A 57,671-nucleotide genomic window follows, 5' to 3' on the forward strand; every position below is an offset into this window, starting at 1 on the left:
AATGGTAAAGTCGCCTGCCCGGATGGGATATTCCCGCTTATGGCAAATGCTGCAAAAATGTTTTTTTCCGAGCGTGTAATCGGTAATGAGCCAGATGACGAGTGCTGCTGCCGCTGAGAGAGACAAAAGCAAGATCATATCATTTTCCCCGTTTCACAGATGTTCATATCCGTTAGTCTACCCAAAAGGCGCCGATTTTACATATGGATAACACACAAAATGGGAAACGTCTTTTCAGAAAATCTTAAAAAAATCAAAAAAAGGATTGACTGAATGCTCATTCATTATATAATAGGAGTAAGCAAGATTCGGAAAATTTCCTGTTTTCCTTAACGTGCAGCACGAATGATCGAAGGGAGTGTCGGGGGAAAGATGCACATTTTATTATGGTTGAACTGGATTGCATTCCTGTCTGTAACCGCTTACGGTATTGGCCTGTTTGTTTATTTGGTGAGGACAAGGGTGCAGTATATCAAATTGGGGAAGAAGCAGGAATTTGACAATAACGTAAAGGAGCGGCTCAAGAAAATCTGGGTGTATGTCTTCGGGCAGAAAAAGCTGCTCAAAGATAAAAAAAGCGGCGCCATCCACGTCATGATGTTTTACGGGTTCATTCTCGTCCAATTCGGCGCCATCGATTTTATTTGGAAGGGGCTTGCGCCGGGCACGCACTTGCCGCTCGGGCTGCTTTATCCTGGATTTACCTTTTTCCAGGAAATCGTCACGCTCGTCATTTTATTTGCGGTCGGCTGGGCGTATTACCGCCGCTATATTGAAAAGCTCGTGCGCCTGAAACGGGATTTTAAAGCGGGGCTTGTGCTTATTTTTATCGGCGGGTTGATGGTTTCCGTCCTTGTCGGAGGCGGCATGGGTCTCATCTGGCACCAGGAGGAACTGTCATGGACGGAACCGGTCGCATCAGCACTTGCCGCGGCTTTCGACTGGATCGGGCCCCGAGCAGCGGCTGTTGTCTTTTACATTGCATGGTGGATGCACCTGCTGCTGCTTTTGACGTTCCTCGTCTACATTCCGCAGTCGAAGCATGCCCACTTGATTGCTGGGCCGGCGAATGTGTACCTGAACCGGCTTGATGATGTCGGCAAGCTCCGCCCGATCGATTTTGAGGATGAGTCGCAGGAAAGCTTCGGGGTCGGCAAAATCCAGGACTTCACGCAGCTGCAGCTTGTCGATCTGTATGCGTGCGTCGAATGCGGGCGTTGCACGAATATGTGCCCGGCGACCGGGACAGGCAAGATGCTTTCGCCGATGGATCTGATCATTAAATTAAGGGATCATTTAACGAATTACGGTGCGGCTGTCACGTCCAAGCAGCCGTGGGTTCCGGCCTTCGCTTTTTCGCATACGAAAGGGAACCAGCTCGCAATGGCAAGCGCAACCCGGGGGGCTGAAGAGGCGGCAGCTGCTCTTTCTTACCGGCCAAGCCTAATCGGCGATGTTATTACGGAAGAAGAGATCTGGGCGTGCACGACATGCCGGAACTGTGAAGACCAGTGCCCGGTAATGAACGAGCATGTCGAAAAGATTATCGACCTCAGGCGCTATCTTGTGCTGACGGAAGGGAAAGTGAACCCGGATGCGCAGCGGGCGATGCAGAACATTGAGCGGCAGGGCAACCCTTGGGGGCTGAACCGGAAAGAGCGGGAAACATGGCGCGAAGGGCGGGAGGATATCCAAGTGCCGACCGTAAAAGAAATGAAAAAATCCGGTGAGGAATTTGAATATTTATTCTGGGTCGGTTCGATGGGCTCCTATGACAGCCGCAGCCAGAAAATCGCACAGTCGTTTGCGAAGCTGCTCAATGAAGCAGGCGTCAAATTTGCCATCCTCGGCAATAAGGAGAAAAACTCCGGGGATACGGCTCGCAGGCTTGGAAATGAATTTTTATTCCAGGAGCTGGCCGGCCAGAATATTGCCGAGTTTGAAAAAAACGGTGTGAAAAAAATCGTAACGATTGACCCGCACGCATACAATACGTTTAAGAAGGAATATAAGGATTTCGGGTTTGAAGGGGAAGTGTACCACCATACCGAGGTGCTGTACCAGCTGCTTAAGGAAGGACGCTTAAAACCGAAATATGAAGTGAATGAGGCTGTAACGTTCCATGATTCCTGCTATCTTGGCAGATACAATGATATTTATAACCAGCCGCGCGAAATCTTAAAAATGATTCCGGGCGTAAAGCTGGTGGAAATGGAACGGAACCGTGAAACGGCGATGTGCTGCGGGGCCGGCGGCGGCTTAATGTGGATGGAAGAAGATACCGGGCACCGGATTAATGTGGCACGCACGGAGCAGGCGCTTGCCGTCAATCCAACCGTCATCAGCACGGAATGCCCGTACTGTCTGACGATGCTGTCCGACGGCACGAAAGCAAAAGAAGTGGAAGACAAGGTCAAAACGCTTGATGTGGCGGAAATTCTTGAACTTTCGGTTTGCGGCGTGCCGGGGCGGGCAACTGCAGTATCTTAATCGAGCAACATCATACGATAACGGCGGAGAATGGCAAACTTGGGAGGCAGCATGCAAAAGTTTGGGGAAGTTTCTCCGCCGTTTTATTTGAACCTTGGTTTGAAGCGCCTCCGCGTTTCGGTTGACCGAGCGTTCGTTCATTTTTGGGAGCTTACAAAATATTTTAATTAAAGGGGAGAAGATGGTTGAAAACGGTCATTGTGAGCGGGGCACGTACGCCCTTTGGCAAATTCGGGGGAAAATTGAGCAGTTTGACGGCATCCCAGCTTGGCGGGATTGCCATCAAAAGCGTTTTGGAAAAGGCAGGTGTCCAAAGCGGCGATGTGGATGAAGTCATTATGGGAAATGTCCTGCAGGGCGGCCAGGGCCAACTCCCGTCCAGGCAGGCGGCGAGATACGCCGGGATCCCGTGGGAAGTCAAAACGGAAACGATTAACAAAGTGTGTGCTTCCGGGATGAGAAGCGTAACGCTCGCGGACCAGATTATCCGCTCCGGGGATGGGGAAGTGATCGTGGCCGGCGGCATGGAATCGATGTCGAACGCCCCATACTTCCTGCCGAAAGGAAGATGGGGATTGAAAATGGGTGATGTGCAGCTTAAAGATATGATGACGCATGACGGCTTGACCTGTGCTTTTTCAGGTGTACATATGGGCACATATGGAAACCGGACAGCGGAAGCATTCGAACTTTCAAGGGAATTCCAGGACCGTTGGGCATTAAGGAGCCACCAAAAAGCATTGGAAGCGATCCAGGCCGGGAAATTTGCCGAAGAAATCGTACCGGTCGAAGTGCCGCAAAGAAAAGGGCCTGCTCTGCTGGTGGAACATGACGAGCCGCCGCGCCCGGATACGACACTGGAAAAGCTGTCGCAGCTGCCGCCTGCCTTTGATCAAGACGGCACCATTACAGCGGGCAATGCGCCGGGGGTCAATGACGGCGCAGCCGCACTAGTGCTGATGAGCGGGGAGCGAGCCGCAAAAGAAGGATTGAAACCGCTTGCCACAATTATCGCCCATGCGGAAGTGGCGGTCGAGGCGCAGCACTTTCCACAAACACCTGGGCTTGTAATCAATGAAATTCTAGAGAAGACCGGGAGAAAGCTGGAAGAAATTAATTTGTTTGAAATCAATGAAGCATTTGCCGCAGTTGCGCTTGCCAGCAGTAAAATTGCACAGCTTGATCTCGAAAAAGTCAATGTAAACGGGGGTGCGGTAGCTTTAGGACACCCGATCGGGGCAAGCGGCACGCGCATCATTTTGACCCTTGCCCACGAGCTGAAACGGCGCGGTGGGGGAATTGGCATCGCGGCGATCTGCTCCGGCGGCGGGCAGGGTGATGCCGTCATGATTGAAGTACAGTGAGAGGTGATCAGAATGGAAAAACAGACTGTCATAGTGATCGGGGCTGGGCAGATGGGGTCCGGGATTGCCCAGGTTTTTGCGCAGGCGGGTTGGCACGTATATTTAAATGACCTTCAAACGGAACTGATTGAGAGGGGTCTGGCAGCCATCCGGAAAAATTTGGCACACCAAGTGGAAAAACAAAAACTTTCCAGTGAAGAAAGGGACGCGGTTTTATCCCGCCTCACCCCTTCCACAAGCCTGGAGGACGCTGCCGGGGCCGAAATGGTTGTTGAAGCGGCAACCGAAAATATGAAAGTAAAAAAAGAGATTTTTAAGCAGCTGAGCGGGATTGCGCCAAAGGATGTCGTGCTTGCGACCAACACTTCATCCTTGCCGATTACGGAGCTGGCTGCTGTGACAGACAGGCCGGAAAATGTGATCGGTATGCATTTTATGAATCCTGTTCCGGTGATGAAGCTAGTGGAAATTATCCGCGGGCTCGTAACAAGCGACCAGGTGTACGAAAAAGTGTATGATACCGCCGCGGCGCTCGGGAAGACGGCGGTTGAAGTCAATGATTTTCCGGGCTTCGTTTCCAACCGGGTTTTAATGCCGATGATCAATGAAGCGGTTTACACCCTTTATGAAGGGGTCGCCACAAAAGAAGCAATTGATGAAGTGATGAAACTTGGCATGAACCATCCAATGGGCCCGCTTACGTTGGCGGACTTTATCGGGCTCGACACTTGTTTGTATATTATGGAAACCTTGCACGAAGGGTTCGGTGACGATAAATACCGCCCTTGCCCGCTCCTGCGGAAATACGTCAATGCCGGGTGGCTCGGCAGAAAAACAGGGAGAGGTTTCTATACGTATGAATGACCACCCAAAAAGGGGGCCGCGCGATGGACTTTCATTTTACGGAAGAACAGCTTTTGTTGAGAAAAATGGTGCGTGATTTTGCGGAAAAAGAAATTTTGCCGCTCGTTGGCAGGATGGAAAAAGGTTGGTTTCCACGGGAGATTCTTCATAAGATGGCATCCTTCGGCCTAATGGGGATGACGGTGCCCGAAAAATACGGCGGGGCCGGGCTGGATTTCACATCCTATATATTGGCTATCCATGAAATTTCAAAAGTCAGCGCAACAATCGGCGTGATCCTCTCCGTCCACTCTTCGGTCGGCACAAACCCGATTTTGTATTTCGGGAATGAGGCGCAAAAAGGGAAATATTTGCCGAAATTGGCAAGCGGGGAATATTTAGGCGCTTTTTGCCTGACAGAAGCCGATGCGGGTTCGGATGCGAAAAACCTTAAAACGAAGGCAGTCAGGAAACGTGATTCTTATGTGATAAACGGTTCAAAAATGTTCGTTACAAACGGGGGAGAAGCGGATACGTACATCGTATTTACCCGGACGGAAGACGGTAGCATTACCGCATTTATCGTTGAGAAAAACATGCCGGGCTTCCGGGTCGGTAAAGAAGAGAAAAAAATGGGCCTGCACGGGTCAAAAACGGTTCAACTTCATTTTGAAAATCTGCATGTTCCGGCTGAAAACCGGCTCGGAAAAGAAGGGGAAGGCTTAAAAATTGCCATGGCCAACCTGGACGCGGGCCGGATCGGGATTGCGGCGCAGGCATTGGGCATTGCGGAAGGCGCTTACGGGCTTTCGCTTCAATATGCGAAAAACCGCTGGCAGTTCGGCCGCCCGGTTCATGAGTTTCAAGGGGTCGGGTTTAAACTGGCCGATATAGCTACACGCATCGAAGCAAGTAAACTGCTTGTCTACCGGGCATCGCATTTACGGAGCAGGGGCTTGGACTGCAAAAAAAAAGCATCGATGGCCAAACTGTTTGCTTCTCAAACGGCGGTCGATACGGCAATTGCAGCGATGCAGATTTTCGGCGGAAACGGTTATACGGAAGATTATCCGCTTGAACGGTACTTCCGTGATGCAAAAATTACACAAATTTACGAAGGCACAAGTGAAATCCAAAAAATGGTGATCAGCAATCAGTTCTTACGGTAAAAGGGGCTATTCTGGTTCCGCAAATCATCAATGGGGGGGAGAATAAATGGACTTTCGTCTGAATGAAGAACATCAAATGATTCGGAAAATGGTGCGCGACTTTGCGGTGAAAGAAGTGGCGCCGACAGCGGCGGAACGCGATGAAAATGAACGATTTGACCGTTCAATCTTTGATAAAATGGCGGAACTCGGCTTGACGGGCATCCCCTGGCCGGAACAGTACGGGGGGATCGGGAGCGATTTTTTGGCCTACTGCATTGCGGTGGAGGAGCTGTCGCGCGTGTGTGCCTCGACCGGCGTCACATTGTCGGCGCATACTTCGCTTGCCAGCTGGCCGCTGTTTAAATTCGGGACTGAAGAACAAAAACAGAAATACCTTACTCCGCTTGCCCGCGGTGAAAAAATTGGTGCTTACGGCTTGACCGAACCGGGATCGGGTTCAGATGCGGGCTCGATGGTGACAACGGCACGGCGTGAAGGGGACCATTATGTTTTAAACGGTTCAAAGATTTTTATAACAAACGGCGGTGTGGCAGATATTTATATTGTGTTTGCCCTGACGGATCCTTCAAGCAAACACCACGGAACAAGTGCCTTCATTATAGAAAAAATTTTTCCGGGTTTTTCAACAGGCAAAAAAGAAAAGAAAATGGGCATCCGTTCTTCTACGACAACGGAAATTATTTTTGAAGATTGCATTGTGCCGGAAGAAAATTTGTTAGGGGAAGAAGGGCAAGGTTTTAAAATCGCCATGATGACGCTTGACGGCGGGCGCAACGGCATCGCGGCGCAGGCAGTCGGCATTGCCCAGGGCGCGCTCGATGCGGCCGTTGCCTATGCGAAAGAACGGAAGCAGTTCGGCAAACCGATTGCGGCCAACCAGGGCATATCCTTCAAACTTGCCGATATGGCAACCGCTGTGGAAGCTGCAAGACTGTTAACATATCAAGCTGCCTGGCTTGAATCGAACGGCCTGCCGTACGGGAAAGAATCAGCTATGTCGAAACTGTTTGCCGGAGACACCGCGATGAAAGTAACGACGGAAGCTGTCCAGATTTTCGGGGGCTACGGCTATACGAAAGACTATCCGGTTGAGCGGTTTATGCGCGATGCCAAAATAACGCAAATCTATGAAGGGACGCAGGAAATCCAAAGACTTGTCATTTCTAGAATGCTGATAAGAGACTGACGGAATGGACCGCTTGTTGAAGAAGGGAGACCGTTTGTGAGCCAAAAGAAAATTGTTCCGGCATCAGTAAGGGATGAAAAATTGGTTGAACTGCGCAGAAACCAAATGATCAATGCGGCTGTATCGCTTTTTAAAGAAAAAGGATTCCACCGGACGACAACACGGGAAATTGCAAATAAGTCAGGTTTTAGCATCGGTACGCTTTATGAATATATCCGTGCAAAAGAAGATGTGCTGTATTTGGTGTGCGACCGGATTTACGATGAAGTGCGCGAAAGGCTGCTCGGCATGGATGCCGGGCAGGGGACGCTTGAAAGTCTGAAGCTTGGCATTGCCCATTATTTCCGGATTGTCGATGAACTGCAGGATGAAGTGCTCGTCATGTACCAGGAAGCAAAATCGCTGACGAAAGAAGCGCTGCCTTATGTCCTGAAAAAAGAACTGGAAATGGTCGGCATGTTTGAAACGATGATCCGAAAATGCGTCGAAAACGGCGAACTTAATTTGGATGAAAAACACGTGGAGATGCTCGCCCATAATATTTTTGTCCAGGGCGAGATGTGGGCTTTCCGCCGTTGGGCATTTAAAAAGAAGTTTACGATTGATGATTATATTGAGCTGCAAACGAACCTGTTGTTTTCCAATCTCTAAAAGATAGGGGGATTCTATGGCTGCTGTAGAAGTATACCACCCGAAACATGCGGTCCGGTTTGTTACGGCTTCCAGTCTGTTTGACGGTCATGATGCTTCCATCAATATTATGCGGAGGATCCTGCAGGCGAGCGGTGCCGAAGTGATCCATCTGGGGCATAACCGCTCAGCCCGCGAAATCGTCCAGGCAGCAATCCAGGAAGACGCCCAGGGCATCGCCGTTTCGTCTTACCAGGGAGGCCATCTCGAATTTTTTAAGTATATGTATGATCTACTGCAGGAAAATGACGCTTCCCATATCTGCATATACGGCGGCGGCGGGGGCGTGATCATTCCGCGCGAGATCAAAGAGCTACACGAATACGGCATCGCACGTATCTTTTCACCCGAGGACGGCAGAAAGCTCGGCCTCCAAGGGATGATCAATATTATGCTCCGGGAGTGCGACCGACCTACGATTACGGAAGAGGATTTCGAAAAAGAAGCCAGACGTTTAAAAGAAGGGCGGATTAAATCCGTTGCCAGGCTGATTTCGTATGCGGAAAATCACTTAAACCACCAGGAAGCGCTCGCCGGACTTGAATCCGTTGCGTCAGCTGTCCGGGAAGCGCCGGTCGTGGGCATTACCGGAACCGGCGGCGCAGGGAAAAGCTCATTGACCGATGAACTGATCCGCCGTTTTCTCCGTGATAATCCGGATAAAAAAATTGCCGTCTTATCGATTGACCCTACGAAACAAAAAACGGGCGGGGCATTGCTCGGTGACAGGATCCGGATGAATGCCATTTTCCACCCGAACGTGTATATGCGGAGTTTGGCGACAAGGGCATCCCGTTCCGAACTCTCCCTTGCCATTGAAGATGCGATCCGGATTGTCAAAGCGGCTGGATTTGACTTGATTTTTGTCGAAACGAGCGGAATCGGACAGGGGGATGCGGAAATCACTAATGTTTCCGATGTTGCCATGTATGTCATGACAAGCGAATTCGGCGCTCCGTCCCAGCTTGAAAAAATCGATATGATTGATTATGCCGATTTGATTGTGATCAACAAATTTGAGCGGAATGGTTCTGAAGATGCGAAAAAGCAGGTGCAAAAGCAGTACCAGCGCAGCCATATGCTGTTTGACCAAAAGCTTGACGATATGCCTGTATATGGCACCATTGCCAGCCGGTTTAACGATGCAGGAACGAACGCATTGTTTGCCGCCCTCATTGAAAAAATCAACGGGAAAGCAGGAACAGATTTCCATTCTTCTTTTTCAAAAGAGCAGGCGCCGGGAAAACAGCATGTCATCATCCCGGGAAGCCGCGTACATTACTTGCGGGAAATTGCGGAGACGGTCCGCCGTTACCACAAAAAAACGGAAGAGCAGGTCCGTCTTGCGAGAAAACTGTTCCAGCTGGAAGGGGCAATTGCAGCTGCAAAAGAAAGCGGGGCGGCACGTGATGTCATCGAGTCTCTTGAAACGCTGTGCAACGAAGCGGAAAAAGGGTTAACGGAAGAATCGAAAGCGATCCTCGAAAATTGGCCGGCGCTGAAAGAAAAATACAGCGGTGAGACCTTTACGGTTAAAATCAGGGATAAAGAAATCACAACCGCGATCAGGACAACGAGTTTATCCGGTCTTGCCATTCCGAAAGTGGCGCTGCCGAAATGGGAAGATAAAGGCGAAATCTTAAAATGGGCGTATAAAGAAAATGTGCCCGGGGCATTTCCGTTTACGGCAGGCGTTTTCCCGTTTAAGCGCCGGGAGGAAGACCCGAAGCGGCAGTTTGCGGGGGAAGGGACACCGGAACGGACGAACCGGCGCTTCCATTATTTATCGAAAGATGATCCTGCCAAACGGCTCAGCACGGCTTTTGATTCAGTGACGCTGTACGGAGAGGATCCGGACGAACGACCGGATATTTACGGGAAAGTCGGCGAGTCGGGCGTCAGTGTCTGCACATTGGATGATATGAAAAAATTATATGAGGGCTTTGACCTCTGCGCTCCTTCCACCTCTGTATCGATGACGATCAACGGTCCGGCGCCGATCATTTTGGCAATGTTTATGAATACGGCGATCGACCAGCAGGTGAAAAAGAAGAAAGCGGAACTCGGGCGCACCTTGACAGTGGAGGAATTTTCCGAAGTGCGCAGGAAAACGCTGCAAACGGTCAGAGGCACAGTGCAGGCGGATATTTTAAAAGAAGACCAGGGCCAGAATACATGTATTTTTTCAACCGAGTTTGCGCTCCGGATGATGGGCGATATCCAGCAATATTTCATCGAACATAAAGTGCGCAATTATTATTCTGTGTCGATTTCCGGCTACCATATTGCGGAAGCCGGTGCCAATCCGATTTCCCAACTCGCTTTTACGCTCGCAAACGGTTTCACCTATGTGGAGTATTATTTGAGCAGAGGGATGAAAGTTGACGACTTTGCCCCGAACCTGTCCTTCTTTTTTTCCAACGGACTTGACCCGGAATATACGGTCATTGGCCGAGTCGCCAGGAGAATATGGGCGATTGTGATGCGCGATTTATACGGGGCGAACGAACGGAGCCAGAAACTAAAATACCATATTCAGACCTCGGGCCGGTCGCTGCACGCACAGGAGATTGATTTTAACGACATCCGCACAACGCTGCAGGCTTTGATGGCGCTTCAGGACCATTGCAATTCGCTCCATACGAATGCGTACGATGAAGCGATTACGACGCCGACGGAAGAATCGGTGCGCCGCGCAATGGCAATCCAGTTGATCATCACGAAAGAGCACGGTTTGTCCAAAAACGAAAACCCGCTCCAGGGGTCTTTTATTATTGAAGAGTTGACGGATCTTGTTGAAGCGGCAGTGCTGGAAGAATTTGAGCGGATCAATGACCGCGGCGGCGTGCTCGGCGCCATGGAAACCCAGTATCAAAGGGGGAAAATCCAGGAGGAATCGATGGAGTATGAAGTCAGGAAGCATTCGGGAACTCTACCGATTATCGGCGTGAATACTTTCCTGAATCCGAACCCGCCAAGCGAAGATGAGGTGAACAATATGCAGCTGGCGCGCGCAACGAAGGAAGAAAAGGATCTCCAGATTAAAAATTTGCGGGATTTTCAGGCGCGCCACAAGGGAGAGGCTGAAGCGGCACTGGAAAAATTAAAACAAACGGCTGTGGAAGGCGGCAATATTTTCGCGGAGCTCATGGAAGCCGTAAAATCCGCAAGCCTCGGACAAATCACCAACACCCTCTATGAAATCGGCGGCCAGTACAGAAGAAATATGTGATGAGAAAAGCGGAGGGCGCTCGCCCATCGGCGTACGGATTTTTTTACCTCTGACTGAGATAAAGGAAACACGGCGAGGTAACGAGCCGATGTTGACTTATCGTAGGGAAGAGGCCGTAAAATCCGCTAGCCGATAGCTCCCGGAGCTGGACAATAAGAAAAGCGGAGGGCGATACGTAATGGACTGTCCAAAAGTCAGCAACTGACCTGAGGGCAGCCCTTTTTTAATGCAAGGCTATAATTGAACCACGATATTTACGAGATTCCTGTGGGAAAAGCGGGCCAGGCGAGGCACGCAGTACGGCATCGTGCGAAGAGGCTCGCGGATCGCGATCATCAAAAGTAAACAAGAAACAGAGAAAACTTGTTAAGAACAATGATTATTCCGATGTGTTTTTTATTTAAGCGTAAGCGGGCTTTTGGGATAGCCCCTACACAAAAAATTAGGCAGACCAATGCCGATTTTTTTGCAAGTTTCAAAGGCCGGATGCACTTCTGCGAAAATTATTTAGCTTTCTGTCTATAATTTTATTGTGTCCTTCAGCAGGATGGATGTACAATGGACAGGGGTAAAAAGAGATTTTTTGCCAAAAGGCGGATGCGATGGAAGCGGGCCAATCACATCGCTTATTTTTTTCAAAGGGATGTGGACTGTTTGTCTCCTTTAGTGAAAATCGTTTTAACATGCACCGGTCTTGTATTATTTCTTCCGATTGGGTATTTTTTATATAATAAAGATCTTGGTGCCATCCCTTTTCTTATTCTGTCTTTTTTATTATTTTATCTTGCATACCGGCTGATCAGGAGCCCCGGCCATATGAAAGCACGGAATAAAAACAGCCGGAAAGGGACGCGGGGCTAGCATAAATGCCTGTATTTTGTATATAATGGTAAGTATGTTTTTTTAAAATCATGCAAAGGCATTGCCATTTTGCCTGCCATATACCAGTTTGATCAATTAGAAAGGGTGTGCGACGCTTGAGCTTGCGACAGTTGCCAAAAGAAGAGCTGAAGGAAATGTCTTTTATCGAGTTGGCGGAACAAATATTGGAAGAAAAAAAACAAACCATCTCCTTTCAAGATTTGCTTGCTGAAATCGGCGGAATTTTAGGCTTGCCAGATGAAGAATTGCGCAGTAAAATGATCCAGTTTTACACCGATTTAAATATTGACGGCAAATTTATTAGTCTTGGGGACAACAATTGGGGGCTCCGCGCCTGGTACCCGGTCGACCAAATTGATGAAGAAGTGACCCACACCGTCAAAACAAAACGGAAAAAGGCAAAAGATCCTGATGAAGACGATGATTATATCGATGAAGAAGACCTCGACTTCGATGATCTCGATGATATCGTTGAAGATGAAGACGATGAGTATGCCGATGAAGAAGAGGAAGATGAAGACTTGATCGATGAAGAAGACCTTGTCGATTCGGATGATTTCGATATTGATGAGGATAAAGAGGTCTTTGAGGACGAAGCGTTGCTTTCCGATGACGATTACGGAATTGCCGATGAAGACGAAGAAGATGAAGACTTTGATGATAAAGACAGAGATTAGGCTTGACTTCTTTTCGGGACAACGGTAGTATGTTATTTGGGCTCCTTTGAAAAGGACGGAATATCGCAAATCAATAAGCTCCCCCTTGCAATTTGTTTGCAAGAGGGGCTTTTTGTTTTTTATAAAACTGCAAACCCGCCCTTCAAAAAGCGGGGAGGCGCTCTCTTTAAAGGTTTTGTTTATGTTGCGGGACTCCCGGGAAAGCGCTTGGAGGGAAGGACCGCGTGTGTTGAAAGCGCGGAATTCGCGGCGATGGCGGATGAAGCGATAGGTTGTGGTGAACAATAAAGTTACATTACAGGAGGGGACAACACGTGACAAAATATATATTTGTAACAGGCGGGGTCGTTTCCTCGTTGGGAAAAGGGATTACCGCTGCGTCATTGGGGCGGCTTTTGAAAAACCGGGGGCTGAATATTACGATTCAAAAATTTGATCCGTATATCAACGTCGATCCGGGAACGATGAGTCCGTACCAGCACGGTGAAGTGTTCGTAACGGATGACGGAGCGGAAACAGACCTTGACCTCGGCCATTATGAACGTTTTATTGATATTAATTTAACGAAGTACAGCAGCGTGACAACCGGGAAGGTTTACTCGGAAGTCATCCGGAAAGAACGCCGCGGCGAGTATCTCGGCGGAACCGTGCAGGTTATCCCGCATATTACAAATGAAATAAAAGAACGCGTATTCCGCGCCGGCAAAGTGACCAACGCGGATGTAGTGATTACCGAAATCGGCGGTACGGTCGGCGATATTGAGTCGCTCCCGTTCCTGGAAGCGATCCGCCAAATCAAAACGGATGTCGGCATCGAAAATGTCATGTATATCCACTGCACGTTAATCCCGTACTTGAAAGCTTCGGGCGAACTGAAAACGAAGCCGACCCAGCACAGCGTGAAAGAACTGCGGAGCCTCGGGATTCAGCCGAATGTTATCGTCGTGCGGACGGAAAAGCCGATTTCGCAGGAAATGAAGGATAAACTTGCGCTGTTCTGCGATATTCAGCCGAATGAAGTTGTAGAGTGCATTGATGCCGATACTTTGTATGCCGTTCCGCTAATGCTGCAGGAACAAAAATTGGACCAGCTTGTTTGCGACCATTTAAAACTACAGTGCCCTGAAGCGGATATGTCCGAGTGGAAAGCCCTTGTCAACCGCGTAAGGAATCTTTCGAAGACGGTGAAAATTGCGCTTGTCGGCAAATATGTCACCCTGCAGGATGCGTATCTCTCCGTCGCTGAGGCGCTCAAACATGCCGGTTACCAGTTTGATGCGGACATTGATATCAACTGGATCAATGCCGAAGATGTCAATGAGAGAAATGTGGACGAACTGTTAAAAGACGCGGATGGCATTTTGGTGCCGGGTGGTTTCGGCGATCGCGGGATCGAAGGGAAAATCCTTGCGATTAAGTATGCGCGCGAAAACAAAATCCCGTTCCTCGGCATTTGCCTCGGTATGCAGTTGGCTTCGATTGAATATGCCCGCAATGTGCTTGGTTTGAAAGGTGCGCATTCTTCTGAAATCAACCCGGATACGCCTTATCCGATTATTGACCTTTTGCCGGAGCAAAAAGAAATTGAAGATCTTGGCGGTACTTTGCGCCTCGGGCTTTATCCTTGCAGGCTGGCAAAAAACTCCAAAGCGTATGAAGCATACCAGGATGAAGTCATTTATGAACGGCACCGCCACCGTTATGAATTTAATAACCAATTCCGCGAGCAAATGGAACATGCCGGTTTCGTCTTCTCCGGAACAAGCCCGGACGGCCGTTTGATTGAAATTATTGAACTTGAGGACCATCCTTGGTTTGTCGCATCCCAGTTCCATCCGGAATTCACATCGCGCCCGACGCGCCCGCAGCCGTTATTTAAAGGGTTTATTGAAGCGTCGATCAAAGCAAAACAATAAAAAAACCCTCGCTTGGGAAATAAAAATTCCCGGCGGGGGTTTTTTTTAGGCGCTTTGTCAAATTTTACCGTTGATTCTCGCGAAATTTGCTTTGCTCATCCCGTGTTGCGAGTTTCTTCAGTCAGGAACCACTCTCCCGGGTCCAGGCTCGCCTTCCCGCAGATTTTACGAGAATCAACAATGACCAATAATATAGCTTTCTTTTAAAAAATTTGACGGCCGCTTTCCCGACTTACTTTCTCACGTCTATATGATTTGAAGATTGATATCATCCGGAAGAAAAGTCTTCATCAATCAACGATGGAGGTGGAAGTGCCTGGATTCAAAAGTTTAGGTTATGTATATGTAGATGACGTGCAATTATTCGGACATAAGCTGAAGGTTCTGGCAAACGGCGATTCTCCGGAACCCCATCTTTACACAATAGATCTGCGTTTAAAGAAACTCGTGGGAGAAGAGCACGTTACAACCAATACAGAATCGGTCAACATTCCAAGGTAACAGAACTGAATCCACAAAAGCCGCATAATGGAATTGTCCTGCTGAAACAAAAGTTGGACAAAGGAAAAACGGTGGATCAGGCACTTGAAGTTTATGACTATCAGACTAGTACAAGCAGGAACATACGGCTTCCAAAATATTTTTCCGGAAACACGTCTGCAGAAAGCAGCTATTTTTACGGAAAATCAAGTGTTTATACAGCAGCTGTTTTGCCAAAAGGGGTACGGCTGCTTGAATATGATATCCGTACATTGCAAAAAAGCGTGATATCACCTTCCCGGCAGAGCAGGGCCCAAATACGGCTATAAAGATTAGGGGAGGAAAACTGTATGTGCTTGTTTTGGCACGAAAATCCGGGGGCCCGGTATACTTTTCCGCCTATGGAATTGCAAGCGGGAAATTGCTTTACAGTGGAAAAATCGGTCAGCCGCCAAAATCAAACGAAGACTGGAATATCGATGCAATTGATTTTGATTTAGGTGAATAAACGGAGGGACTCTTCACGGTTCCTCCGCCATTCTTTTAATCCTCGTAATCCGCCATCATTTCGTCAATCGCAAACTGCAGCCCGTAATAAATAAACGTCGCCGCCATTGTATCAGCAAAGCCGACCCTACCGCCGTTTTCCCCTGGAATCAGCCCTCTTGCCACGTGCGTTTGGATAAACACATCGGAAAGGGACTCCAAATCTTCGCCGTCTGTTTCCGTTTTTCCGGCAACAGCGATAAACGGAATGCCGCTGTCGTTCAGCTGTTTTGCCATTTCTGCTGCTTCCTTGTCATTGGAAAAACGGGTAAGCAGCAAAACCCGGTCGGCATCGATGAGTTCTTCCAGTTTTTCAAGTTTTTTCGCGCACCGCAACGGTTCAGGGCCTTCCAATGCAAGCACTTCCACCGCCTGCATTTCCTTCCAACCTTTTATATAAATATTTCCTTCCCCGACCGCCGCCTGTGCGAGCAGGCGTGCGCCGTCTTCCAGCGCATATTCTTCCGATTGCTGTATTTTTTGAAAAATTCCTGCACATTGCGTTGAGAACATTTTTAACATGTTTTGCCATTCCCTCCAATGGGTAAATAAATGCAGCACCATCACCCGGTATATGGTCATTTCTTTATTTTACCACTTGTAAAAGAAGGAAAAAAACAATCCGAAAGAGAAATAATTTGTTATATCATAAAGACAAGGGGAAAAATTTTTCTGAGAGCCAAAAATACATAAAGATTTTGTTTAAATGTCATGTGACGGAGGGGAAAAATGAGAAAGCCTAATATTTTAATCGTCGACGATCAATTTGGGATCCGGATTTTGCTGACGGAAGTACTGCAGAAAGAGGGGTATGAGACTTTTCAGGCGGCAAACGGTGCCCAGGCGCTTGACCTCGCCGCAAATCGGGAAATTGATTTGGTCCTTTTGGATATGAAAATCCCCGGCATGAACGGCATTGAAATTTTAAAAAGGCTGAAAGAAATGAAACCGGATATCCGCGTGATTATCATGACGGCTTACGGGGAATTGGACATGATAGAGGAAGCGAAAGACTTTGGGGCGTTGAATCACTTTGCGAAGCCTTTTGACATTGATGATATCCGGGAAGCTGTGCAAAAATATTTGGCTATGTAAGCGGATAATGTGAAAAAAGTCTCAAACCAAAAAATTTTGATAATTTTATTTCTTTTCCCGGACAAATAAAGTTCATTGGTAAATCCTAGTTTTGTTTGATATGATGGATAAGAAATTATCAATATACAAGTATGAAGTTAAAAAGATTGTTTATTATAAAAATGAATTATTATCCCGGCAATCTTTTTAACTCAAATGATAAGGAGGAAAACCCATGCCTTTAGTTTCGATGACTGAAATGCTCAATAAAGCAAAAGAAGGGAAATATGCAGTAGGCCAATTCAACGTAAACAACCTTGAATATGCCCAAGCTATTCTTCAAGCAGCAGAAGAAGAAAAATCTCCAGTGATTCTCGGGGTTTCCGAAGGAGCGGGCCGTTACATGAGCGGCTTCAAAACCGTAGTAAAAATGGTTGAGGGCTTAATGGAAGACCTGAACATCACTGTTCCGGTTGCGATCCATCTTGACCACGGTTCCACTGTTGAAAACTGCAAAAAAGCGATTGATGCAGGTTTCACTTCCGTTATGATCGACGCTTCCCACCATCCATTTGAAGAAAACGTCAAAATCACTTCCGAAGTGGTTGAATATGCCCATGCCCACGGCGTATCCGTTGAAGCGGAATTAGGTACTGTCGGCGGCCAGGAAGACGATGTTGTCGGCAAAGGCATCATCTATGCAGATCCGGAAGAATGCCGGAAATTAGTAGAAGCAACAAAAATTGATGCCTTGGCTCCTGCGCTTGGTTCTGTACACGGCCCTTACCATGGAGAACCAAACCTCGGCTTCAAAGAAATGGAAGAAATCAGCAAAATCACCGGTATGCCGTTAGTGCTCCACGGCGGGACAGGCATTCCTGAAGACGACATCAAAAAAGCCATTTCTTTAGGAACTGCGAAAATCAACGTAAACACGGAAAACCAAATTGCTTCCGCAAAAACAGTCCGCGAAGTATTGGCTGCTAATCCGGATTTGTACGATCCGCGTAAATATCTCGGGCCTGCACGTGAAACCATTAAACAGACCGTTATCGGCAAAATCCGCGAATTCGGTTCTAACCAAAAAGCATAATGCTTTGAGGAAAAGAAGGTCTGGCGCTGTCCAAGCGTGCCGGGCCTTTTTTGCTTTATGTTAAAAGGCAGGGTATGGTGAATCATCGCGGAATTTGCCTGTGTTTCCCTCAGATTTCTTGGTAATGCCGTTATGAAAATGAACAGCACCCATCCGAATTTTTATCCCTTTTTGCAGGGAAACGGTGCATCCGTGTCCAATACATACCGGTGTGGAAAAAACGGGTTTGTTTTTCTGAACTTTCTTTTAGTTTCGTGGTATATTTGTATTGGGTACATAAGAACTGATCAAAGGAGCTGTGAGGAAACATGAAATTTTTTATCGACACCGCCAATTTCGAGGAAATTAAAGCTGCAAATGAATGGGGGATTTTATCCGGTGTAACGACCAACCCATCGCTTGTCGCAAAAGAGAATGTTTCTTTCCACGAACGTTTAAGAGAAATCACGGCTTTGGTGCCCGGTTCTGTAAGCGCTGAAGTCGTCTCCGAGGATGCGGAAGGGATGTTAAAAGAAGGGAGAGAGCTTTCGGCGATTGCCCCGAATATTACCATCAAAGTTCCGATGACGCCAGAAGGGCTGAAAGCGGTCCACCAGTTTTCGCAGGAAGGCATCCGTACAAACGTGACCCTCATTTTCAGCAGCAACCAGGCATTGCTGGCGGCAAGAGCCGGCGCTTCCTATGTTTCGCCGTTCCTTGGCAGGCTGGACGACATTGGGCATGACGGCATACGCCTGATCTCTGAAATTGCAGAAATCTTTTCCATCCACCATATCGATACGGAAATCATCGCCGCTTCCATCCGGCATCCGCAGCACATCACACAGGCGGCGCTGGCAGGGGCGCATATCGCAACGGTACCGTATAAAGTGCTCGTGCAGCTGTTCAAACACCCGCTGACAGATAAAGGGATTGAACAATTTACGCGCGATTGGAACAACCGTACGCAAAAATAAGGACGTGTTGTAGTAAATATTTGAAATTGTCCATGATTTCTTGCTTTCTCCGCAACGGTTTGATTTCTAGCCTTATAGGATATGCTGATGCTGGGATATGCACAATTCCCGGCAAGTTTTTTGGGAAATGGTTTATGTTGAATTGAATATGCGAAATATCGACAACGTTTGGGAACGACTTCTATACCCGTTAAGGAAGGGAGCTTAACATGGAAAAGCTAAAAATTGCAGGTGGATATCCCCTGAAAGGCACAATTAAAGTCAGCGGTGCAAAAAACAGTGCTGTTGCCCTTATTCCCGCAACAATACTGGCGGAATCCCCTGTAACAATAGAAGGCTTGCCTGAAATTTCCGATGTCCGGACTTTAACCGGTTTACTGGAAGAAATCGGGGGAAAGGTGATGGCACGGGATGGGAAAATTACGGTTGACCCCCGCCGTATGATTTCCATGCCGTTGCCGAACGGTAAAGTCAAAAAACTTCGGGCTTCTTATTACTTGATGGGGGCCATGCTTGGAAGGTTCAAAAAGGCGGTCATCGGGCTGCCGGGCGGATGTCACCTGGGACCGCGCCCGATCGACCAGCATATCAAAGGTTTCGAAGCATTGGGCGCAAAAGTGACCAACGAACAGGGCGCGATTTACCTGCGGGCGGATGAGCTTGTTGGTGCGCGCATTTATTTGGATGTTGTAAGCGTCGGTGCGACGATTAACATTATGCTCGCGGCGGTGAAGGCAAAAGGCAGAACAGTGATCGAAAACGCGGCGAAAGAACCGGAAATTATTGATGTGGCAACGCTCCTGACCAATATGGGGGCAAAAATAAAAGGGGCTGGGACGGATGTGATCCGGATAGAAGGGGTTGAGCATTTGAGCGGCTGCCGGCATACAATTATCCCGGACCGCATTGAAGCTGGCACCTTTATGATTTTGGCGGCGGCAACGGGCGAAGGGGTGCTGATTGACAATGTCATCCCGCAGCACCTCGAATCGCTCACAGCCAAGCTCAGGGAAATGGGCGTCCCGGTTGAAACGGGAGATGAGCAGATTTTTATCGGAAAGCCGGACAAGTTGAAAGCCGTCGACATTAAAACGCTTGTTTACCCGGGATTTCCGACCGATCTGCAGCAGCCTTTTACGGCACTTCTGACAAAAGCAGAGGGCAGTTCTATTGTGACCGATACGATCTATTCCGCCCGGTTTAAACATATTGACGAGCTGCGCCGAATGAGCGCGAATATTAAAGTCGAAGGGCGCTCGGCGATTGTGAACGGCCCTGTCCGCCTGCAGGGTGCAAAAGTAAAAGCAAGCGATTTGCGCGCCGGAGCCGCCCTTGTCATTGCCGGCCTGATGGCAGACGGGATCACGGAAGTTACCGGTGTGGACCATATCGACCGGGGTTACAGCCATCTCGTTGAAAAACTAAATGGCCTTGGCGCCACCATTTGGCGGGAGGGTATGTCGCAAAAGGAGATTGAACATCTGGAAAATTCCTGAGCCGCCGGTTTTTCCATCCCCATAAAATTGATAAATATACCGTATACTGGGTAAATTGTGACACAATAATTTTGTAAATGTGATATACTAATTACAAACATCTATTTATGGGGGTAGTAAAATGGAAAGAAGTTTGTCAATGGAATTGGTTCGCGTTACAGAAGCGGCGGCGCTGGCATCAGCCAGATGGATGGGACGCGGATTGAAAGATGAAGCGGATGATGCTGCAACTTCCGCAATGCGCGATGTATTCGACACCATTCCAATGAAAGGGACAGTCGTCATTGGGGAAGGGGAGATGGATGAAGCGCCGATGCTGTATATCGGTGAAAAACTTGGAAATGGATACGGCCCCCGTGTGGATATTGCAGTAGACCCTTTGGAAGGAACCAATATCCTCGCATCCGGCGGCTGGAATGCGCTTAGTGTGCTTGCGGTTGCAGACCACGGGCATCTGCTCCATGCGCCGGATATGTATATGGATAAAATTGCGGTAGGTCCGGAAGCGGTTGGGATGATCGATATTGATGCACCGATCATCGATAACTTGAAGGCTGTGGCAAAAGCGAAAAACAAGGACATTGAGGATGTGGTGGCAACTGTTTTGAACAGGCCGCGCCATGAAGAAATTATTGCGCAGCTGCGTGCGGCCGGAGCCCGCATTAAACTGATCAATGACGGGGACGTGGCGGCTGCCATTAATACCGCCTTTGATCATACGGGCGTTGACATCTTATTTGGATCCGGTGGGGCGCCTGAGGGGGTCATTGCGGCTGTTGCGCTGAAATGCCTCGGCGGTGAAATCCAGGGACGGCTCTTGCCGCAAAATGATGCGGAATATGAGCGCTGTCTCAGCATGGGGCTTGATGTAAACAAAGTGTTAAGGATGGACGACCTTGTTTGCGGCGATGATGCCATTTTTGCGGCAACGGGCGTCACGGACGGGGAACTGCTGCGCGGCGTCCAGTTCAAGGGCCCGTATGGATCGACGCATTCTGTCGTCATGCGCGCCAAGTCCGGGACGGTGCGTTTTATTGATGGCCAGCACAGCTTGAAAAAGAAACCGAATCTCGTCATTAAAGCGTAACCCTGGGCGGATAGCGGGTTTCAGGAAACTTTAAGGGCGTGCACCCGAAAAAACGGGACAAGCCGGGGCCTTATGGATCGCCATTCCCCTATTTTACAGGCACGGAATTGCGGCCATTAAAGCGCCTTTTTTATCAAAGGAGCGCGCCCCGCTTTCTGCCAAAAGATTTTCAACATCTCCCTCCTTTTTTGTTGATTTTCCCCGCTGGTAGGGTTACAATAAATGCGGCTTAATTCATGCATTTTTATTCATGTATTATTCAAAATGATTCGTCTTCTATTTCTTCCGTACACGGTGCGGCTCCATAGATATAAGTGCTGCAAAACGGCCTCTTTGCAGCCGGCTCATGTCTTCTATTAAGAGCAAAACTGTGGATACTCATCTTGCCTTCACATTCCTTTATCGGTAGGTATGTTCATTTCCATTTGTATTACGTTCATCTATAAGACGTTGGGGACAAAACACGGATTTCGTATGATTTCGTTTGAATACAGGCAATATTAAAGAAGCGGAAGAAATGCGCTGCATTGCTCTACCCGTACGGAAATTTAAAAAGTGTGGTGTTTATATGGAAGGTTTATCGATTTCAAGTTTGGAGAATATGACGTTAAAAGAGCTTTATGCTCTGGCAAGGGAGTATAAAGTTTCCTACTATAGCAAACTGACGAAGAAAGAATTAATTTTTGCAATTTTAAAAGCCCGGGCAGAGCAAGAAGGCTATTTTTTTATGGAAGGCGTGCTGGAAATCATCCAATCGGAAGGCTTTGGGTTCTTGCGGCCGATTAATTACTCCCCCAGCTCGGAAGACATCTACATTTCCGCATCGCAAATCCGCCGCTTCGATTTAAGAAACGGAGATAAAGTTTCGGGAAAAGTCCGGCCTCCTAAAGAAAACGAACGTTATTACGGCCTGTTGCATGTCGAAGCGGTAAACGGGGAAAACCCTGAGACGGCCAAGGAACGGGTCCATTTTCCGGCATTAACACCGTTATACCCGAACCGGCAGATTGTCCTTGAAACGTCTCCCGAAAAGCTGTCCACCCGGATTATGGATTTAATTACACCGGTCGGTTTCGGGCAGCGCGGATTAATTGTTGCGCCTCCGAAAGCCGGGAAAACGATGCTTTTAAAGGAAATTGCCAACTCCATCACGATCAACCATCCTGAAACGGAATTGATTGTCCTTTTGATCGATGAACGGCCGGAAGAAGTGACAGATATTGAACGTTCCGTGCAGGCGGATGTGGTCAGCTCCACTTTTGATGAAGTGCCGGAAAACCATATTAAAGTCGCGGAACTTGTGCTGGAGAGGGCAATGCGTCTTGTCGAGCACAAGCGGGATGTCGTGATTTTGATGGACAGCATTACGCGCTTGGCACGCGCCTATAACCTCGTAATCCCGCCGAGCGGGCGCACGCTCTCAGGGGGGATTGACCCTGCTGCGTTCCACCGCCCGAAACGGTTCTTCGGTGCGGCCCGCAATATCGAAGAAGGGGGCAGCCTGACGATTTTGGCCACCGCCCTTGTCGATACCGGATCGCGCATGGATGATGTCATTTACGAAGAATTTAAAGGGACGGGGAATATGGAACTTCATCTTGACCGCTCGCTGGCGGAAAAACGCATATTCCCGGCGATCGACATCCGGCGTTCCGGGACACGGAAAGAAGAGCTGCTACTGCCGAAAGACCATTTGGAAGTATTGTGGGCGATCCGCAAATCGATGTCCGATTCTCCGGATTTTGTTGAGAAATTCCTGCGCAGGCTGAAACAATCGAAATCAAACGAGGAGTTTGTGGATATGATTAAGTCGGAATTGAAAGCTGCCCCCGCCAAGAAAATTTTATAATCCTATTGCTGCCGGCCACCCGCGGGGCAATAGGGAAAATAAGGAAAACGTTTTTTGATTTGCAATGTTGCATTTCATTCTTGGAATTGCTATAATAATCACAGTTTGTTTGTGGGATTTTCCGGGTTTTTGGCCCGTAAAAACCATAGAACTCTGTTTCGTAATGACTCAGGGCTGAAGGAGATGAAAAGAATGAAAGCTGGAATTCATCCGGAATACAAAAAAGTAATGGTCAAATGCGCATGCGGAAATGAATTTGAAAGTGGTTCTGTAAAAGATGAGCTCCGCGTGGAAGTATGTTCCGAATGCCATCCATTCTATACAGGACGCCAAAAATTCGCGACTGCTGCCGGACGCGTTGACCGCTTCAATAAAAAATACGGCCTTAAATAAGCAATTCAATGAAAAACAGGCGATGAACGTTTGCCTGTTTTTTTTATGGAACAAGCTCTGTGGATATTCGCGAATAAGTGGGGGATCGGTCGGGAGAGGTATGCCGGCGCCCTGAGCGGACAACATTGTTCAAAGAATAAGGAGCGAGAACGATGGCGCAATTATTTTTCAAATACGGTGCAATGAACAGCGGGAAATCGATTGAAATTTTGAAAGTGGCCCATAACTATGAAGAACAGAACAAAACTGTCCTGATTTTTACATCGGGAATCGACACGCGTGATGAAGTCGGGTATGTTTCAAGCAGGATCGGCTTGCGGCGTAAGGCCATTCCGATTTTCAATGATACGGATATTTTTGATACGGTGAAACAATACCGGCCGCAGCCTTACTGTGTTTTAATTGATGAAGTGCAGTTTTTGAAAAAAGGCCATGTGCTGCAGCTTGCCCGGATTGTCGATGAGCTGAATATACCGGTTATGGGCTTCGGTCTGAAAAACGATTTTCAAAATGAGCTATTTGAAGGAAGCAAATATATGCTTTTATACGCGGACAAGATCGAAGAAATGAAGACGATCTGCTGGTTTTGCGAGAGAAAAGCAACGATGAATCTGCGTGTTGATGAAAACGGGAAACCGGTGTATACGGGGGATCAGATCCAGATCGGGGGAAATGACACGTATTATCCGGTCTGCCGCAAATGCCACGAGCATCCGCCGATTTAGTTTTGCCGTTTTGTAAATAAACCGCCTCCCATGCGGGAAACCTATCTGGCAGGGAGGTGTTTTTTTATGGCAAAACGGCTAATTTGCCTGTTCCTGATTGCCTCACTTGCAGGCTGTTTCGAGGAAAGCAGGGATGATGCCAAGCCGCACCCGATTGAAACGAGACAACTAAGCACAACGGAAAAGGGCGGGCATGTGAATCAAAATGATGATAGATCTTCCGTTACTGCCGATATTCAAAAGGCCAAGGAAGCCGTATGGAAAATGAACGGATACATACCGCATTCCGTTTTCATTAACGGGAAAGATATGTGGGTGAACGTCCACACCGAATACACACTGAACCACCGGGAGAGGATGGAAAAAGAAAGTGAAATCCGGGACAGGCTTTTGAAAATTCTGCCCCGGTATGACATCCATGTCAAAATCGATGTGAAGTAGCTTTTCCCGGTTTTCCCCCACCGGGTTTCGCTTTAAGTTTTCCATTGCGTATACTATAATAAATTTGGTATGCTGTTAGCCGGCTCTAAACGGGCCGTCGGGCGGAAACGGAAAAAGTAGTGAAATGAGGTGGGGTTCGATGTTCGATCGGCTGCAGACCGTGGAAAATCGGTACGAAAAGCTGAATGAGCTTTTAAGCGATCCTGATATCGTGAATGACCCAAAAAAATTAAGAGAGTATTCGAAAGAACAGTCGGATATACAGGAAACCGTGCAAGTTTACCGTGAATATAAAGAAGTGAAAAAGCAGCTCCGGGATGCCAAGTCCCTTCTGAAGGAAAAACTCGACCCCGAAATGAAGGATATGGTGAAGGAAGAAATCAATGATCTGGAGCATAAAATTTCAGAATACGAAGAACGCCTAAAAATTCTTCTCCTGCCGAAAGACCCGAATGACGAAAAGAACGTGATTGTGGAAATCCGCGGGGCGGCCGGCGGGGATGAAGCGGCATTGTTTGCGGGTGACCTGTACCGCATGTATACCCGCTATGCCGAGTCGCAAGGTTGGAAAATCGATGTGATTGAAGCCAATGTAACAGGGATCGGCGGCTATAAAGAAATTATTTTTATGGTGAACGGAAAAGGGGCTTACTCCAAGCTGAAATTTGAAAACGGCGCGCACAGGGTGCAGCGTGTGCCGGAAACGGAATCGGGAGGCCGCATCCACACATCGACCGCAACGGTTGCGGTTTTACCGGAAGCCGAAGAAGTTGAAGTGGAAATTAACGAAAAAGATGTCCGGGTTGATACGTTTGCATCGAGCGGTCCGGGCGGGCAGAGCGTCAACACGACGATGTCGGCTGTCCGCCTGACCCACATTCCAACCGGGATTGTCGTTTCCTGCCAAGATGAAAAATCGCAGATCAAAAACAAGGAAAAGGCGATGAAAGTGCTGCGCGCCCGTATTTATGACAAATACCAGCAGGAGGCGCAGGCGGAATATGATGCCAACCGGAAATCCGCCGTCGGGACGGGTGACCGTTCCGAACGGATCCGCACGTATAATTTTCCGCAAAACCGCGTGACGGACCATAGAATCGGTTTAACGATCCAAAAGCTCGACCAGGTGCTGGAGGGGAAACTCGATGAAATCATTGATGCTCTCATTCTCGATGACCAGTCGAAAAAGCTGGAAAGTGTGAATGACTGATGGAAAGCCCGATGAAAGTATATGAAGCCTTGCAGTGGGCTTCTTCTTTTTTAACGGAAAAAGGCCGCGATGCGAATGCCGGCGAACTGTTGCTGGAACATTTTTTGCAAATGGACCGCACCCGCCTGCTTTCGAACTTAAGGATGGTTTTGCCGGAAGAAGTGCAGGAGAATTTCCGGAAAGCGGCGGAGGCCCATGCACAAGGGGTTCCGGTCCAGCACATTACGGGGTATGAGTATTTTTACGGGCGCAAATTTATCGTCAATCGTGATGTGCTCATCCCGCGCCCTGAAACAGAGGAACTGGTCCAAGGCGCCATCGAAAGGATCCGGTGGCATTTCGGGAAAAACCGGTGCCTTAAACTTGCGGATATCGGAACGGGAAGCGGCATTATTGCGATTACCATGAAATTGGAGTGCCCCAATCTTTCCGTGAGCGCCTCCGATATTTCGGAAAAAGCGCTGCGGGTGGCAAAAAAAAATGCAAAAGCACTGCGAGCGGATGCCCGGTTTATTCAAGGCGATCTGCTCCGGCCTTTTTTGGCGCGCGGCGAAACTTTCGATATTATTTTATCCAATCCCCCGTATATCCCGAAACGTGACCGGACATCTTTATCGGTTGTTGTCAAAGACCATGATCCCGAAACGGCTTTGTTTGGCGGAGAAGACGGGCTTGATTATTACCGCCGTTTTATGGAAGAGCTTCCGCAGGCGTTAAATGGGAGTGCGCTTGTAGGGTTTGAAATTGGCTCGGGGCAGGGGGATCGTGTTTCTGGCCTCCTCCGCGCGGCTTTCCCTGGCAGCCGGGTGGAGACGGTGCGCGACATTAACGGGCATGAGCGGATGGTGTTTTGCATGAAATAACAGACTCCCCGCCGATTTTTTTCAGATTGATAGTTTAAAATCTCATTTTCTTGTCCACAATGTGGATACGAAGGGACGGGGGAAGAAAATGAGAAGAAAAACGATTGTTTCGTTATATATTGTGATGTTATCCATTGCAACGATCTTAAGTTTATATGCGCCGAAACAAAAAGCGGCCGCAACGGATACGGTCGTCATTCCGAAAGATGCGATCCGGCTGAGAATACTGGCGAACAGCGACAAGCCGGAAGACCAGGCGGTAAAAAGGAAAATCCGTGATGAAGTGAATGCGGAAATCACCAAATGGGTGGGAAATTTAACATCCAAGGATGAGGCCGAAAAAGTCATCCGCTCCCATTTACCGGATATTGAAAGGATCGCCAAACGGGTGATAGCGGAAGAACGGATGAACCAATCTGTAAAGGTGGAGCTCGGGAAAGTGGCTTTTCCTACGAAACTGTACGGACAATATTTATATCCGGCCGGAAAATATGAAGCGGTTTTGATTACGCTCGGGAAAGGGCAGGGCGCCAATTGGTGGTGTGTCCTCTACCCGCCGCTTTGCTTCCTCGATTTTCCAAACGGAGTTGCAGTGGAAGGCGGTTTTGAGGAAAAACCTAAGGAAACAGGGAAGAATACGAAGGTAGCTGAACCGGCGGCGCACGCCGAAAAACCTGCAGGCGATACAGCGGTTAAAAAAACAAAAACTGCCAAAAGCGGGAATGAAGCCGCGCCTGAAAAGACAGATAATCACGAAGACAAGAAGTCCGTCCGTAAAGAAACGAAACACGAAGGGCGCAGCGGGCAATCCGTTTACATGAGTGAGAACGACGAAGTGAAGAAAAAATTGTTGGTTGTGGAAATCATTAAGAAATTGTTTTAACATTTGCCGGCCTGCGCTGTGGAAAAATTAGGAGTGCTTCCGGAAATAGACTAATTATCAACAGAATGAAGAGTATTATCCACAAGATGTGGATAATACTTGTTTCATTTTTCACATTTTTGTATACTTGCGGGGAGAAAGCTTGTTAAATAAATATCTTAACGGGGTTTGCGATCCGATGAAGAAAGGTGAAAGGTATGGATACAAAATATTGGTTTGTGGATAAAACTGTGGAAAATCTCCAATCTTATCCACAACTTGTGGAAGCAGCACAATTGTTAAAAGAGAAGCAAGCTGTAGCATTTCCGACTGAAACGGTGTACGGTTTGGGAGCTGATGCGACTAGCGATGAAGCCGTCGATAAAATATACAAGGCGAAAGGCAGGCCGAGTGATAACCCGCTGATTGTCCATATTGCAGATGAGGTGCAGCTGGAAATGTTGGCGGAAGAAATTCCAGATATGGTGCGGGCGTTGATCAAAGCTTTTTGGCCCGGCCCGCTGACACTGATCCTGAAAGTAAAAAAAGGAAAATTATCGCAAAAAGTGACGGCCGGCCTTGATACGGTCGGGATCCGCATGCCGGCCCATCCTGTTGCACTTGCGCTCATCCGTCTCGCCGGGTTTCCGATTGCCGCCCCGAGCGCAAACCGTTCCGGCAAACCGAGCCCGACAACAGCCGGACATGTACGCCGCGATTTGGACGGCAAAATTGCCGGCATTGTGGACGGGGGAGAAACGGGTGTTGGGGTCGAGTCGACCGTGCTGGACTGCACAGCAGATACCCCTGTCATTTTGCGCCCGGGCGGCATTACGAAAGAACAACTTGAAGAGGTGATCGGGGAAGTTCAGCTTGATCCGGGGCTTGAAAATGAAAATGTTGCCCGCCCGAAAGCGCCCGGGATGAAATATACGCATTATGCGCCAAATGCGCCCGTTTACCTAGTCGACGGCGGGGTTCCGTTTATGCAGCGGTTGATTGATGAAAGGCGGGAAAATGGTGAAAATGTCGGTGCGGTGGTGACAGAAGAAACCGCCGGCGAAATCCGTGCCAATACCGTTGCGGTTTGCGGCAGGCGGTCTTCACTTGAGACGGTCGCACATCATCTGTACGATTCATTGCGCTCGTTTGACGATCAGGACGTAGATGTCATTTTTTGTGAGACTTTCCCGCGGAAAGGGATCGGGCAGGCCATTATGAACCGGCTCGAAAAAGCTGCCGGGCACCGTTTGATATCGGAAAATCCATCGGGAAGGTGAACATACGCATAGACTGCGCCTATTCTAAAACGCCTTGGACGTGCATATGCTGGATTAGGCACGTCCAAAGGGGGAAAGGGTATGGCAGTCATCGCAGAAGTGGTTACATTAGCGATTATGGCACTGGCACTCGGGATGGATGCTTTTTCGGTGAGTCTCGGCTTGGGGATGATGAAACCGAGGATGAGGCATATCTTTTACATAGGTTTGACGGTCGGGATTTTTCACGTGATTATGCCGTTTCTCGGGATCATTGCGGGGCAACTTTTATCCCATACATTTGGCATGTTTGCCCAGTATATCGGTGGCATTATGCTTGTTGTAATGGGCCTTCAGATGATTGTGTTTATATTTAAAAAAGAAAACGAATCGATGAGCCCCTCCGGCTGGGGAATTATCCTGTTTGCATTGAGTGTAAGTTTGGACAGTTTTTCTGTCGGGCTGTCACTTGGAATTTTCGGTGCACGGATGGCTGTGGTGATGATTTGTTTCGGGGCGGCGGCAACAGCATTAACCTGGCTCGGCCTGTTGATTGGAAGAAAATTCCATGTTTGGCTCGGCGCATACGGTGAAGCGCTCGGGGGAATGATTTTAATTATTTTCGGCGTTAAATTGCTTTTATCTGTTTAATACGTTGGGCAAGGACCTGGTTTCCAAGACGGATGCCGGGATTTTTTCGTGCGGGGAAGTTCAGCTTTGTATTCGGTGTCTTTTTTACTATAATATTAGTAGATAAAAATACCGGACAAGGAGGACGGGGGTTGAATATTCTTTTTGTTTGCACAGGGAATACATGCAGGAGTCCGATGGCAGAGGCGATCCTAAAGGCGAAGCAGCTGCCGGGCGTTGAAGTAAAATCAGCCGGCATTTTTGCATTGGAGGGGAGCGCCCTCTCAGCCCATACATACGAAGTGCTGAAGGAAAACGCGATTAAATTCCGCCATGCGGCCAAAAATCTTTCGGAAGAACTTGTGGATTGGGCGGATTATATTTTTACAATGACAAACGGCCATAAAGAAGCGGTGGCCGGGCGGTTTCCACGGGCCCGAAATAAAACGTTTACACTACTGGAATTTGCGGACGGCATCGGAGGTGATGTCGTGGATCCATACGGCGGCAGCCTCCAAATTTACAGAGCAACATATGGGCAATTGGACGGTTTAATCAATCGTTTGATTGAAAAATTAAAGCTGGGGAATTAGGGGCGAGTGTGTTGAAAGAAAGAAATTACAGATTCAGTTTGACGAAAAAAATCGTTTTGTTTGTCACCATTTTGTCTTTTATTACGTATACGTCCAGCGGCATTTTTATTTATGTGGTGTTTCCGTTCTTTTCAAATTCGATCAGCCAATCTTGGTTTATTGTGCTGACGCTTGCTTTAGGCATTATCTGGTCCGGGATTTTGAGTTATTTTGTGGCGCGTTTGATTGTTAAGCCGATGCGCAGGCTGGAAAGTGCGGCGATCAAAGCGAGCAGCGGGAATTTGCAGCATGAAGTTCCGGTGCCGAAATCCGGGGATGAAATCGAATCGTTGGCGTCCGCTTTCAATCGGATGATTGCCAATTTGCGGGAGATGGTCGCGCAAATTAACGGAAATGTGGAACATACAAAAGAAAAAGTGTCAGAAATCTCCAAAAAAACGGGGGTGGCCACAAACCAGGCCGAAAATATTAACCAGACGGTTGAAGAAATTTCCCTTGGGGCGGAACAATCTGCAGCGGCGACTCAATCCGCAGCCGATTTGGTGGAGGAAATATACCGGCTGGCTACAGAAGTCCGCGAAAAAGCGGATACTTGCAAACATTCGTCAGACCACATGCTTGGGGAGGTAAAAGCCAGCAAAGAGGCGATTGATTCATTGGTTACGGGCGTCGAGGAAATGGCGAAAGAAAATGCGGCTTCCCTTGAGGCTGTCCACCGTCTCGCTGAAGATACGAAAAAAGTGGAAGATATTGTTTCTTTTGTCGGGGAAGTGGCGGCGCAAACCAATTTGCTGGCGTTAAATGCTTCCATTGAAGCGGCACGCGCGGGCGAACACGGTAAGGGGTTTGCTGTTGTGGCCAATGAGGTCAGGAAGCTGGCAGATGAAAGCGCCCAAGCGGTACAAGGCATTGCCGGCCTGATTCAGCATATTGAGGAGGAAGTCAGCCATGTCGTGGGACAAATCACCGTCCAGGTGCAAAATGCGAATGATGAAGCGGTGAAAGGGAAACAGGCCAATGAGGCGATGGGGCAAATGACGGACTCCATCCTGCTCGTGGCCGGGGCGGTGGACAATATCGCTTCATTGGCTAAAAACCAAATGGAGTCCATTCAGGAGGCCGCCCGGCAGTCGCAGGAAGTTGCGGCAATCGCCGAACAGACTTCCGCCGGGGCGAAAGAAGTCACATCGATCACAAATGAACAGGCCCATGTAATGGAGTCCATCGAAAAATTAGTCGGCCAGCTGGAACGGGATGCGGAGAAATTAAAGGGAAATATCGGCCGCTTTCAAATCCGGTGAATAAGATTTTAGGCTTTGTTCCGTTTTCTTTTTTATGGCGATATGCCAGAATAGAATTAGTTGATTTTGTTGGAGACTATGTTAACCGACAATGACGGCCGCAAAATTTGCAGGGTGCCTGGACGGGCCGGGCAGGATCCATCGGCTAGGGCGCTGCGGGAGTCTCACGGAGGCGGATTTCGCGGCCATCAACCATAAAATGTAACACAGCCTCATAATACTAGGGAAGGCGGAAATAAAACGAGGGGGAAAAACATGAAAGTTGCATTGGCATCAGACCATGGTGGAATGAATCTACGAAGGGAAATTGCAAGTTTGCTCGATTCATTGGGCGTGGAATACGAAGATTTTGGCTGTGAGTGTGAAGGTTCTGTAGATTATCCCGATTATGCGTTGCCGGTGGCCGAGAAAGTGGCAGAAGGTGAATTTGACCGGGGGATTCTTATCTGCGGCACCGGGATTGGCATGTGCATTTCAGCCAACAAAGTAAAAGGCATCCGCTGCGCGCTCGTCCACGATGTTTTCAGTGCAAAAGCCACGAGGGAGCATAATGATAGCAATGTGCTCGCCATGGGGGAAAGGGTAATCGGGCCCGGGCTTGCGCGTGAAATTGTGAAAACTTGGCTCGGGACATCGTTTGAAGGTGGCCGCCATGCGCGCAGGATTGAAAAAATATCGCAATACGAAGAAAAAAACGCATGATCATAATAGAGGTGTGAAGCGTTGAAATCAGATTTTAGCCAGTTGGAAGAACAGTTTAACCGGATGCTGGATGAATTTTTCCGGCAAGTCCCCGTGAAAAAGGGGCAGGTTTTTGTCGTCGGATGTTCGACATCGGAAGTGATCGGGGAAAAAATTGGCACGGCGGGTGCAGCGGAAATCGCTGAAATCATTTTTAACGGCGTGCGGAAATTTTCCCGGAAGCTTGGGTTTTATTCGGCGTTTCAATGCTGCGAACATTTGAACAGGGCGCTTGTCGTGGATCGAACGCTTGCTTTGCAGAAGGGCTGGGAAGAAGTAACAGTGGTGCCTGTCCGAAAGGCAGGTGGTGCTATGGCTGCTTTTGCATACGGCCATATGGAAGATCCTGTTGTTGTTGAATTTATCCGGGCAGATGCCGGGATTGACATCGGGGATACTTTTATCGGCATGCATTTAAAGCATGTTGCCGTTCCTGTCCGGATATCGGAAAGGGAACTGGGCGCGGCCCATGTCACATTTGCCAGGACGCGCCCGAAACTGATCGGGGGTGCCCGGGCAGTATATGAAAAAGGCGGCACGTGCTAAGCAATCCGCAAGAAAGAAGCCGAGTCCCGGCAGTTTCCACGCGGGGGCGGGCTTCCTTTTTGATGTTTGTCCCAAAAAAAGGGCATGATTTCACAAAAAGTTATGGTAAAATAAAAAAGAATATGAAAAATGACCGTATGAGGGGGTTTCAATTTGAGCCATATTGCAAGACAAGACCAGGAAGTTTATCAAGCCATCCGGAAGGAACTGAACCGGCAAAGGAGTAAAATTGAGCTGATTGCCAGCGAAAACTTTGTTAGCGAAGCCGTTATGGAAGCGCAGGGATCCGTCATGACAAATAAATATGCTGAAGGCTATCCGGCCCACCGGTATTACGGCGGGTGCGAGTATGTCGATATCGTGGAAAATCTTGCGCGTGACCGGGCAAAGCAGCTTTTCGGCGCAGAGCATGTAAATGTCCAGCCCCATTCCGGTGCGCAGGCGAACATGGCGGTTTACTTCACTATTTTGGAACACGGTGACACGGTGCTGGGTATGAATTTGTCGCATGGCGGCCATTTGACGCACGGGAGCCCTGTGAATTTCAGTGGCATCCAATACAATTTTGTGGAATACGGCGTTGACAAAGAAACCCAGTATATTGACTATGATGATGTACTGGAAAAGGCGCGCATACATAAACCAAAACTGATCGTTGCAGGCGCAAGTGCATACCCCCGTACGATCGATTTCAAAAAGTTCAGGGAAATTGCGGATGAAGTTGGCGCTTATTTGATGGTCGATATGGCGCATATCGCCGGACTCGTTGCGGCCGGTCTCCACCCGAATCCGGTTCCTTATGCGGATTTTGTAACGACAACAACCCATAAAACATTACGGGGGCCGCGCGGCGGCATGATTTTGTGCAAAGAGGAATTTGCGAAGAAATTGGATAAGTCCATTTTCCCGGGAATCCAGGGCGGCCCGCTGATGCATGTGATTGCGGCCAAAGCCGTGGCGTTCGGCGAAGCACTCACAGACAAGTTTAAAGTTTATTCGCAAAAAGTGGTTGATAATGCCAAACGCCTTGCCGAAGGGCTGAAAAAAGAGGGTCTCGATCTTGTATCAGGCGGGACGGACAACCACCTGATCCTGATTGATTTGCGTTCTTTATCCATCTCGGGCAAGACAGCCGAAAAAGTACTGGATGACATCGGGATCACCGCCAATAAAAACACGATCCCGTATGACCCGGAAAGCCCGTTCATCACAAGCGGACTCAGAATCGGTACGCCTGCTGTGACGACAAGGGGCTTCGGCCTTGAAGAAATGGACGAAATTGCGTCGATTATTGGCACTGCGCTCAAAAATCCTAGTGATGAGGGAATTTTAAAAGGAGAAGCCGAACGTGTGAAAAAACTGACCGAACGTTTCCCACTTTATCCGGATCAAAATTAATCTCCTTCCCCGCGGAAGACGCGGGGCCTTTTCATGATCTGCCTTAAGAATTTATTTTGCCGTTCCTTGAGATTGGGTTCTTTTTTCGTGTAAAATGGTTGAGGCGAAGAAGTTTGTCGAATTTTATACCAACCTCTAAAAGGAGAGAATTTCATTGAGCACAGTTCATGTAATTAACCATCCGTTGATCCAGCACAAGTTAACGTATATCCGCGATAAACATACGGGGACGAAGGAATTCCGCGAGCTTGTGGATGAAGTGGCGACGCTGATGGCGTTTGAAATTACGCGGGATATGCCGCTTGAAGAGATCGAAATTGAAACGCCTGTCAGCAAAGCGAAATCAAAAATACTGTCTGGCAAAAAAATTGGCATTGTCCCGATACTGCGTGCAGGATTGGGCATGGTTGACGGTGTGCGGAAACTGATCCCGGCCGCGAAAGTCGGGCACATCGGGCTGTACCGCGATCCGAAAACATTAAAGCCGGTTGAATATTATATAAAACTGCCGAGCGATATCGAGGAGCGGGATTTCATTATCGTAGATCCGATGCTGGCAACGGGCGGCTCCGCAGTGGATGCGATCCAATCCTTAAAACAAAGGGGCGCGAAAAATATTAAATTCATGTGCCTGATTGCATCACCCCAAGGCGTGGAAGCGGTGCAAAAGGCGCATCCGGATGTGGATATCTTCATGGCCGCCCTCGATGAAAAACTGAATGAGAAAGGCTATATTGTACCCGGCCTCGGGGACGCGGGGGACCGTTTATTCGGGACGAAATAATTTGATCTCCTTCCGTCCGGCCATGCAAAATGAATCCGCTTAGTGTTTTACAAATTTGTTAACCTAAGGGAAATGGACTGGCAAAAAAATAAAAAGGGTCTATAATAACTGTATATTTTCGATGTAAATAGATGGAGGCGCCTTGTTCTTTCGGCATGCGGCCATTAAGGTGTCTCCAGGGATAGGGCACTTCCCTTTTTCAGCTTTTGCGTACCCGGGCGCTGAAGCGGTTATGAAAATCTTTAACGATTTTATAGGGGGCAGGAATTCAATGTTGTTTTACAGAAACTCCATTGACAATGCTTTAGTGCTATTGTATGCTAAAAAAGTGTACATTTTGAGAAGGTTTTCATAACTGGAAAGGGGAATCTTTTCTACTATTTACATACAGAAAATAGAACATAATGGCAGTGGCGGGCTACAGTACCTGTAACAGGTGGAGTTTTTGCGTATTGCCGTAGCCGGCTGGTCCCGCATTTCTGCTCTTTGCAGCGCCTGCTGTTGTAAAAGTATGGCAATATCCATTTTTCAGATGCGTGATAAAGAAAAAATACCTTGCTGTTAACGGTCCGGACTTTTACTCGGGAGTGTATTGATACTTATGCCGGAATTTATCCAGGTTTATAAAAGGCAGCGCAAGTATTTGGTGTTTCTTCTGCTGTTCTACCTAATGGGTTTAGGCCTGCCCCCATACCGTCCGGTTTTTCTGGGGTTGCTTTTAGGTACATCCGTCAGCCTTTTTAACTTATGGCTGCTGGCAAAAAGAACGATTTCGGTAACAAACTCTATTGATCCGGGGAAAAAACCGCGTGCAATGGGAACAGGCCTGAGAATGACGGCGGCCGTCATCGCGGTTTTGTTTGCATTGCGCTATCCGGGATATATAGACGTCCTCTGTGTAATTATTGGAATAATGACTGCTTATGTGGTCATTATGATAGATTTTTTTGTGGGTTTATTGCGGCAAAGAAAAATGTAAAAGTGAGGTGAGTTCTAATGGAACATAAGGCTCCAATCGTAGAATTCATGGGATTGTACTTTAACCTGGCCAATGTCATGATGATTACGGTTTCTTCTTTGATCGTTTTCATTATAGCGGTCGTCTCCACAAGAAAGCTGGCGTTGAAACCCACAGGCATGCAAAACTTCCTTGAATGGGTCATAGACTTTGTCAAGGATATTATTAAAAGCAATATGGATTGGAAAACAGGTGGAAGATTCCATATTCTTGGGATCACTTTGATCATGTATATTTTTGTTTCCAATATGCTCGGCCTGCCGTTCATGGTAGTGTTCAACCATTACTTATGGTGGAAGTCGCCTACGTCTGATCCGATCATCACATTGACTTTGGCGGTTATGATTGTAGGTTTAACCCATTATTACGGCGTCAAAGAAAGGGGAGTCGGCGGCTATTTAAAAAGCTATGTCCAGCCGATGGTATTCCTGCTCCCTATTAAACTGATAGAAGAATTCGCGAACACTTTGACAATGGGTCTCCGGCTTTACGGAAACATTTATGCCGGTGAAATTCTGCTGACGCTTCTTGCCGGGAGTTTGGCGACACATGTCGGAGGGACCATTGCGGCCATCGTGCCTACATTGGCATGGCAGGCTTTTTCCATCTTTGTCGGAACAATCCAGGCATATATTTTTACCATGCTGACAATGGTTTACATGTCTCATAAAGTTTCACACGAGGCATAGCCATTTCATATAATTTTTCTTTTTGAAAAGACAAGCCAATTTTTATATAACTTAAAGGAGGAAATATTCATGAGTTTGGGTGTTATTGGAGCAGCAATTGCATGTGGTTTGGCAGCAGTAGGCGCTGGTATCGGGAACGGTCTTGTAGTCGGCCGCACTGTAGAAGGGATTGCCCGCCAGCCTGAAGCACGCGGATTACTGCAAACAATGATGTTCGTTGGTATTGCGTTGGTTGAGGCTCTGCCAATCATCGCGGTTGTTATCGGGTTTATGGTTCTTAACAGATAGGAAACGGTTTTTATCAATGGCGAAGATCATCTAACGGAAACTTCGCCATTCCTTTATGATGGTGTTTTAACGGCGCTTGGTAACGATGGAAGCGGCTTTGGAAAGGAGTGAACCTGGGTGTTTGAAAACAGTTTTGTACTAGGATTCGTTGAAGGACATTTAAATACAGGCGATATCGTCTTTCAGCTTGTCATGTTTATCATTTTAATGCTCCTGTTGAAACGGTATGCCTGGAAGCCTTTAATGGGCATCATGCAAAAGCGTGAAGAACATATCGCAAAAGAAATTGAATTGGCGGAAAAAAACCGCGCGGAAACAAACAGGCTTCTTGAGGAGCAGCGCGCTTTGCTTAGCCAGGCAAGGCAGGAAGGCCAGGCTTTAATCGAAAATGCGAAAAAACAAGCGGATGCGCAACGGGAAGAAATCATTTCGACAGCTCGTGCGGAAGCGGAAAGATTAAAAAATGCCGCAAAGCTGGAAATCGAACAGGAAAAAGCAAAAGCTGTCGCTGCTTTGCGTGAACAGGTTGCATCCCTGTCTGTTATGATTGCCTCGAAAGTGATTGAAAAAGAAATATCGGAAAAAGATCACGAAAAACTGATTATGGAATCTATTAAAGAGGCAGGAGAAATGCGATGAGTCATGACGCGGTAGAAAAACGGTACGCTTCGGCGCTTTTCGAACTTGCGAAAGAGCACGGGCAGCTGGAAACAATTGAAAAAGAGGTGCGCGTGGTTAAAGAGGTTTTTGAAGGAAATGAACCGTTCAGAAAACTCCTTAAATCTCCGAAAGTGACACTAGAAAAAAAACAAGAAATCCTTAAAGATATTTTTTCCGGATTATCCACTTTCACATTGAATACGCTGCTGCTTTTGACAGAGCGCCACCGTGACGATTTGATTGCTGACGTTTGCCGTTCTTTTATCGAGCGGATGAATGAAGAGCGCGGCATTTCCGAAGCTGTTGTCTACTCAGCACGGCCGCTTACTGCCGAGGAGAGCAAGGCCATATCCGGCGTGTTTGCAGAAAAAGTCGGAAAGCGGTCCTTGAATATTGAAAATGTTGTAGACAGCGGATTATTGGGCGGATTAAAGATCAGAATCGGAAATTCCATTTTTGACAGCAGTTTGCGCGGAAAATTGGAACGTCTTGAAAGAACATTAATCAGTTAAGTGGGAAATGAGGTGCTGGATTTATGAGCATAAAAGCTGAAGAAATCAGCTTGCTGATCAAAAAACAGATTGAAAATTACCAGTCTGAAATTGAAGTTAGCGATGTCGGTACCGTTATCGAAGTTGGTGACGGGATTGCACGTGCTCACGGACTTGACAATGCAATGTCCGGAGAACTGCTGGAGTTTTCAAACGGGGTAATGGGGCTTGCCCAAAACCTTGAAGAAAGCAATGTCGGGATCATTATTTTGGGGCCTTACCGCGAGATACATGAAGGCGATGAAGTGAGAAGGACCGGGCGGATTATGCAGGTTCCGGTAGGCGAAGAGCTGATCGGCCGCGTTGTAAACCCGCTCGGCCAGCCGGTTGACGGCCTTGGCCCGATTAATACAACGAAAACACGCCCGATTGAGGCAAAAGCGCCTGGCGTTATGGATCGGAAATCGGTAAGCGAACCGCTCCAAACGGGGATTAAGGCGATCGATGCGCTTGTACCGATTGGCCGCGGTCAGCGGGAATTGATCATCGGAGACCGCCAAACCGGTAAAACGACCATTGCGGTGGATACGATTTTGAACCAAAAAGACCAAAATATGATTTGTATTTATGTTGCGATCGGGCAAAAAGAATCGACGGTCCGCAGTACAGTTGAAACCTTCCGCAAATTCGGTGCTTTGGATTATACGATTGTTGTTACAGCTTCCGCGTCCCAGCCGGCTCCGCTGCAATACCTGGCGCCGTACGCCGGTGTTGCGATGGGTGAAGAATTCATGTATAACGGCAAACACGTATTGGTTGTCTATGATGACTTATCCAAGCAGGCTGTCGCATACCGCGAACTTTCCCTGCTGCTGCGTCGTCCGCCGGGCCGTGAAGCGTATCCTGGTGATGTATTCTATTTGCACTCCCGCCTGCTTGAGCGTGCTGCAAAATTGAGTGACCGGCTGGGCGGAGGTTCGTTGACTGCGCTGCCGTTTGTTGAAACACAGGCCGGTGATATTTCGGCATATATTCCGACAAACGTCATTTCCATTACAGACGGCCAGATCTTCCTGCAGTCCGACCTGTTCTTCTCCGGTGTGCGCCCGGCGATTAACGCAGGTTTGTCCGTATCCCGTGTCGGCGGCGCTGCGCAAATTAAGGCAATGAAAAAAGTTTCCGGTACTTTGCGCCTTGACTTGGCTTCCTACCGTGAACTTGAATCATTCGCCCAATTTGGTTCGGATCTGGATAAAGCAACCCAGGCAAAACTGGCACGCGGACAGCGCACCGTTGAAGTGTTGAAACAGGATTTGAACAAGCCAATTAAAGTCGAAAAACAAGTATGCATTCTCTATGCTTTGACAAAAGGATTCCTGGATGACATTCCGGTTGAAGATATTCTCCGTTTTGAATCCGAATTCTATGCTTGGCTCGACCAAAACCGCGCTTCTCTGCTGGAGGAAATCCGTACAACCGGAAATCTTCCTGCTGATGAAGACATGGAAAACGCGATCACGGAGTTCAAGAAGACGTTCGTCGTTTCCGTGCAGCAATCTTAAAGGGTAAACACATAGATGAAGGATTTCAATCAGCAATATTGAAATCCTGATTAACTCACAAGGGTGGTGAAGCTCAAGTGGCATCCTTACGCGATATCAAAACCCGAATTAACTCAACGCAAAAAACAAGCCAAATTACGAAGGCAATGCAGATGGTGTCGGCCGCAAAACTGAACCGTGCCGAAATGTCTGCCAAGTCGTTTGTCCCATATATGGAAAAAATGCAGGATGTGGTTGTCAGCATTTCAAAGGGGACAAGCGGCGCCCAGCACCCGATGCTTGTTTCCCGCCCTGTTAAAAAGACAGGTTATTTCGTCATCACGTCAGACCGGGGACTGGCCGGTGCATTTAACAGCAATGTTTTAAGGCTTGTTACCCAAACCATACGGGAACGCCATCAATCCGATGACGAGTATGCGATTATCGTTGTTGGGCGTACAGGATATGAATTTTTCAGGCGTTTAAAGATGAATGTTGTGCTGCATATTGTTGGCTTGGCGGACCATCCGACATTTGCGGATATTGAAAATATTACAAAGAAAACAGTAGCAATGTATGAAGACGGGACATTTGACGAATTGTACTTATATTACAACCATTTTGTCAATACGATTACCCAGAAAGTTATGGAGAAAAAGCTATTGCCGCTTACAGATGTAACGACTACAAACCGCTTAATTTCCTACGAATTTGAACCGTCTCCAAAGGAGATCCTGAATGTCCTGTTGCCGCAATATGCTGAAAGCCTGATTTACGGGGCGCTTTTGGACAGTAAGGCGAGTGAGCATGCGGCGCGCATGACGGCAATGAGAAATGCTACGGATAATGCAACAGAATTAATCGATACGTTGACATTGACCTATAACCGTGCCCGCCAGGCATCGATTACACAGGAAATTACGGAAATCGTCGGTGGAGCAGCAGCACTGGAATAATTTCCGCTTTGGCAAACCGCTCTTTTGCCAAGACGGATCCGGCATGCCCCATCACGCAAGTTAGGAGGGAACAGTATGAGCATTGGACATGTTCTGCAAGTAATGGGTCCGGTAGTTGACGTAAAGTTTGAAAACGGTCAGCTCCCTGACATTTATAACGCATTAAAAATTAACTATAAAGCAAAAAGTTCCGATGAAGTCGATATCAATGTCACGCTGGAAGTTGCATTACACTTGGGCGATGATGCCGTCCGTACGGTTGCGATGTCTTCAACAGATGGCATCAGGCGCGGCATGGAAGTGGTGGATACGGGTGCCCCTATTTCTGTGCCGGTAGGGGAAGCAACGCTTGGCCGTGTATTTAACGTACTCGGTGAAGTCATTGACCTTGATGGAGAACTTAAAGGTGACGTCCGCCGCGATCCGATCCAAAAACCGGCGCCTTCATTTGAACAGTTGTCAACGCAAGTTGAAATTCTTGAAACCGGCATTAAAGTCGTTGACCTTTTGGCCCCTTACATCAAAGGCGGAAAAATCGGGTTATTCGGTGGTGCCGGTGTCGGCAAAACCGTTTTGATTCAGGAATTGATCCATAACGTTGCCCAGGAGCACGGCGGTATTTCCGTATTTGCCGGCGTAGGGGAACGCACACGTGAAGGAAACGATCTTTACTATGAAATGAAAGACTCCGGCGTTATCAACAAAACCGCCATGGTGTTCGGGCAAATGAACGAGCCGCCTGGTGCACGTATGCGGGTTGCTTTAACCGGTTTAACAATGGCTGAATATTTCCGTGATGAACAAGGGCAGGACGTATTGCTGTTTATTGATAACATTTTCCGTTTCACACAGGCCGGTTCTGAAGTTTCCGCGCTTCTCGGACGCATGCCTTCCGCTGTTGGTTACCAGCCGACGCTTGCAACGGAAATGGGCCAATTGCAGGAACGGATTACTTCGACGACAAAAGGTTCCATCACATCCATTCAGGCGATTTATGTACCGGCTGACGACTATACAGACCCGGCTCCGGCGACAACATTCGCACACTTGGATGCAACAACAAACCTTGAACGCCGGTTATCGGAAATGGGGATTTATCCGGCAGTGGATCCGCTCGCTTCCACTTCCCGCGCTTTAGCCCCTGAAATTGTCGGTGAAGAGCACTACAAAGTCGCCCGTCAGGTTCAGGCGACGCTGCAGCGTTACCGTGAACTGCAGGATATTATCGCCATTTTGGGTATGGACGAATTGAGTGAAGACGACAAACTGGTCGTTCACCGTGCACGCCGGATCCAGTTCTTCCTGTCGCAAAACTTCCACGTCGCGGAACAATTTACCGGCCAGCCGGGTTCTTATGTGCCGGTTAAAGAAACAGTACGCGGCTTTAAAGAAATTTTGGAAGGGAAATATGACCATCTTCCTGAAGATGCCTTCCGCCTCGTAGGCCCGATCGAGGATGTTGTGAAAAAAGCGGAAGCCATGGGAGTAAAAGTATAATACGGGACCAGGAGGAAGCAAAATGAGGACATATGAAGCCAGTGTTGTCACTCCAGACGGCCCGGTATACCATGGTGAAGTGGAAATGGTAATTGCAAAGGCCAAAAGCGGCGAGCTCGGAATATTGTATGGGCATATTCCATTGGTTGCGCCGCTTGAAATCGGGGCCGTCCGATTTAAAAAAGGCGAACAAGAGGACTTGGTCGCAGTCAGCGGCGGCATTTTGGAAGTACGGTCGGACCAGGTGACCATTTTGGCCCAGGCTGCCGAAACACCGGAACAAATTGATATCCGGCGTGCTGAAGAAGCGAAACAACGTGCAGAGCGCAGGTTGCAGTCCCATCAGGATGATATTGATTTCAAACGGGCGGAATTGGCGTTAAAACGCGCAATAAACCGTATTGATGTTTATCATCATTCAAGATAAGAACTGTTCTGCTTGATGCAGGCAGTCATATAAGCTGCATAAAAAATAAAAACACCTTCTGTTTTTTTTCGGAAGGTGTTTTTATTTGAGTGCAAAATTTGCGGGGCTTTTATGAAAAAAAGCCCTGTGTGCAAGGCGGCACGTATTGGTGGCCGGGAAAAGTCAACCAGATACGGCCCATTTTTCGGGAAAGGAGTGGGTGCCGATGACAGCCGGTTTCGGGACACAGGCCGTAATCAGCATCATTACCAATTTATTTTTCATCGGTATGACTTTTTGGATCCTTCAAGCTATCAACATTGAAAAGATTTTGAAGAAAAACCGCGTGATCCAGGCAAAACTGCTGTATATTTTTCTTTCAGTCGCAATCGGGTACAGCGTCAGCAATTTTTTTCTCGATTATTTACTTTGGGCGCAACACCTACCCTTATTATTTCATTTTATTTTTGCAGGATAACCCCTTTAACAAGGCCAATAAATGGTTCATTTTTCCTGTTCCCAAAAAATCATATATTGTCTACAATTTAGTTATGCTTTTTTAGACAAAATTCATTATACTAATGTATAGAGTGTCAAAACTTGACGACATTTACCTCGTATGTCCCCATGCTCTCTTGTTAACACTTTTAATAAGGGAGAGGGGGAAAGAAGATGAGAAAATTAGGAATCATTTGGCCGGTAATTGTTGCGGTTAGTTTGGCACTGATTGTAATGGGGAATAAGACAAATGCAGCCCATTTTACAGGTCAATTACAGCTGTTTCAGCAGTCCGTTGAACAGATGGGTGGCAAAGTGACTGGATGGTCTTTATATACGAGAGAAACCCTTGGCCAGCTTTCGCCGGAAGGTTGGAATGAAAAGGTGCGGGAATTGCAAAGACATTTCCCTGAAATGCAATGGCAATTCGAAAAGGACAGGCATTCAAAGATGCTTGTGGGCAAGTTGGCAAAAAGCCATTATGTCGAAACCGTAAAATTCATGTCGACCCTTACAAATCGCAAATCCGGTTCGTATTTAATTTACGAAGTGGAAGGGCAAGGCTGGGACGAAGCAGAAATGCGCAAAATCAATCAACTTGTGTCAGACCGGACAGGCATACTTTATGCGGAAAAACCCATGGTTTTCTCTTGTATCAAAGGCGAATTCAGTGATAAAATTGATAATGTTTTGTTGTATGAAAAAAAGGCATTGCTGAAACGTCTTGATGCTACAGAAATTGAAACAATGGAAGAAAAAAATTTTTATGCGGTTTCCGGATACTCGCCGAAGTTTTCGGAAGACTTAGCTGTAAAAAAAAGGGAAATGAATGTGCAAATCGGCTTAAGAAACAGCGGTTTGGGCGGTAAGACAACAGTCGTAATTGGCACACCTATCATTACGATTGAATATTAATATAGAGAATATGGACGCGGAGGGGAATACTCTTGGAAAAGATCATCGTCCGCGGCGGGAACAGGCTTCAAGGCACCGTACAAGTAGAGGGCGCAAAGAATGCCGTACTGCCTGTGATCGCTGCATCATTATTGGCAAGTGAAGGAAAAAGCATTATACGTGATGTACCAAAACTCTCCGATGTATTTACAATCAGCGAAGTACTGCGCCACCTGAATGCTGGTGTATCGTTTCATGAAAATAAAATCACTGTAGATGCATCAAGGGAGTTATCGGTTGAAACACCGTTTGAATATGTCCGCAAAATGCGCGCATCTTTTTTAGTGTTGGGCCCATTATTGGCGAGAACCGGAAAGGCGAGAGTGGCATTGCCGGGAGGCTGTGCAATCGGCTCCCGCCCTATTGACCTGCACTTAAAAGGTTTTGAAGCGATGGGGGCAAAAGTAAATGTAGGAAACGGCTTTATTGAAGCCACCGTGCCCGACCGTTTGCATGGAGCAAAAATTTACCTTGATTTTCCAAGTGTCGGTGCGACCCAGAACATTATGATGGCTGCATCGTTGGCCGACGGGCAGACAATCATAGAGAATTGCGCTAAAGAACCTGAAATTGTCGACCTGGCCAACTTTTTAAATGAAATGGGCGCAAATGTAAAAGGCGCCGGCACAGGAACCATTAAAATAGAAGGTGTAAAGAAGCTATACGCTGCTGATCATACCATCATACCTGACCGGATTGAAGCAGGGACGTTCATGGTTGCTGCTGCAATCACAAAAGGGAATGTATTGGTAAAAGGGGCAGTGCCGGAACATATTTCTTCCTTAATTGCGAAGCTCGAGGAAATGGGCGTAACGGTGATTGAAGAAGAAAACGGGGTCAGGGTGATCGGCCCTGAAGAACTGAAAGCTGTAGATATTAAAACGATGCCGTATCCGGGTTTTCCGACTGATATGCAATCGCAAATGATGGCATTACTTTTGTGTGCCAAAGGAACAAGCGTCATTACGGAAACCGTATTTGAAAACCGCTTCATGCACGTGGAAGAATTCCGGCGCATGAATGCTGATTTGAAAATAGAAGGGCGATCCGTCATTGTGAACGGTCCTTGCAATTTGCAGGGCGCTGAAGTTGCTGCCACCGATTTAAGGGCTGCTGCTGCTTTGATTATTGCGGGTCTGGCTGCAAAAGGCATTACCCGTGTAACAGAATTAAAACACCTTGACCGCGGATATTTGGACTTCCATCTCAAACTGGCTGCACTTGGGGCAGACATTGAAAGAGTCGACGATGAAGCGGAAGTTATGCTGGCTAATCAAAATCAAATGGTTGCCGACGCCAATCTCTAGTTTGGATAAAAATCTCTGTACATATTCCCCATGTGCAGGGTTTTTTTTTACCTGAAGCCATATTTCCAGTATGGACGCCTTAGGCAAATTTTAAACCCTGCCGCCTCCTGACTTTTTATTCATAAATGCTTGTCCAAAGCCATAAGTTGGAGTATAGGTTTTCCACCACCTAAACATATGGAGGCATCAGGCATGAAACCAATCAAACCCGTTATCATTGCATCCATCCTCGTTCTCGCCTTTTCCTTTCTCATCCCCGCCCTTGTTGTTCTTCCGTTCCAGAACGAAAAAGCCAGCGGGAAATTAAATGAAAAAAAACAGCCAAAGGGAGAGAAAGAAACGGATTCAATCCAAGTGTCAGTGTATAGAAGCATGGAAAAAAAGATTGACCGAATGCCGATGGAAGACTATGTAGCAGGTGTTGTCGCTGCGGAAATGCCGGCACAGTTCAGGATGGAAGCGTTGAAAGCTCAGGCATTGACGGCGCGCACATTCATTGTGAACCGGCTGTTATACGGCGGCAACAGCGATTTACCGCAAAATGCCGATGTAACAGATACGGTAAATGACCAAGTATATTTAAGCAATGATGAGCTGAAAAAGATTTGGGGAAAACAGTACCGGGCAAAATTAAATAAGATCAAAAAAGCAGTTTCAGCCACAAAAGGGGAAATTATCACCTACCACAACAAGCCGATTGACGCGGCCTTCTTTTCCACAAGCAACGGCTATACGGAAAATGCGGAAGATTACTGGACAAACCCGGTTCCTTATTTAAAAAGCGTTAAAAGCCCGTGGGATAAAACTTCACCAAAATTTAAAAAAGAAACGGTCATATCTGTGCCTGTTTTTGAACAAAAGCTCGGGATCAAACTTTCTTCCAACGATATGGGCACCGTTTTATCCAGGACAAAAGGGAAAAGGGTTGCAAAAATCCAAATCGCCGGCAATGTCTTTACCGGCAGGCAGGTCAGGGATAAACTCAGCCTTCCTTCGTCGGATTTTACATGGGTCAGAAAAGGCAATGAAATTGTGGTCACCACGAAAGGTTACGGGCACGGTGTCGGCATGAGCCAATATGGCGCAAACGGTATGGCGAAGGAAGGAAAGGATTATAAAGCCATTGTTACGTATTATTATAAAGGAGTGGAGATCGTACCGATTGATGCCATTGTCAATCCCCGCATGCTGGCGGAAAAATAACCCGGGGAGCAGCGTCTTAAAAATTTTTTAAAATCTATGTATAAACAAATAAAGAAATGTTCAGAATGGTTGCTGAGGTGATGAAAATGAGAGAGGAAGAAAAGAAACGGCCTTCTCAACCAAAGAACATAAAAAATTTCTTAAAAAAACGCTGGGTATATCCTGCGCTCTACTTAGCCAGCGCGGCGCTGTTAATTGCCGGGATTATTTGGTACCAATCGCTGGGAAGCAATTCGGCGAAAGAAAAATTCTCGAGTGACACATCCATCAGCCAGAAGAATTCCGAAAACCGGGCAATAGAAGTCAATAAAGCGGTTGAAAATTTCAAAATGCCGGTGAAACATCCTGAAATGGCTAAAATCGAGAAGAAATTTTACGATCCGAACGCATCGGTGAAAGATCAGGAAGCTGCACTTGTCGTATACGAAAACACTTACCAGCCGAACCAGGGCATTGACATTACGATGACAAACGGCAAATCTTTTGATGTTGTCGCGGCAATGAGCGGAACGGTAACAAAAGTGCAGGAAGATGCAGTTTTAGGGAATGTCATTGAAGTGGAACATGATAAAGGTGTCGTCACCGAATATCAATCGGTGAAAGACATTGCCGTTAAAGAAGGGGATGCAGTAAAACAAGGCCAACTACTTGCAAAAGCCGGCCAAAGCGAACTGAACAAAGCAGCAGGCACGCATCTCCACTTTGAAATCCGCAAAGACGATGTTGCAGTCAATCCGGAAAACTATTTCAATAAACCAGTCAGCGATGTCCAACTTCCGGATGCAACCTCCGGCAACAGCCAATCCAAACAAAACCAGGCTTCTGAAGACACGTCTGCGGGCCAGGGAAGCAAATAACAACTTTCCCTAAGGGATAGAGGACAGAAAGGCTCTATCCTTTTTTTATGCGTGCAAGTAGCCGTCCGGCCGGCCCTTTCTTTTGTTTTTTTGCATAAAATGTAATCCAAGCTAATAAACTGTTACAAACTTGACAAAAAGCGAGAGTGTTTGAGGTGAGGAATCGTTAAATACGGGAGCGTTTTCGTTACAGACTTGTTTATTTCTTGCAGCATCAGAAAGGAATTGACTTTCTGCCGCAGAAGCTGCCCTTGACAGGAACGACTGCGGGATACAGTACGAATCTGAGGTCAGCGAGTCTCATTTCACACTCCTCACATCCAATTTTGGGGAGGGCGAGTAGTGTGCACGATTACATCAAAGAGAGGACTATCAAGATTGGAAAGTATATCGTGGAGACGAGAAAAACGGTTCGCGTGATTGCGAAAGAGTTTGGCGTATCCAAAAGTACTGTCCATAAAGATTTGACGGAAAGACTGCCGGAAATCAACCCGGAACTGGCAAATGAAGTAAAGAATATATTGGATTACCATAAATCGGTCCGCCACTTGCGCGGAGGGGAAGCAACGAAGCAGAAGTATAAAAAGGAAGAATACCAAGTTACAGAATAGCAAAACGGTTGCATAAGCCCACCAGAGGCAGCCGGTTTCCACGTTCAAAAAGAAGCAACCGAAACAGGCGGTTGCTTCTTTTTGATGGGACAAAAAGTCCGCTTCTTAGAAAGTCCCTCTAAACATGTCCCCGGTGATTTCCGAGGCTGCAACAGCAGCAAAATGCGGAAAATAAAATTTGACAAATCCTCCCGAAACTCGACAAGAATGTGGTAAAATAGTTACTTAGAGAAAACAGACATTCATAGACTGCTTATAGATAAATCGTCCTATAAAGTATGGAAAATGAGGAAGGAGCACATTCATGTTTGCAAAGGATATTGGAATTGATTTGGGCACCGCTAACGTATTGATCCATGTTAAAGGCCAGGGCATCGTGTTAAATGAGCCGTCTGTTGTGGCAATTGACAAAACGGCCAATAAAGTGCTTGCTGTCGGGGAGGAAGCGCGCCGCATGGTGGGAAGGACGCCGGGGAATATTGTGGCGATCCGTCCGCTGAAAGACGGTGTCATTGCCGATTTTGATGTGACGGAAACGATGCTGCGGCACTTTATCAACAAGCTGAATGTCAAGGGCTTTTTATCCAAACCGCGCATTCTGATTTGCTGCCCGACGAATATCACAAGCGTTGAACAAAAAGCAATCCGTGAAGCGGCAGAAAAAAGCGGCGGGAAAAACGTTTATCTGGAGGAAGAACCGAAAGTGGCGGCAATCGGTGCCGGAATGGATATTTTCCAGCCGAGCGGCAATATGGTTGTAGACATTGGTGGAGGAACAACGGATATTGCCGTATTATCGATGGGCGACATTGTGACAAGCTCATCCATTAAAATGGCTGGCGACAAGTTTGATAATGAGATTTTGCAATATATCAAGAGGGAATACAAGCTCCTGATCGGTGAACGCACGGCGGAAAACATCAAAATCAATATCGGTACGGTATTCCCGGGTGCCCGTAATGAAGAAATGGACATCAGGGGGAGGGATATGGTTTCCGGCCTTCCGCGCACAATTACCGTCAAATCTTCCGAAATTGAAAAAGCATTGCGCGAATCGGTATCCGTGATTGTGCATGCAACCAAAAATGTATTGGAGAAAACTCCGCCTGAACTTTCTGCTGATATCATCGACCGCGGCGTGATTTTAACCGGCGGCGGCGCCCTCCTGCACGGCATCGACCAGCTGCTCGCCGAAGAAATCAAAGTGCCGGTATTGGTGGCGGATAACCCGATGAGTTCAGTGGCAATTGGGACAGGCTTAATGCTTGAAAACATTGATAAGATTTCAAAAAGAAGGCTTGTTTAATCAAACGTTTGATGAAAACGGAAAAGCACCCGTTACACTTTTCCAGTGAGGTGGATGGCGATGTTAAGAGGTCTCTATACAGCGGCTTCCGGAATGATTGCACAACAGCGGAAAACGGATATGCTCGTCAATAATTTATCCAATGCAGATACACCCGGTTATAAAGCAGACCAATCATCGATGCGGTCGTTTCCAAAGATGCTGCTCAGCTATATGAATAAAAACGGGACAACAGGCGAGATTGAGCATTCGGTCGGGTCGCTGGCAACCGGCGTTTACATGCAGGAGACCATCCCGCTGTTTACGCAGGGCTCCCTTGAAGAAACAAACAACAAAACCGATCTGGCCATTGTTGATAATCCTGCATCTACAGGCCGTTTATTCTTTCCTGTTGAAGACAGCGGTGGCAATATAAAATATACGCGGAACGGAAACTTTACGGTCGATTCACAAGGATATTTAACGACTGCTTCCGGAAATTACGTCCTGAATACTGCGGGTGGCCGCATTCAAGTCAACAGTACCGATTTTTCTGTTGATCCAACCGGCGCCATTACGGAAAATGGCCAATATGTGGATACAGTAGGGTTGGCGTATGCCCAAAATCCGGATTTGCTCGTAAAAACAGGGGACGGTTTATACACGCTCCAAAATAACGCACAGCTTCCAAATGCTTACGCCCAGCGGATCGGCTTCCAGATCAAACAGGGCTATTTGGAGGCTTCCAATGTGGATGAAACACAAACAATGACGGACATGATCAGTGCGTACCGCTCTTTCGAAGCCAACCAAAAAGTGCTGCAGGCTTATGATTCAAGCTTGGGCAAAGCGGTCAATGACGTCGGCAAAGTTTAATCGGAAATGAGGTGCCGCCATGAATCAATCCATGATCACAGCAACAAATTCGCTCAGGCAGTTGCAGAATAAAATTGATATCATCAGCAGCAATGTCGCAAACGCCGATACAACAGGCTATAAAAGCAAACAGGCGACATTTACGGATCTGCTTGTCCAGCAGATCAATAACCAGCCGGTTGTTTCAAAAGAAGTAGGAAGGAAAACGCCGGACGGCATCCGGATCGGCACTGGTGCAAAACTGGCCCAGACGGCTTACAACACTTCGCAAGGGCTATTGGAGAATACTGGCCGCGCCCTTGATATCGCTTTTACAAAAGAAAACCAGTATTTGAAAGTGCTCGTGCAAACGAACGGCATGAGCGAAGTGGAATTTACCCGGGCCGGTGCATTGGAAGTTACCCCGGTTGGGAATCATACAAGCATGCTTACAGACGGGAACGGAAATCCGGTTTTAGATGAGTATGACAACATGATCATGATTCAAGGTAACGTTAAAAATTATGCCATCAATCAGAATGGGAGGCTGCAGGTTACATACGCAAACGGCACAACAGGAAGTTTTAACCTTGGCGTTGTCCAAATGAATAACCCGCAAGTGCTGGAACAGGACGGGAATAATCTGCTGAAGCTGCCGCAAAATGTAAATGCCGCACAAATTTATACAGACTTGTCGGGTGCAAACCGCGGCCAGATCTCCATGCAGCAGGGCGCCCTTGAAAAATCGAACGTGGATCTTGGGATGGAAATGACGGACTTGATCAAAGCTGAGCGTTCTTATCAGCTGCAGTCGAGGGCCATTACAATATCGGACCAGATGATGGGTCTTGTGAACAGCATCCGTTCTTAACGGCCGATTTTTAAATGATGGAGGATTTGCCAATGCTTGATTTGCAACAGATTAAAGAAATTATTCCGCACCGTTACCCTTTTTTGCTGATCGATAAAGTTCTTGAAGTCGAAGAAGGGAAACGTGCGGTAGGCATTAAAAATGTATCGGGCAATGAAGAATTTTTTAACGGGCATTTTCCCGAGTACCCGGTTATGCCGGGCGTTTTGATTGTTGAAGCCCTTGCGCAGGTGGGGGCGGTCGCCATTTTGAAAAAAGAAGAAAACCGCGGCAAACTGGCGCTGTTTGCCGGAATCGACAAATGCCGGTTTAAACGGCAGGTAAGGCCGGGGGACCAGCTTCGTCTTGAAGTGGAAATCATCCGCCTGAAAGGACCGGTCGGAAAAGGCAAAGCCGTTGCCACAGTCGACGGCGAGCTCGCTTGCGAAGCTGAAATTATGTTTGCCCTGGGAAAATAGAAAAGCGGAGGGTCGTTTGCCTAATCGCTTTTTTTACATAAAAAAATCAGCTGTGCGAACAGCTGACTGAAAATATTTTGGGGATCGTTGGGGAGTCTTTGAAAAAATCTTTCTGATGGGGAAATTTGGGGAATCATTCGATAAGAAAGGAAAATGAAAAAGGAAAGTAAAAAAACTTAGTTTTTGTACTGCACTTGGACGGACATACTGCGGAGCTGCTTATCGATCCTTTTCATTTCAGCCATCAAGATGGTAAACTGCTGATTGATCAATCCTTGTTTGACAATCATGTCCGCCAGTACCCGTTCGAGCGCATCCAACCTTTTCGCAGCTTCTTCCAAAACATCTTACCCTCCTTGGCCGGCTTCCTGCAACGGTTTGTTTTCCGGCCGTCTGCTTAAAAATTGGACTGTATCGGCAATGACTTCCGTGACGTACACCCTTTTCCCTTCTTTATTGTCATAATGGCGGGTCTGGATTCTGCCGATAACGCCGAGTATCGAACCTTTCCCGCAATATTTGCTTGTATTTTCGGCAATTTTATTCCAAAGCGTACACTGGACAAAATCCGTCAGTGTTTCGCCAAACTGATTGCGGTAATGGCGATTTAAAGCTAAAGTGATATTTAAAACGGGTTTTCCGTCCGCGGTATAATGGAGTTCCGGGTCCTTTGTAAGCCTCCCGACCAAAGTGACCTGGTTGATCAACTGTGCCACCCCCTTTCTATTTCTATCTTAATGGCTTTACAATTTTGTGTAAAATCGGCATTTTTCAAAAATTGGGCATGCTGATCCGGCAAAATTCAATTTTTCCCGGGCAATTTTTGCATTTTTCGGCATGAAAAACAGCCAAAAACCGCAAATCCGGAAAATTTATAAAGGGTTTGCGGCAGGGAAGCTTTAGAAAAAGTATGGTATAATTTTGCCAAATGGACAGGGAGGGAAACGATGAAAACGTTTAAAATTGTATCGCTTTCCATTGTAAAATCCGGCGAACGGAAGAAAATCCCTTTTATTGACGGGTTGATTATCAATAAAGAAGACGGCAGAGGCACATGGCTGATTGAGGCTTATATGGACAGCGGGCAGGCCCCGTTTTTTGCCGAAGCCGAAAAAAATCAGCAAGAACTGGAAACGGAAGTCGTCATCACTTATGAGAACAACGACCCGGCCCCGCTGACGACCCATGTCCGCGGCATCAAAGAATTTGGCGGAACGGTCAGCGTTTTGCTGGAAGGGACAATGCGTTCGAGGAGGATTGCGCTTGCAGAAAAGGTATTACGGGATCTGGTTCAGAAAGGGTATGAGGGCGAGGCGTTAATCGAGGAATTTAAAGCAAGATTAAATGGAAAAAGCCGCTCCACATCATAGAAGATGCGGGCGGCTGCCCATTATCCTTCAAGCATGACCAAATGTTTCAGCTCGGCATTGGACAGTTCCGTGATCCAGTCGTCGCTTTGGATGATTTCGTCATTCAATGCCTGCTTTTTCTTGAGCATTTCATCGATTTTTTCTTCTAAAGTGCCGGTAGCAATGAATTTATGGACATGGACAAATTTCCGCTGCCCGATGCGATGCGCCCTGTCGGTTGCCTGGTTTTCTACAGCCGGGTTCCACCAGCGGTCATAGTGGATCACATGATTGGCTGCCGTTAAATTTAATCCTGTTCCCCCGGCTTTTAGCGAGAGTAGGAAAATAGGGAACGCCTGGTTTTGAAATTCCCGGATATAGTAATCGCGCTTTGCTTTCGGCATACTCCCGTTCAGAAACGGGACTTTGAGCCCGAATTGCTGTCTGATCATTTGCCGGATGATTTCGCCCATGCCGATATACTGTGTAAAAATCAAACACGATTCTTCCGTGTTTAAAATTGAATTCACCAATTCGGCCAGTTTTTCCAATTTATACGACCTTTCCAAGAGAAGGGAAGGCTTTTCTTCTTTCAGGAAAAGGGCCGGATGGTTGCACAGTTGCTTCAGGCGGTTCAGCATCTGCAAAATCAGGGCCTTTCTGCCAAATCCGCTTAATGTATCGAGTTGCTGAAGCGCGCTCTGTACCGTTTCTTCGTACAATGCCGCCTGCTCTGCCGTCAGCGGACAATATTCTTTCTGCTCCAGTTTTTCAGGCAAATTCAGCTCGACTTCCGGGTCTTTTTTCGTCCGCCGCAGCAGGAACGGCTTGATGAGCGCCTGCAGCTCGCGGATTTTTTCTTTAGACCCGTCTTTTTCGATCGGGGCAATGAAACGCTTTTGGAATTGCGGAAGACTCCCCAAATAGCCTTTATTGGTAAAATCAAAAATCGTCCACAGTTCCGATAAGCGGTTTTCCATCGGCGTGCCAGTTAAAGCGATATAGTGCCGCCCTTTCAGTTTCCGGATTGCCCTTGACTGCTTCGTTTGCGCATTTTTGATATTTTGCGCCTCGTCAAGGGCAACCGTGCTCCATTCAACACAAGACAGTTCTTCAAAATCAATATGCGCCAGCCCGTAGCTGGTTAAAACGATATCAGCATTTCCGTAATACTTGTCCAATTGTTCTTTTTCCCTGCCCGCTCCGTAATGGAGGGCAACGTTTAAATCAGGGGCAAATTTTTCAAATTCTTTTTGCCAGTTGCCTAAAACAGACGTAGGGCAAATGATCAGCGCCGGTACTTCCGGTTTTTCCGCATGTTTCACATGGAGAAGGTAGGAGATGAGCTGCACGGTTTTGCCAAGCCCCATATCATCCGCTAAAATGGCCCCGAAGCGGCAGTTCCGCAAAAATACTAGCCAATTCAACCCGAGCTGCTGATACGGCCTTAAATGCCCTTTAAACCCATCCGGAATTTTGACGGCAGGGATTTCCGACAGGGTTGATAATGTCCGTACAAATTTTTTTAATGACTGGTTCAGCTCAATTTGAATCTGGGTAAATGCGCGCGCATCCCCCTCACCGGGTGGTTCCTCTTCTTCGGGCGCTAATTCCTGCCCGAGCAGATCCTGGATGCGCAAGCCTTCTTTTTTGGCTTTTTCCATGAGCGCCTGCAGCGATTTGATCATCGCCGGATCAAGTTTGATCCATTCCCCGCCGGCTTTTACAAGGCGCCGCCCCCCGTTTACAAGGTTCCGGAATTCTTCTTCACTCAATTCCGTCCCGTTTAACGAGATGCGCCAATCAAAATCGAGTACGGTATTGAGGCCGAGGAAGGACCGGTAACTGGCGTGTTGTTTCATTTTCGCTTTCAGCCGCATATTGGCATCTTTGACGGAAGACCACCACGGGGGCAGCAGAATATCGACACCGAGCGAGAGCAGCTTTTCGCTGGCATGGATTAAAAATTCCCATGCCAGCTTTTCTTCCAGCTGTTCTGCCAAATTTCCGTTTTCGTCTTTAAGCCAAGGGAACAGTTTGATCCACCTTGCCTGCTCAAGCCGGATAGCATTTTCATATTCCTTCCATTTTTTGTAAAGTTTCTGCCTCGGATAGACGAGCATCCGATCCGGTTTGGCCCGATCCCTCAACACCGTTTCCAATTTCCATTGGCCACCATCATGGGCGGGTTCAGAAAGCCGGATGCCAATCGAAAAAGGGAGGCCGGCATCACCGGTCCAAATAGAGAAGCGCTTTTCGTCGAAATACAAGCCAAGTTCCTGTTTTGTAAAACCGGATTTCCGCAACATGCCCAGCTGCGGCTTGATCCCCGGCCGGCTATCGATAAAAGAACGCACGGCTTCCCCGTACCATTCGGCCAACACGGTTTTCAAAGGTTTCCCGCCAAGCTTCCGACTCCAAAAAAGCGGGACGAATTCATCCATCACCGCTTGCGGGAGTTCAAAAATAGGCTGATCTTCTTCTGGAAGGGATGCGGCTTCCGCAAGCCATCCGCCGCTTAAAACGGACTCGAGCAGAACAGGGGCGGCGGCCAAATAGATTTGTCCCCGCTCATCCCAATCCCACCGCAGCATTGAACTGAAGCTTTCTTTTCCAAGAAGGGACATGAGCATATAGCTGTCGATCCCGATGCCATGATGCCCGCCGTGAGACGTAAACGATATGAAAGAGCCGTAATAGCTTTCCTCATGCCAAATAAAAAGAGATGGCTTCCAATAAAGGGGAGCAATCTCTTTGCCTGATTCATCCTCGGCAAACAAAAAATAGCGTCCTTTCTGCAATGGTTCTATATTAATTTTTACATCATATTCCATCCGCATCGGTTAGTTTTCCCTTCCTGCATTCTTCCTGAAAAGCGCGCAGCCTTTTTGTCTGCTGCGTTAAAACATAAAAGAACGAATCCCACTTGTCTTCCTCTTTTTTCTTCCGATAAACCGCCCTTAATTTTTTTAAATACCGGACCGCTTTTTTGTAAGAACTGCGGTTTTTTTCTGCGATACAGGCATTTACCGCCCTATGGTAGAGCGGGAGGAGGGCTTCTGGTTCTTGCTTTGCAATCAAATTGAGTTTTTCTTTTTCAATGTCTTCAATCTGATTGCCGATCAAAAGCTGGAGCTCAACCCATTTGTGGTACCGCTCTTTGGAAAACAAATGATCGCCGTATTTCGCGGAGCTGGAGGGCAAAAACGTCCGGTACAGTTTTTCCAGCAATCTCGGTTGATGCTCCGCCAAAGCCTTTTCATCCACAGACCGGAAATAAAGGCGCATATAGGAAAGCCTGTCGTAAGCATCCCTGCATGTTTGTAAGAAGGCCGAAACCATCGGAAGTGAAGCGGAAATATAGCGGTACAGCCTGCCTTCCGAATGATGCATGTTCAATTCCGCCAGCCAATAAGGTATATAAACGGCCGTCATCATCCCGCTATTTGCCAGCTGTTCCAATGTGTTCAGGGCCGTATCGTCATTCCCGGACAAAAATGCCTGGTGGATGAAGCAGAGCACCGCAGCAGAAGAAAGCTTTTCTCCTGTGTCAATTCCGTTTACAATTTTCGCCCTTAAACGTTCGGCTTCCTGCTTTCTCCAATTGGCATTTTTAAGCAGTCGGGACCAGAGCATCCGGTAAAAGTCAACTGAATCGAATTCATATACGGATTCCCCGTCCGCAAGCCACCAGCAGTCATCGCGCAAATAACCGATAAACGGATCATAAGCAAACGGAATGGAACCGGACGACAGCCGGACGAGTGAGTCTTCTGCTTCCTCAACAAAAAAGCGCAGCAAGGAAGCTGATGAAAAAAATTCGTTTTCCCGGCAGATCCGGTTGAGATATTTAAACATTTCATAAGCGGCGATTAACCGGTACAATGGCTCCCATTCCTGTTCAACCGGCAAAAAACCGGTCAGCCGGTGGTATACCTGCCTTGCAGAAATATCCATCAAGTATTCATGGCGGTTGTTTATTTCCTGAAAAGCGGCATGAAAGTCAGCCAGCCATTGCGTGATGCTTGGTTGGGAGTAGGCATCCTTTTTCTGTTTCAGAAGCTCGCTTGCCCGTTTGACGGATTGCAGAATCTGCCCGGCAGCACTCCGGCTTTTCCACTGCTGCACCCAATCAAACACGCTGTTTTCTTCACTGTACGCAGAGAAAAATAAAGCGAGCTGATGGCGGCAAAAACCGTCCTGCGGGCAGGAACATTCGCAATCCAGCGGGTTTTCCAGATCCAGCCGGCACTCCACCGGCGAAACGTCCTGGACTTTCCCGGTTAAAAACCGCCCCGAAACCCGTTTTCCATAGACAAGATGCTGGCGGTACAACAACAGCCCTTTTTGGACAAGATTTTGGTGGGACTCTCTTTCAGGCTGAAGATAGCTTTGAAGTTTCATGGCAAAATCGTTCAACAGGCCGGACATTTTGGTAGGCACACTTCCTTGCATCCAGAGAATATGAGTATGGGAGAAAGCGGTAAATGGTGGCTGCATTTTTCTCCCGTGCATCCGAAATATAATTCAACTATTTATCGTAATATATATCCGTTGTGATGTCCAGTATAATCTTTTGGTACGAAAATATTTACAAGGTGCTGTCCGTTGATGATAGCGATAGAAAAATATCTATGAAACCCCTTACAATTTTCCTGATTTTTTGTTATATTAGAAATGAATCATGATGATCATACCTTTTGTCAAATCCACAGGCCTCTCACGAAAAAAACTGAGAATTTTAATAAAATCGTAAGGTATTTCGTGTAAGATATTGGATAAAGGGTAATACATAAGTAAGGAAAAATGTCGGAAGTAAAATATATACATGGGGTGATCATATGAAAAAAAATCATGATCATTTAAAAAAGGTCGTATCCAGTTTTTCGGAGATGGGTATCAAAACGGCCTGCACCAAATCCCGTTTAGAACTATTCGAAGTGCTGGAAGGGAGCAAGCTGCATCCGGTTTATAAAAAGAATTGAAGGCGTACGGGAGGACCGGAGCGCAAAAAAGCGTGGGCGATTATCATTGAATCGCCCACGCTTTTTGGGGTGCGCCTAGCATGGCTGCACGCTATAAGGTGAAAGTCCCGAAA

At 47.5% G+C, this 57,671-nt stretch carries 57 protein-coding genes (1 of these 57 only partly in view); 51 read left to right on the forward strand and 6 right to left on the reverse strand.

The features are described 5' to 3' along the window. Positions 1–138: the 5' portion of a phospholipase D-like domain-containing protein gene (locus tag BpJC4_RS04080; RefSeq protein ID WP_151680114.1), read on the reverse strand. It extends 1,062 nt beyond the left edge of the window; 138 of the gene's 1,200 nt are visible here — the first part of the coding sequence; its start codon is at positions 136–138; the stop codon falls past the left edge of the window. Between the two features lie 234 nt (positions 139–372). On the opposite strand from BpJC4_RS04080, the gene BpJC4_RS04085 reads away from it, so the two are divergent. The 10 genes from BpJC4_RS04085 to BpJC4_RS16040 all read left to right on the forward strand — a co-directional run bounded on the left by BpJC4_RS04085 (position 373) and on the right by BpJC4_RS16040 (position 15,440). Next, a complete protein-coding gene (locus tag BpJC4_RS04085) occupies positions 373–2,490 on the forward strand; it encodes a (Fe-S)-binding protein (RefSeq protein WP_172968283.1) in 2,118 nt (705 codons plus the stop codon). Positions 2,491–2,675: 185 nt separating this feature from the next. Beyond that, a complete protein-coding gene (locus BpJC4_RS04090; protein ID WP_151680112.1) occupies positions 2,676–3,854 on the forward strand; it encodes an acetyl-CoA C-acetyltransferase in 1,179 nt (392 codons plus the stop codon). Between the two features lie 12 nt (positions 3,855–3,866). Continuing rightward, positions 3,867–4,718 carry a 3-hydroxybutyryl-CoA dehydrogenase gene (locus BpJC4_RS04095; RefSeq protein WP_151680111.1) on the forward strand — a complete coding sequence of 284 codons (852 nt, stop codon included), beginning with the start codon at positions 3,867–3,869 and terminating at the stop codon, positions 4,716–4,718. A gap of 23 nt (positions 4,719–4,741) precedes the next feature. Beyond that, on the forward strand, positions 4,742–5,866 hold the full coding sequence (locus BpJC4_RS04100; protein ID WP_151697566.1) for an acyl-CoA dehydrogenase: 1,125 nt from the start codon (positions 4,742–4,744) through the stop codon (positions 5,864–5,866). Between the two features lie 46 nt (positions 5,867–5,912). Continuing rightward, positions 5,913–7,055: an acyl-CoA dehydrogenase gene (locus BpJC4_RS04105; protein WP_151680109.1), complete on the forward strand. Its 1,143-nt coding sequence runs from the start codon at positions 5,913–5,915 to the stop codon at positions 7,053–7,055. Between the two features lie 36 nt (positions 7,056–7,091). Next, positions 7,092–7,706 carry a TetR/AcrR family transcriptional regulator gene (locus tag BpJC4_RS04110; RefSeq protein WP_151680108.1) on the forward strand — a complete coding sequence of 205 codons (615 nt, stop codon included), beginning with the start codon at positions 7,092–7,094 and terminating at the stop codon, positions 7,704–7,706. A 16-nt stretch (positions 7,707–7,722) separates the two neighbouring features. Then, a complete protein-coding gene (gene icmF, locus BpJC4_RS04115) occupies positions 7,723–10,977 on the forward strand; it encodes a fused isobutyryl-CoA mutase/GTPase IcmF (RefSeq protein WP_151697567.1) in 3,255 nt (1,084 codons plus the stop codon). A 977-nt stretch (positions 10,978–11,954) separates the two neighbouring features. Further along, positions 11,955–12,536 carry a DNA-directed RNA polymerase subunit delta gene (gene rpoE / locus BpJC4_RS04125; RefSeq protein WP_151680105.1) on the forward strand — a complete coding sequence of 194 codons (582 nt, stop codon included), beginning with the start codon at positions 11,955–11,957 and terminating at the stop codon, positions 12,534–12,536. A gap of 314 nt (positions 12,537–12,850) precedes the next feature. After that, a complete protein-coding gene (gene pyrG / locus BpJC4_RS04135) occupies positions 12,851–14,452 on the forward strand; it encodes a CTP synthase (protein WP_151680103.1) in 1,602 nt (533 codons plus the stop codon). Positions 14,453–15,284: 832 nt separating this feature from the next. After that, complete coding sequence (locus tag BpJC4_RS16040) at positions 15,285–15,440, forward strand: hypothetical protein (protein WP_172967448.1); 156 nt, start codon at positions 15,285–15,287, stop codon at positions 15,438–15,440. Between the two features lie 35 nt (positions 15,441–15,475). Here BpJC4_RS16040 and BpJC4_RS04140 read toward each other — a convergent pair whose 3' ends face one another. Beyond that, positions 15,476–16,000: a DUF2529 family protein gene (locus tag BpJC4_RS04140; protein WP_151680126.1), complete on the reverse strand. Its 525-nt coding sequence runs from the start codon at positions 15,998–16,000 to the stop codon at positions 15,476–15,478. A 207-nt stretch (positions 16,001–16,207) separates the two neighbouring features. Here BpJC4_RS04140 and BpJC4_RS04145 point away from each other — a divergent pair, with 207 nt between their 5' ends. The 39 genes from BpJC4_RS04145 (at position 16,208) to fabZ (ending at position 51,224) form a co-directional block, all read left to right on the forward strand. Beyond that, complete coding sequence (locus BpJC4_RS04145) at positions 16,208–16,573, forward strand: response regulator (protein ID WP_151680102.1); 366 nt, start codon at positions 16,208–16,210, stop codon at positions 16,571–16,573. Between the two features lie 214 nt (positions 16,574–16,787). Then, positions 16,788–17,645, forward strand: a complete 858-nt coding sequence (locus tag BpJC4_RS04150) for a class II fructose-bisphosphate aldolase (protein WP_151680101.1) — start codon at positions 16,788–16,790, stop codon at positions 17,643–17,645. Positions 17,646–17,953: 308 nt separating this feature from the next. After that, the gene (gene fsa, locus BpJC4_RS04155; protein ID WP_151680100.1) at positions 17,954–18,601 is read left to right on the forward strand and encodes a fructose-6-phosphate aldolase; all 648 of its coding nucleotides are present in this window, start codon (positions 17,954–17,956) and stop codon (positions 18,599–18,601) included. A gap of 209 nt (positions 18,602–18,810) precedes the next feature. After that, positions 18,811–20,097: a UDP-N-acetylglucosamine 1-carboxyvinyltransferase gene (murA, locus tag BpJC4_RS04160; RefSeq protein ID WP_151697568.1), complete on the forward strand. Its 1,287-nt coding sequence runs from the start codon at positions 18,811–18,813 to the stop codon at positions 20,095–20,097. A gap of 121 nt (positions 20,098–20,218) precedes the next feature. Further along, complete coding sequence (gene glpX, locus BpJC4_RS04165; protein ID WP_151680098.1) at positions 20,219–21,184, forward strand: class II fructose-bisphosphatase; 966 nt, start codon at positions 20,219–20,221, stop codon at positions 21,182–21,184. Between the two features lie 568 nt (positions 21,185–21,752). Then, positions 21,753–23,033 (forward strand): transcription termination factor Rho, encoded by a 1,281-nt coding sequence (rho, locus tag BpJC4_RS04170; RefSeq protein WP_151680097.1) that lies wholly within the window; start codon positions 21,753–21,755, stop codon positions 23,031–23,033. A 192-nt stretch (positions 23,034–23,225) separates the two neighbouring features. Beyond that, a complete protein-coding gene (rpmE, locus tag BpJC4_RS04175; RefSeq protein WP_151680096.1) occupies positions 23,226–23,426 on the forward strand; it encodes a 50S ribosomal protein L31 in 201 nt (66 codons plus the stop codon). A gap of 152 nt (positions 23,427–23,578) precedes the next feature. Then, positions 23,579–24,151 (forward strand): thymidine kinase, encoded by a 573-nt coding sequence (locus BpJC4_RS04180; protein ID WP_151680095.1) that lies wholly within the window; start codon positions 23,579–23,581, stop codon positions 24,149–24,151. 66 nt (positions 24,152–24,217) lie between these two features. Continuing rightward, a complete protein-coding gene (locus BpJC4_RS04185; RefSeq protein WP_151680094.1) occupies positions 24,218–24,592 on the forward strand; it encodes a hypothetical protein in 375 nt (124 codons plus the stop codon). A 139-nt stretch (positions 24,593–24,731) separates the two neighbouring features. Then, a complete protein-coding gene (prfA, locus tag BpJC4_RS04190; RefSeq protein WP_151680093.1) occupies positions 24,732–25,802 on the forward strand; it encodes a peptide chain release factor 1 in 1,071 nt (356 codons plus the stop codon). Continuing rightward, positions 25,802–26,665 carry a peptide chain release factor N(5)-glutamine methyltransferase gene (gene prmC, locus BpJC4_RS04195; protein ID WP_151697569.1) on the forward strand — a complete coding sequence of 288 codons (864 nt, stop codon included), beginning with the start codon at positions 25,802–25,804 and terminating at the stop codon, positions 26,663–26,665. The genes prfA and prmC overlap by 1 nt, the downstream gene beginning before the upstream one ends. Positions 26,666–26,753: 88 nt before the next feature. Further along, entirely contained in the window at positions 26,754–27,548 is a 795-nt protein-coding gene (spoIIR, locus tag BpJC4_RS04200; protein ID WP_151680091.1) for a stage II sporulation protein R, read from the forward strand. 197 nt (positions 27,549–27,745) lie between these two features. Then, positions 27,746–28,807, forward strand: coding sequence for an L-threonylcarbamoyladenylate synthase (locus BpJC4_RS04205; protein WP_151697570.1), 1,062 nt, complete (start codon positions 27,746–27,748; stop codon positions 28,805–28,807). Between the two features lie 81 nt (positions 28,808–28,888). Beyond that, complete coding sequence (locus BpJC4_RS04210; protein WP_151680089.1) at positions 28,889–29,437, forward strand: manganese efflux pump MntP; 549 nt, start codon at positions 28,889–28,891, stop codon at positions 29,435–29,437. Between the two features lie 131 nt (positions 29,438–29,568). Continuing rightward, positions 29,569–30,009 carry a low molecular weight protein arginine phosphatase gene (locus tag BpJC4_RS04215; protein WP_151680088.1) on the forward strand — a complete coding sequence of 147 codons (441 nt, stop codon included), beginning with the start codon at positions 29,569–29,571 and terminating at the stop codon, positions 30,007–30,009. Between the two features lie 11 nt (positions 30,010–30,020). Further along, positions 30,021–31,310 (forward strand): methyl-accepting chemotaxis protein, encoded by a 1,290-nt coding sequence (locus BpJC4_RS04220; protein WP_151697571.1) that lies wholly within the window; start codon positions 30,021–30,023, stop codon positions 31,308–31,310. 255 nt (positions 31,311–31,565) lie between these two features. Continuing rightward, positions 31,566–32,012, forward strand: a complete 447-nt coding sequence (rpiB, locus tag BpJC4_RS04225) for a ribose 5-phosphate isomerase B (RefSeq protein WP_151680086.1) — start codon at positions 31,566–31,568, stop codon at positions 32,010–32,012. 63 nt (positions 32,013–32,075) lie between these two features. Next, positions 32,076–32,597, forward strand: coding sequence for a TIGR01440 family protein (locus BpJC4_RS04230; RefSeq protein WP_371862237.1), 522 nt, complete (start codon positions 32,076–32,078; stop codon positions 32,595–32,597). Positions 32,598–32,750: 153 nt separating this feature from the next. Then, on the forward strand, positions 32,751–33,995 hold the full coding sequence (glyA, locus tag BpJC4_RS04235; RefSeq protein WP_151680084.1) for a serine hydroxymethyltransferase: 1,245 nt from the start codon (positions 32,751–32,753) through the stop codon (positions 33,993–33,995). Between the two features lie 154 nt (positions 33,996–34,149). After that, positions 34,150–34,779, forward strand: a complete 630-nt coding sequence (gene upp, locus BpJC4_RS04240) for a uracil phosphoribosyltransferase (protein ID WP_151680083.1) — start codon at positions 34,150–34,152, stop codon at positions 34,777–34,779. A 601-nt stretch (positions 34,780–35,380) separates the two neighbouring features. Next, positions 35,381–35,758, forward strand: coding sequence for an ATP synthase subunit I (locus BpJC4_RS04245; protein WP_151680082.1), 378 nt, complete (start codon positions 35,381–35,383; stop codon positions 35,756–35,758). A gap of 17 nt (positions 35,759–35,775) precedes the next feature. Continuing rightward, entirely contained in the window at positions 35,776–36,486 is a 711-nt protein-coding gene (gene atpB / locus BpJC4_RS04250) for a F0F1 ATP synthase subunit A (RefSeq protein WP_151697572.1), read from the forward strand. 69 nt (positions 36,487–36,555) lie between these two features. Beyond that, a complete protein-coding gene (gene atpE / locus BpJC4_RS04255; RefSeq protein WP_151680080.1) occupies positions 36,556–36,774 on the forward strand; it encodes a F0F1 ATP synthase subunit C in 219 nt (72 codons plus the stop codon). Between the two features lie 117 nt (positions 36,775–36,891). Then, a complete protein-coding gene (gene atpF / locus BpJC4_RS04260; protein WP_151680079.1) occupies positions 36,892–37,413 on the forward strand; it encodes a F0F1 ATP synthase subunit B in 522 nt (173 codons plus the stop codon). After that, positions 37,410–37,946 (forward strand): F0F1 ATP synthase subunit delta, encoded by a 537-nt coding sequence (locus BpJC4_RS04265; protein ID WP_151680078.1) that lies wholly within the window; start codon positions 37,410–37,412, stop codon positions 37,944–37,946. The genes atpF and BpJC4_RS04265 overlap by 4 nt, the downstream gene beginning before the upstream one ends. A gap of 23 nt (positions 37,947–37,969) precedes the next feature. Further along, entirely contained in the window at positions 37,970–39,487 is a 1,518-nt protein-coding gene (gene atpA, locus BpJC4_RS04270; RefSeq protein WP_151680077.1) for a F0F1 ATP synthase subunit alpha, read from the forward strand. A gap of 77 nt (positions 39,488–39,564) precedes the next feature. After that, entirely contained in the window at positions 39,565–40,422 is an 858-nt protein-coding gene (locus tag BpJC4_RS04275) for a F0F1 ATP synthase subunit gamma (RefSeq protein ID WP_151680076.1), read from the forward strand. Between the two features lie 75 nt (positions 40,423–40,497). Next, positions 40,498–41,919, forward strand: coding sequence for a F0F1 ATP synthase subunit beta (gene atpD, locus BpJC4_RS04280; protein WP_151680075.1), 1,422 nt, complete (start codon positions 40,498–40,500; stop codon positions 41,917–41,919). Between the two features lie 22 nt (positions 41,920–41,941). Further along, a complete protein-coding gene (locus tag BpJC4_RS04285; protein WP_151680074.1) occupies positions 41,942–42,346 on the forward strand; it encodes a F0F1 ATP synthase subunit epsilon in 405 nt (134 codons plus the stop codon). Positions 42,347–42,551: 205 nt separating this feature from the next. Next, positions 42,552–42,803 carry a DUF1146 family protein gene (locus BpJC4_RS04290; protein WP_151680125.1) on the forward strand — a complete coding sequence of 84 codons (252 nt, stop codon included), beginning with the start codon at positions 42,552–42,554 and terminating at the stop codon, positions 42,801–42,803. Positions 42,804–42,997: 194 nt separating this feature from the next. Next, entirely contained in the window at positions 42,998–43,738 is a 741-nt protein-coding gene (locus BpJC4_RS04295; RefSeq protein WP_151680073.1) for a YwmB family TATA-box binding protein, read from the forward strand. Positions 43,739–43,770: 32 nt separating this feature from the next. Continuing rightward, positions 43,771–45,084 (forward strand): UDP-N-acetylglucosamine 1-carboxyvinyltransferase, encoded by a 1,314-nt coding sequence (gene murA, locus BpJC4_RS04300; RefSeq protein WP_151680072.1) that lies wholly within the window; start codon positions 43,771–43,773, stop codon positions 45,082–45,084. Between the two features lie 192 nt (positions 45,085–45,276). Beyond that, positions 45,277–46,287 (forward strand): stage II sporulation protein D, encoded by a 1,011-nt coding sequence (gene spoIID, locus BpJC4_RS04305; RefSeq protein ID WP_151680071.1) that lies wholly within the window; start codon positions 45,277–45,279, stop codon positions 46,285–46,287. A gap of 80 nt (positions 46,288–46,367) precedes the next feature. Further along, complete coding sequence (gene spoIIQ / locus BpJC4_RS04310) at positions 46,368–47,144, forward strand: stage II sporulation protein SpoIIQ (RefSeq protein WP_253724285.1); 777 nt, start codon at positions 46,368–46,370, stop codon at positions 47,142–47,144. Between the two features lie 344 nt (positions 47,145–47,488). Continuing rightward, entirely contained in the window at positions 47,489–47,755 is a 267-nt protein-coding gene (spoIIID, locus tag BpJC4_RS04315; RefSeq protein WP_151680069.1) for a sporulation transcriptional regulator SpoIIID, read from the forward strand. 304 nt (positions 47,756–48,059) lie between these two features. Further along, positions 48,060–49,061 (forward strand): rod shape-determining protein, encoded by a 1,002-nt coding sequence (locus BpJC4_RS04320; protein ID WP_151680068.1) that lies wholly within the window; start codon positions 48,060–48,062, stop codon positions 49,059–49,061. Between the two features lie 60 nt (positions 49,062–49,121). After that, entirely contained in the window at positions 49,122–49,916 is a 795-nt protein-coding gene (locus BpJC4_RS04325; RefSeq protein WP_151680124.1) for a flagellar hook-basal body protein, read from the forward strand. A gap of 19 nt (positions 49,917–49,935) precedes the next feature. Further along, complete coding sequence (locus BpJC4_RS04330; RefSeq protein WP_151680067.1) at positions 49,936–50,766, forward strand: flagellar hook-basal body protein; 831 nt, start codon at positions 49,936–49,938, stop codon at positions 50,764–50,766. A 32-nt stretch (positions 50,767–50,798) separates the two neighbouring features. After that, positions 50,799–51,224 (forward strand): 3-hydroxyacyl-ACP dehydratase FabZ, encoded by a 426-nt coding sequence (fabZ, locus tag BpJC4_RS04335; RefSeq protein ID WP_151680066.1) that lies wholly within the window; start codon positions 50,799–50,801, stop codon positions 51,222–51,224. Positions 51,225–51,400: 176 nt separating this feature from the next. On the opposite strand, the gene BpJC4_RS16045 is transcribed toward fabZ, so the two are convergent. Both BpJC4_RS16045 and BpJC4_RS04340 read right to left on the reverse strand, forming a co-directional pair. Next, positions 51,401–51,565, reverse strand: a complete 165-nt coding sequence (locus BpJC4_RS16045) for a hypothetical protein (protein WP_172967447.1) — start codon at positions 51,563–51,565, stop codon at positions 51,401–51,403. Between the two features lie 6 nt (positions 51,566–51,571). Next, on the reverse strand, positions 51,572–51,931 hold the full coding sequence (locus BpJC4_RS04340; RefSeq protein WP_151680065.1) for a single-stranded DNA-binding protein: 360 nt from the start codon (positions 51,929–51,931) through the stop codon (positions 51,572–51,574). Between the two features lie 240 nt (positions 51,932–52,171). Between BpJC4_RS04340 and BpJC4_RS04345 the strand changes: the two genes are divergently transcribed. Next, the gene (locus BpJC4_RS04345; protein ID WP_151680064.1) at positions 52,172–52,594 is read left to right on the forward strand and encodes a YwpF-like family protein; all 423 of its coding nucleotides are present in this window, start codon (positions 52,172–52,174) and stop codon (positions 52,592–52,594) included. Positions 52,595–52,614: 20 nt separating this feature from the next. On the opposite strand, the gene BpJC4_RS04350 is transcribed toward BpJC4_RS04345, so the two are convergent. Together BpJC4_RS04350 and BpJC4_RS04355 are read right to left on the reverse strand one after the other, a co-directional pair. Then, the gene (locus BpJC4_RS04350; protein WP_151697573.1) at positions 52,615–55,413 is read right to left on the reverse strand and encodes a DEAD/DEAH box helicase; all 2,799 of its coding nucleotides are present in this window, start codon (positions 55,411–55,413) and stop codon (positions 52,615–52,617) included. Next, positions 55,397–57,016, reverse strand: coding sequence for an SWIM zinc finger family protein (locus BpJC4_RS04355; RefSeq protein WP_253718590.1), 1,620 nt, complete (start codon positions 57,014–57,016; stop codon positions 55,397–55,399). The genes BpJC4_RS04350 and BpJC4_RS04355 overlap by 17 nt, the downstream gene beginning before the upstream one ends. A gap of 398 nt (positions 57,017–57,414) precedes the next feature. Here BpJC4_RS04355 and BpJC4_RS16050 point away from each other — a divergent pair, with 398 nt between their 5' ends. Then, positions 57,415–57,558, forward strand: a complete 144-nt coding sequence (locus BpJC4_RS16050; protein WP_172967446.1) for an Lmo0850 family protein — start codon at positions 57,415–57,417, stop codon at positions 57,556–57,558. The last annotated feature ends 113 nt before the right edge of the window (positions 57,559–57,671 follow it).

This window comes from Weizmannia acidilactici (assembly GCF_008974185.1).
GTDB lineage: Bacteria > Bacillota > Bacilli > Bacillales > Bacillaceae_C > Weizmannia > Weizmannia acidilactici.

Bases quoted from the DNA above. Each gene is read 5' to 3' on its own strand.
- murA (WP_151697568.1), top strand. From the start codon at position 18,811: ATGGAAAAGCTAAAAATTGCAGGTGGATATCCCCTGAAAGGCACAATT.
- BpJC4_RS04245 (WP_151680082.1), top strand. From the start codon at position 35,381: ATGCCGGAATTTATCCAGGTTTATAAAAGGCAGCGCAAGTATTTGGTG.
- atpD (WP_151680075.1), top strand. From the start codon at position 40,498: ATGAGCATTGGACATGTTCTGCAAGTAATGGGTCCGGTAGTTGACGTA.
- BpJC4_RS04210 (WP_151680089.1), top strand. From the start codon at position 28,889: ATGGCAGTCATCGCAGAAGTGGTTACATTAGCGATTATGGCACTGGCA.
- atpE (WP_151680080.1), top strand. From the start codon at position 36,556: ATGAGTTTGGGTGTTATTGGAGCAGCAATTGCATGTGGTTTGGCAGCA.
- spoIIR (WP_151680091.1), top strand. From the start codon at position 26,754: ATGAGAAGAAAAACGATTGTTTCGTTATATATTGTGATGTTATCCATT.
- BpJC4_RS04350 (WP_151697573.1), bottom strand. From the start codon at position 55,413: ATGCGGATGGAATATGATGTAAAAATTAATATAGAACCATTGCAGAAA.
- atpB (WP_151697572.1), top strand. From the start codon at position 35,776: ATGGAACATAAGGCTCCAATCGTAGAATTCATGGGATTGTACTTTAAC.
- BpJC4_RS04295 (WP_151680073.1), top strand. From the start codon at position 42,998: ATGAGAAAATTAGGAATCATTTGGCCGGTAATTGTTGCGGTTAGTTTG.
- BpJC4_RS04085 (WP_172968283.1), top strand. From the start codon at position 373: ATGCACATTTTATTATGGTTGAACTGGATTGCATTCCTGTCTGTAACC.
- prfA (WP_151680093.1), top strand. From the start codon at position 24,732: ATGTTCGATCGGCTGCAGACCGTGGAAAATCGGTACGAAAAGCTGAAT.
- BpJC4_RS04180 (WP_151680095.1), top strand. From the start codon at position 23,579: ATGGCGCAATTATTTTTCAAATACGGTGCAATGAACAGCGGGAAATCG.
- rpiB (WP_151680086.1), top strand. From the start codon at position 31,566: ATGAAAGTTGCATTGGCATCAGACCATGGTGGAATGAATCTACGAAGG.
- BpJC4_RS04320 (WP_151680068.1), top strand. From the start codon at position 48,060: ATGTTTGCAAAGGATATTGGAATTGATTTGGGCACCGCTAACGTATTG.
- BpJC4_RS16050 (WP_172967446.1), top strand. From the start codon at position 57,415: ATGAAAAAAAATCATGATCATTTAAAAAAGGTCGTATCCAGTTTTTCG.
- fabZ (WP_151680066.1), top strand. From the start codon at position 50,799: ATGCTTGATTTGCAACAGATTAAAGAAATTATTCCGCACCGTTACCCT.
- icmF (WP_151697567.1), top strand. From the start codon at position 7,723: ATGGCTGCTGTAGAAGTATACCACCCGAAACATGCGGTCCGGTTTGTT.
- BpJC4_RS04330 (WP_151680067.1), top strand. From the start codon at position 49,936: ATGAATCAATCCATGATCACAGCAACAAATTCGCTCAGGCAGTTGCAG.
- spoIID (WP_151680071.1), top strand. From the start codon at position 45,277: ATGAAACCAATCAAACCCGTTATCATTGCATCCATCCTCGTTCTCGCC.
- BpJC4_RS04100 (WP_151697566.1), top strand. From the start codon at position 4,742: ATGGACTTTCATTTTACGGAAGAACAGCTTTTGTTGAGAAAAATGGTG.
- BpJC4_RS04145 (WP_151680102.1), top strand. From the start codon at position 16,208: ATGAGAAAGCCTAATATTTTAATCGTCGACGATCAATTTGGGATCCGG.
- BpJC4_RS04140 (WP_151680126.1), bottom strand. From the start codon at position 16,000: ATGTTAAAAATGTTCTCAACGCAATGTGCAGGAATTTTTCAAAAAATA.
- BpJC4_RS04290 (WP_151680125.1), top strand. From the start codon at position 42,552: ATGACAGCCGGTTTCGGGACACAGGCCGTAATCAGCATCATTACCAAT.
- atpA (WP_151680077.1), top strand. From the start codon at position 37,970: ATGAGCATAAAAGCTGAAGAAATCAGCTTGCTGATCAAAAAACAGATT.
- rho (WP_151680097.1), top strand. From the start codon at position 21,753: ATGGAAGGTTTATCGATTTCAAGTTTGGAGAATATGACGTTAAAAGAG.
- BpJC4_RS04150 (WP_151680101.1), top strand. From the start codon at position 16,788: ATGCCTTTAGTTTCGATGACTGAAATGCTCAATAAAGCAAAAGAAGGG.
- rpmE (WP_151680096.1), top strand. From the start codon at position 23,226: ATGAAAGCTGGAATTCATCCGGAATACAAAAAAGTAATGGTCAAATGC.
- glpX (WP_151680098.1), top strand. From the start codon at position 20,219: ATGGAAAGAAGTTTGTCAATGGAATTGGTTCGCGTTACAGAAGCGGCG.
- spoIIQ (WP_253724285.1), top strand. From the start codon at position 46,368: ATGAAAATGAGAGAGGAAGAAAAGAAACGGCCTTCTCAACCAAAGAAC.
- BpJC4_RS04230 (WP_371862237.1), top strand. From the start codon at position 32,076: ATGCTGGATGAATTTTTCCGGCAAGTCCCCGTGAAAAAGGGGCAGGTT.
- fsa (WP_151680100.1), top strand. From the start codon at position 17,954: ATGAAATTTTTTATCGACACCGCCAATTTCGAGGAAATTAAAGCTGCA.
- prmC (WP_151697569.1), top strand. From the start codon at position 25,802: ATGGAAAGCCCGATGAAAGTATATGAAGCCTTGCAGTGGGCTTCTTCT.
- BpJC4_RS04325 (WP_151680124.1), top strand. From the start codon at position 49,122: ATGTTAAGAGGTCTCTATACAGCGGCTTCCGGAATGATTGCACAACAG.
- BpJC4_RS04265 (WP_151680078.1), top strand. From the start codon at position 37,410: ATGAGTCATGACGCGGTAGAAAAACGGTACGCTTCGGCGCTTTTCGAA.
- BpJC4_RS04095 (WP_151680111.1), top strand. From the start codon at position 3,867: ATGGAAAAACAGACTGTCATAGTGATCGGGGCTGGGCAGATGGGGTCC.
- BpJC4_RS04205 (WP_151697570.1), top strand. From the start codon at position 27,746: ATGGATACAAAATATTGGTTTGTGGATAAAACTGTGGAAAATCTCCAA.
- BpJC4_RS04285 (WP_151680074.1), top strand. From the start codon at position 41,942: ATGAGGACATATGAAGCCAGTGTTGTCACTCCAGACGGCCCGGTATAC.
- BpJC4_RS04185 (WP_151680094.1), top strand. From the start codon at position 24,218: ATGGCAAAACGGCTAATTTGCCTGTTCCTGATTGCCTCACTTGCAGGC.
- BpJC4_RS04345 (WP_151680064.1), top strand. From the start codon at position 52,172: ATGAAAACGTTTAAAATTGTATCGCTTTCCATTGTAAAATCCGGCGAA.
- BpJC4_RS04105 (WP_151680109.1), top strand. From the start codon at position 5,913: ATGGACTTTCGTCTGAATGAAGAACATCAAATGATTCGGAAAATGGTG.